This is a genomic window from Streptomyces malachitofuscus (assembly GCF_055571035.1).
In genome coordinates, this window is record NZ_JBVIGA010000011.1 from 158,201 (window position 1) to 215,871 (window position 57,671).

Genomic DNA, 57,671 nt, shown 5'->3' on the forward strand with positions numbered 1-57,671 from the left:
ACCGACGACCGGGGGCTGTCGGTCACCGAGTTCACCGCCGAGGCCGTCGCCGGCGCGACCGGCGCCAACAAGATCGAGCGCCGTGAGCCGCGCGACGTCGTCCTCTACGGCTTCGGCCGCATCGGCCGTCTGCTGGCCCGTCTGCTGATCGAGAAGTCGGGCTCCGGCAACGGGCTGCGCCTGCGCGCGATCGTGGTCCGCCGAGGCGGCGAACAGGACATCGTCAAGCGGGCCTCGCTGCTGCGCCGCGACTCCGTGCACGGCCAGTTCCAGGGCACGATCACCGTGAACGAGGCCGACGACACGATCGTCGCCAACGGCAACACCATCAAGGTGATCTACGCGAACGACCCCACCGAGGTCGACTACACGGCGTACGGCATCAAGAACGCCATCCTCATCGACAACACCGGCAAGTGGCGCGACCGTGAGGGCCTCTCGCAGCACCTGCGTCCCGGTGTCGACAAGGTGGTGCTGACCGCGCCGGGCAAGGGCGACGTGCCCAACATCGTGCACGGCGTCAATCACGACACCCTGAAGCCGGACGAGCAGATCCTCTCCTGCGCGTCCTGCACCACCAACGCCATCGTTCCGCCGCTGAAGGCGATGGCGGACGAGTACGGCGTGCTGCGCGGGCACGTGGAGACGGTCCACTCGTTCACCAACGACCAGAACCTGCTGGACAACTACCACAAGTCGGAGCGCCGCGGCCGCTCGGCGCCGATGAACATGGTGATCACCGAGACGGGTGCCGCCTCGGCCGTCGCCAAGGCACTGCCCGACCTCGACGCGACGATCACGGGCAGCTCGATCCGGGTTCCCGTGCCGGACGTCTCGATCGCGATCCTCAACCTCCAGCTGGCCCGTGCGACCGACCGCCAGGAGGTCCTCGACCACCTCCGCAAGGTGTCGCTGACCTCGCCGCTGAAGCGTCAGATCGACTTCATCAGCGCCCCCGACGCCGTCTCCAGCGACTTCATCGGCTCGCGGCACGCCTCGATCGTCGACGCCGGCGCGCTCAAGGTCGAGGGCGACAACGCGATCCTCTACCTCTGGTACGACAACGAGTTCGGCTACTCCTGCCAGGTCGTCCGGGTCGTCCAGTACGTCTCGGGCGTGGAGTACCCGACGTACCCGGCCCCGGCGGTCTGAGCCGGGAGGCCACCGGACACGGAGGCGCAGCGACGGGCGGGGCCGACGAGATGTCCGGCCCCGCCCCGTTCTGCCCGGCTGACCGGCGGTAAGGGGCAGATCGATAACGATCGCCCCGTACGGCTTGCCGGGGCACGCGCAGTTCCTAGTCTTCGGGCATGCCCCTCTTCAGCAGTCGCACCAGCAGACGTCCCCGCATCAATCCCGCCCTCGACGACGCCGAACTCGCGCGCGTGCTGGGCAAGTTGAGCAAGCGGAGCGGGAGTGGCAAATCGGCCGACGTGGTGCTCGTGGCCGCACTGCTGGAGGAGACCGGGGACGACTGGGACCGGCGCAGCCACCGGGTGTCCGTGCTGGCCGGAGCGACGGCGGACACGGGCATCGCCGCGGCCTGGGTGGGCAGGGAGCCGAACAGCGCCGACGCCCTGGTGTTCCACGCCTGGACCGGCCTGGCGCGCGGGCTGCGGGACGGGCGCCTGGAGGACGCCGGGGAGCTGGTGTCCCGGTGCCACCGGGCCGCCGACCTCGCACCGGAGGACCCGCTGCCGTGGGTGGCGCTGCTCGGTGTGTCGCGCATCGAGCGGTACGGCCAGAACGACGTCAACGCCATCTGGCGGGAGGCCACCGGACGCGACCGCTGGCACCGTGAGGCGTACTTCCAGATGCTCGCGTACCTGTCGCCCGAGGAAGGCGGGTCCAGCGCGTCCGTACTCGACTTCGTCGACGTGGTGCGCACCCGGATCCCGGCGAACGCGCCCTGCGCGGCGGTGGAGCTGACCGCGGCCGTCCGCCAGTACCAGGGGCTGCTGACGCAGGGCGGGGTACGGGCCATGACCGCCGGTCAGCTGTGGGAGGGCGGACAGATCGCGGCCGCGCTGGAGCAGGCGGCCGCGCTGTGGGCGAAGCCGGGCTTCTTCCAGCATGTGGCGGCGCCGGCCGATCTGAACGTCCTGGCGTACGCGCTGTGCGCGGCCGGGCGGGCCGCCGACGCCCATCCGGTGTTCCAGGCGCTGCAGGGCACGGTCACGCCCTGGCCCTGGGACGTCGACGGCCCCGCGCTCCAGCGGTTCGAACAGCACCAGGCGAAGTCGGAACGGGGCCGTCAGGGGGGTATCGGCGGCGCGTGACACGACGCCCGTCGCCCGTCGCAGGTGCGGACGGCCGTACCTTTCTCAGCACCCCGGAGGCTCGGGAGGCACCCCGTGGGAGCGGCCCGGGCAGAGCGCCCACAGCCCCGCGGGCAGGGCATGTGAGCGGGCGTGACGGACGGGTCGTCGCCCGTGCGGCCCGGCGGCCCGCACGGGCTCCGCTGTCGCGGAGCCGTGGGGCCGGAATCGTCAGTCGCGGGACAGGATGGCTCCGAGCGCCTGGCGCAGGGTCTTCGACGGGTCGGCCGACGGGCCCTCGTGCCGCCAGGCCACGAAGCCGTCGGGCCGGACCAGGATCGCGCCGGACGGCGTGATGCCGTGGGCTTCGGTCCAGTCGGGCCCCGGGCCGGGGGCCGGCGTCAGGTCCGCCTGGGGGCCGGTGCCGACGCGATAGGAGTCCAGGGGGACGGACAGAGCCGCCGCCGCCTCCCTCGCGGCCGTGTGCCAGTCACTGGTGTCGGAGCTGAGCAGGACCAGGGCGCGCTCGTAGAGGTCGAGCGTGGAGATCTTCGTGCCGGTCCGCTCCAGCCACACGTGCGGGGCCCGGCTGCCGGGTTCACCGTTCAGCACGACCCCGTCGGGGACGACCGGCGTCGCCTCATCGGTACCCAGGACCGCACCGCGCGGGTAGCGGTAGCAGAGCGCCACGTTGAGGATGCCGCCCGCCTTCATCCCGGGACCACCGGGGCCACCTGGGCCGCCACCGGCTCCGGGGCCACCTGGGCCGCCGGGGCCTCCCGGGCGGCCGGGACCACCGGCTCCGGGCCCTCCGGGACCACCCGGGCCGGGCCCGCCGGGACCACTGAGGCTGCCGGGGCCACCGGGACCGGGGGCCCCGAGAGCCGGGGCACCGGCAGCGGGGGTGTACCCGGGGTGGCTGTGCTCGCTCGAACGGGACGACGCGCGGGCGCTGGTGGCCTCCGCGACCGGCCGCCGTTCGGCGTCGTAGGACTCCAGCAGCCCGGGTCCCGCCCAGCCCCCGAGCACTGCGGCCAGCTTCCAGGCCAGGTTGTGGGCGTCCTGGATACCGGTGTTGGAGCCGAAGGCCCCGGTGGGCGACATCTCGTGGGCCGCGTCACCGGCCAGGAACACCCGTCCGTCGGTGTACCGTTCGGCGACCCGCTCGGCGGCGTGCCAGGCGGCCCGGCCCGTGATGGTCACGTCGAGGCCGGGGACCCCGACGGCCCGCCGGATGTGCTCGACGCACCGCTCGTCGGTGAACTCCTCCAGCGTCTCGCCGTTCTCGGGGTGCCAGGGCGCGTGGAACACCCAGCGCTCCCGGTTGTCGACCGGCAGCAGGGCGCCGTCGGCGTCCGGATTGGTCAGGTAGCAGACGATGAACTTCCGGTCCCCGACGATGCCGGCCAGGTCGCGGGAGGTGAAGGTGAGGCTCACGTTGTGGAACAGGTCGCCCGGGCCGTTGTGCCCGATGCCCAACGACTCGCGGACAGGGCTGCGGGGACCGTCGGCGGCGACGAGGTAGTCCGCCCGGATCGTGGTGTGCTCGCCGGTCTCCCGGCTCTTGACCCGTGCCGTCACGCCCGTGGCGTCCTGCTCGAAGGACATCATCTCGGTCCCGAAGCGCAGGTCACCGCCCAGCTCGCGGGCTCCCGCGAGGAGTACCGGCTCCAGGTCGTTCTGGCTGCACAGGCACCACCCGCTGGGGCTGAAACGGGCGAGCCCGCCGCCGGGGTCGATCTCCTGGAGCAGCCACTCGCCGGCGTCGCCCACCAGGCTCGGCGTCTGCAGGATGCCGTGGTTCTCGGCCAGCACCGACGCGGCCTCACCGATGCGCCGCTCGAGCCCCGCCGTGCGGTACAACTCCATGGTGCGGACGTTGTTGCCCCGCCCGCGCGGGTGGATCGACGTACCCGTGTGGCGTTCGACGAGTGTGTGCGGCACACCGAGACGCCCCAGGAAGAGGGACATCGACAGGCCCACCAGGGAGCCGCCGACGATGAGGACCGGCGTGCGGTGAACCGCACTTCCGGCCGAATCCGATTCATTCATTGCACGCCTCCATCGCCCTCTGCGGGCTGGGGAATGGGACGCCCCTTTCATGCCCGGTACGGACCCGTTGGCGTCGAGACGGCACCCGGATGGCATGCGGTTCACCCACCTGCCCCGTGTCGCTCGCGCACCTCCGACGGTCGCGCCCACCATGAACTCATCGCGACCCGGGCCTTCGGACACCGCGGTCGTTCCTGATCTTCCGAGGAAGAGGAGAGGTGCGCCGGATGACCATGTCCCCACGCGTATCGCAGTCGGCGTTCGACGGCTCGAGGCTGCGGGTGATCCTGCTGCTCGACCTGTACGAGGGGGCCCAGGAACAGTTCCTCGACGCCTACGAGCACATGCGCAGCAAGGTCGCCTCCGTCCCCGGCCACATCAGTGACCAGCTGTGCCAGTCGATCGAGAACCCCTCGCAGTGGCTGATCACCAGCGAATGGGAGAGCGCCCTGCCGTTCCTCGCCTGGGTGAACAGCGAGGAGCACATCGAGATCGTCCGTCCGATGCACAGCTGTGTCCGGGACACCCGGTCGATGCGCTACAGCATTCTCCGGGAGACCCGCCCGGAACGGCCGTCCACGCCCGAGGCCGCCGGAACGGGCCTCCAGACGGAGGCCCGCGTCGGTGCCGGACTGACCCGCCACGCCCTCACCTTCACCGTCAAGCCGGGCAGCGAATCCAAGGTCGTGGACATCCTGGCCAACTACGAGGCCCCCGAGCCGCGCATCAACGGCACGACGCGGCTGCACCGCACCTCCCTCTTCATGCACGGCAACCGCGTCGTGCGGGCCGTGGAGGTGGAGGGAGACCTCCTGGCCACCCTCTGCCACGTGGCCAGCCAGCCCCAGGTGCAGGCGGTGGAGGAGGCCATCAACCCCTACCTCGAGCAGGACCGGGATCTGAGCGATTCCGACTCCGCGCGGGTGTTCTTCACCCGGGCGGCTCTCCCCGCCATGCAGCACGTCGAGGCCGGCCGGACGCAACCCGACCATCTGCGACGGCACATGCTGTACTACCCCGCCAGGGCCGGACACGGCCTGGAGCTGGCCCGGTTCCTCGCCCAGCAGGACGTGGACGCTGCGAAGGCCCCGGACGGCCTGGTGTACGCGAGCACCGTCTTCCAGCGGGACGACGTGGTGACCCGCATGATCGACGTCACCCGCGAACTCGATCTCGACCCGCTCGCCGCCCTCGGCATCAAGGGCCCCGGCAAGGCAGCCGAGCTGGAACGGCTCCTGGACGGCGCCGCGGTCGGCGTCGAGGGCTCCCTGGACTCCGAGCGCACGCAGCACCGGCTTCTGGCACACGCCGACATGATGCCCGTCACCGACCGCCGCTCCGCGGATTCCTGACGGCACACCCGGAGGTATCAACCATGTCCAAGCAGCACCCACGCATCGTGGACCTGAGCGAGACGGAACCCAACCGACGGCGCGGAGGTGACCTCAGGACCCTGCTCACGCCGGCCACCGTGGGCTCCACCAGCGGGTTCATGGGGCTGGCCGTCATCAAGCCCGGCGAACGGATCGGCGAGCACTACCACCCGTACTCCGAGGAGTTCGTGTACGTCGTCAGCGGCGCGCTCGAAGTGGACTTGGACGGCGAGCCGTTCGCGCTCCGCGCCGAGCAGGCACTGATGATCCCGGTCGACATGCGGCACCGTTTCCGCAACGTCGGCGACCAGGAGGCCCGTATGGTGTTCCACCTGGGGCCGCTCGCACCGCATCCCAGCCTCGGCCACGTCGACACCGAGGAGACCGAGAGCGCCGTCGCCGGGCCGCAGTTGAAGGTCGGCGGTCCCGAGCACGGCCGGCCGGCCGAGCCGAGCGAGGCCATAAAATGACCCGGCGAGTGGCCGTCACCGGTATAGGTGTGGTCGCTCCCGGCGGCATCGGAGCGACGGCGTTCTGGGATCTTCTCGCAGCCGGCCGCACCGCGACCCGCGGCATCACCCTGTTCGACCCGGCGGGCCTGCGTTCACGCATAGCCGCCGAGTGCGACTTCGACCCCTACGAGCACGGCCTGGACGCGGAGCTGTGCCAACACGCGGACCGCTACATCCAGTTCGCCGTGGTGGCGGCCGGTGAGGCTGTGCGCGACTCCGGTCTCGACACCGCGGCCGTGGATCCCTGGCGCACCGCGGTCTCCCTGGGCAGCGCCGTCGGCGGCACCACCCGGCTGGAAAGCGACTACGTGCGGGTCAGCGAGCGCGGCCGGCGCTGGGACGTGGACCACCGGAAGGCGGAGCCGAAGCTGCATCTGGCCTTTTCGCCCAGCACCCTCGCCTCGGTCGTCGCCGAGCAGTTCGACGCCCGGGGCCCGGTGCAGACCGTCTCCACCGGCTGCACCTCCGGTCTCGACGCGGTCGGCTACGCCTTCCACACCATCGCGGAGGGCCGGGCCGACGTCTGCATCGCGGGGGCGTCGGACTCGCCGATCTCACCGATCACGATGGCCTGCTTCGACGCCATCAAGGCTACGTCGCCGAACAACGACGACCCCGAGCACGCCTCCCGTCCGTTCGACGCCCACCGCGACGGATTCGTGATGGGCGAGGGCGCGGCGGTGCTCGTCCTCGAGGAGTACGAGCACGCGCGGGCCCGCGGAGCGGAGATCCTCTGCGAGATCAGCGGCTACGCCACCTACGGCAACGCCTACCACATGACCGGTCTGACCAGCGAGGGTCTGGAGATGGCCCGGGCGATCGACACCACGCTGGAGCAGGCCCGGATCGACCCCACGCTGATCGACTACGTCAATGCGCACGGGTCCGGCACCCGGCAGAACGACCGGCACGAGACGGCCGCCGTGAAGCGGTCGCTGGGCGCGCACGCCCATGAGACGCCGATGAGCTCCATCAAGTCGATGGTGGGGCACTCACTGGGTGCGATCGGCGCGATCGAGGTGGTCGCGTGCGTTCTCGCGCTCAAGCACCAGGTCGTGCCGCCGACGGCGAACTACGAGACCCCCGACCCGGAGTGCGACCTGGACTACGTGCCGCGCACCGCGCGGCCGCGGAAGCTGACCAACGTGCTCTCCGTCGGCAGCGGGTTCGGCGGCTTCCAGTCCGCGGTGCTGCTGACGGGAACGGGCGGGAGGACACGATGAGCAATCGGCGCCCCCGGCGCGCTGCCGTCACCGGTATCGGTGTGGTCGCGCCCAACGGACTGCGGACCGACGCCTACTGGAAGTCCGTCCGCGAAGGCCTCACCGTCCTGGACCTGATCGGCCGCGAGGGCTGCGATCATCTGCCGCTGCGGGTGGCGGGCGAGGTCCGTTCCTTCGACCCCGCGGCCCTGATCGAGGACCGGTTCCTGGTGCAGACCGACCGGTTCAGCCACTTCGCGATGGCCGCGGCCGCCCTCGCCCTCGACGACGCCGGGCTCGGCGGTGAGCCCGAAGAGCCCTTCTCGGTCGGGGTGGTCACCGCCGCCGGATCCGGTGGCGGTGAGTTCGGCCAGCGCGAGCTGCAGAAACTGTGGGGGCAGGGCTCCAAGTTCGTCGGCCCCTACCAGTCCATCGCCTGGTTCTACGCCGCGAGCACCGGCCAGATCTCCATCCGCGGCGGCCTCAAGGGGCCCTGCGGGGTGGTGGCGAGCGACGAGGCGGGCGGTCTGGACTCCCTCGCCCAGGCGGGCCGGGCCGTGCGGCGCGGTACCGATGTCATGGTCGTGGGCGCCGCGGAGGCGCCCCTCGCCCCGTACTCGATGGTGTGCCAGCTCGGCTACCCCGAACTGAGCACCCTCGACGACCCGGACCGCGCCTACCGCCCGTTCACCGAGAAGGCCTGCGGCTTCGTGCCCGCCGAGGGCGGCGCCCTGCTCGTCGTCGAGGACGAGGACCGGGCCCGCGAGCGCGGGGTGCCGGTACGGGCGACCGTGGCCGGCCATGCCGCCACGTTCATCGGGGCCTCCCGCTGGGCGGAGTCCCGGGAGGGCCTGGTCCGCGCGATCCGCGGCGCCCTCGACGAGGCGGAGTGCGCTCCGGAGGAGATCGACGTGGTGTTCGCCGACGCCATGGGCGTCGTGGAGGCGGACCGCGCCGAGGCGCTGGCGATCGCCGACGTCTTCGGCGCGCGCGGCACCCGGGTGCCGGTCACGGCGCCCAAGACCGGCATCGGCCGTGCCTACTGTGCGGCACCCGTGCTGGACACGGTCGCCGCGGTGCTCGCCATGGAGCACGGCCTGATCCCTCCGACGCCCAACGTGTTCGACATCTGCCACGACCTCGACCTGGTGATGTCGCACGCTCGCCCCGCCGAGCTGCGCACCGCCCTCGTCCTCAGCAGGGGACTGATGGGCTCCAACGCGGCGCTGGTCGTGCGCCGCGGTGACGATTCCGCCCGGTAGGCCCGGGCGGGGAAGGAGCAGTCACCCATGATCACCACCGAAGTGACCTTCGACGAGCTGTCCGCCCTGATGAAGCAGGCGGCCGGCATCACCGTCGACCCGCGGGAGCTCAAGGAGGCCGCGGAGTCCCCGTTCGACTCCTTCGGCCTGGACTCGCTCGGTCTGCTCGGCATCGTCGGCGAGCTGGAGAACCGGTACGGCCAGTCGCTGCCCCCCGACTCGGAGCGCTGCAGGACGCCCCGGGAGTTCCTGAACCTCGTCAACAGCACCCTCACGGCTGGAGCCTGAACATGGCCGGACACACCGAGAACAGCATCACCATCGACGCTCCCCTCGACCTCGTGTGGGAGATGACCAACGACCTGGAGAACTGGCCGCGGCTCTTCAGCGAGTACGCGTCCGTGGAGATCCTCTCCCGCGAGGGCGACACGACGACGTTCCGGCTGACCATGCACCCCGACGAGAACGGGAAGGTGTGGAGCTGGGTGTCGGAGCGCACCCCGGACCGCGAGAAGCGGATCGTCCGTGCCCGCCGGGTGGAGACGGGCCCGTTCGCCCACATGGACATCCTGTGGGAGTACGCGGAGCTGCCGGGCGGTGTCCAGATGCGCTGGACGCAGGACTTCGCGATGAAGCCCGACGCCCCGGTCGACGACGCGTGGATGACGGACAACATCAACCGCAACTCCCGTACGCAGATGGCCCTCATCCGGGACCGGATCGAGCAGGTCGCCCGCGACAGCGAGAGCGCGTCCGTCGCGTCCTCGCGCTGAGCGCCGGTCCACGAAGGACACCGGCAGGACAGGGAAGGACACCCATGCACCACGCCCTCATCGTCGCCCGGATGAAGCCCGGCTCGGCGCCGGACATCGCCGATGTGTTCGCCGCCTCCGACCGGGGTGAACTCCCCCATCTGGTCGGTGTCAGCCGGCGCAGTCTGTTCCAGTTCGGGGACGACGTGTACCTGCACCTCATCGAGGCCGAGCGGGACCCGGCGCCCGCCATCGCGAAGGTGGCCTCGCACCCCGAGTTCCGCCGCATCAGCGAGCAGCTGGAGGCGTACGTCAGTCCGTACGACCCGGCGACGTGGCGCAGCCCGAAGGACGCCATGGCGCAGTGCTTCTACCGCTGGGAGCGCGGCGCCGGCTCCTGAGCCCGCACACCCCGAGGCCGCCGGTCCCGCGTCAGTCGCGGAGCCGGCGGCCTCGGGTGTGCGGCGCCTTCCGGGTCAGCCGGTCACGGTGCACTCGAAGGCGTGGAGGTACGCGTTCACCGGGCGGATCTCGTCGATGACCAGGCCCGCGTCGGTCAGGCGGTCGACCATGCTCTGCCGGGTGTGCTTGGCTCCGCCGACGTTGAGGAGGAGCAGCAGGTCCATGGCGGTGGTGAACCGCATCGACGGGGTGTCGTCGACGAGGTTCTCGATGACCACGACGCGGGCTCCGGGCCGCGCCGCCGCGCGGACGTTCGCCAGGGCCCGGCGGGTGCTGTCGTCGTCCCACTCCAGGACGTTCTTGATGATGTACACGTCCGCCTCGACGGGGACCGCCTCCCGGCAGTCACCGGCCACGACGTCGACCCGGCCGGCGAGTGCGCCGCCCGGGCGCAGCCGGGGGTCGGCGTTCTCCACGACGCCCGGCAGATCGAGCAGGGTGCCGTGGAGGTGTGCGTGCTTCTCCAGCAGGCTGGCCAGGACGTGCCCCTGGCCGCCCCCGATGTCCACGACCGAGGAGGCGTCGTCCAGGTCGAGGAGCAGGGCCACGTCACGGGCGGACTGCTCGCTGGACGTCGTCATCGCCCGGTTGAAGACATGGGCGGACTCCGGGGCGGAGTCGTTGAGGTAGGTGAAGAACTCCCGGTCGTACACGTCCTCGAAGACGTTGCGGCCGGAGCGCACCGCCTCGTCGAGCAGCGGCCAGACGTTCCAGGTCCACGGCTCGGTGCACCACAGGGCGATGTAGCGCAGGCTGTGCGGGTCGTCCTCGCGCAGCAGCCGGGACATCTCGGTGTGCTCGAAGGTGCCGTCGGGGTTCTCGGTGAAGACGCCCTGGCAGGACAGTGCGCGCAGCAGCCGGCGCAGGGTGTGCGGCTGGGTCTTCACCGCGGCCGCCAGGTCGTCGACGGTCACGGGGCCCTCGTCGAGGGCGTCGGGAACGCCCAGACGCACGGCCGCGCGTACGGCGGCGGCGCAGGCCGCCCCGAATACGAGCTCCCTCAGCCGCATGGGCGGCGGGGGAGCCGGATCAACGGTGGTCATCCGTTGCCTCGCTTCTGCTGTTGTGCAGTGGGTGGGGGATGCGGGCGCGGGTCGGCGCGGTTCAGCACATACCGGCGGGCTCGGAGAGCGTGCAGGTGTTGCGGCTGAAGGTGTTGGTCTTGGCGGTGTCCCGGTCGGCCAGGTCGGCCGGGCTGTTGCCGGTCACGAGGTTGTCGCGGATCTCGTTGCGCTCGCTGGGCGTGCCGACGAGGCTCTTGAAGAGCACGATGCCGCCGGACAGCGGGGAGGTGCCCTTGTTGTTCTCCACCCGGTTGAAGGCGACCACCGTCTTCTCGACGCCGGTGAGGACGATGCCGGAGCCCTGGAGGAACGGCAGGCGCGGTGTCTTGGCGCAGTACTTGTTGTTGGCGTGGACGCGGTTGTACTTCACGTCGAGGTGGCCGGCGCGGGGCGTGGACTCGTCGCCCACGACGAACACGGCGGCGCAGTTGCCGGTGGCCTCGTTGTGGGTGACGCTGAGGTTCCGCAGGCGCCGTACGGTGACGCCGACCCGGTTGCCTTCCGTCGTGTTGTGCCGGACGACGGTCTTCCGGGCGTCCCGGGCGCCTTCCTCGGTGTCGACGGTGTTGGCGACGAAGATGCCCGCGTCGCCGTTGTTCCGTGCCACGTTGTGGCTGATGACGCTGTGTACGGAGCGCTCCTCGGCGATGCCCCACTGGCCGTTCTTCTCGGCGGTGACGTAACGGACCTTCAGTCCCTCGGTCCCGGTGGCCCACAGCCCGTTCTTGGCGTATCCACGGACCGTCAGGGACCGCACGCCGACGTCCTCGACGGGCTTTGTGTCGGTGCCGGTGACACAGATGCCGTTGCCGGCCTTGGCGCAGGCGCCCTTGGCCGTCTTGGCGGGCAGCAGGACGGTGCGGTTCGCGCCGTGGCCGCGCAGGGTGATGTCCGATTCGGTAATGGAGACGCTCTGCCGGAAGGTGCCGGGGGCGAGGAGGACGGTGTCCCCCGGCTCGGCGGCGTCGACGGCCTTCTGGATCGACTGGCCGGGCTGCACGCGGTGCACGGTGGGGTGGTGCCCGACCGACGGGGCGGCCCCCAGTCCGGCGGCCAGGACGGCAGCGGTGCATGCGAGATACGCGAGGTGTCGTCTGTTCATGAGCCGAAGCTATGAGCGGGGGTTCCGCCCCGCCACCGGTGATCACCCAGCTGGGCGCGGTGACCGTATCCCGGTGTCGTGGGAGGGCGGGCGCCGCCCGTGCGGGCGGCACCGGGGACGGCCGTCGCCGCCTCGCGGGCGGCGACGGCGGTGTCCTCATCCGGTCGCGTCCGCCCCGGTGGGCAGGGGCGGTTCCCTGCCGATGCGCCGTAGCTCCTCGTCGGTGAGCAGGCGGGAGCGGAGCAGGAACCGTACGCCCTCGGGGGCCTCCAGGGAGAAGCCGCTGCCCCGGCCGGCGACCACGTCCACGGTGAGGTGGGTGTGCGACCAGTACGCGTACTGGTCGGCGCTCATCCAGAACGGGGCGTCGCCCGCCACGTGCCCGAGCAGGACGTCCGAGGCGCCGACCCGGAACTCTCCTCGCGGGTAGCACATGGGCGCGCTGCCGTCGCAGCACCCGCCGGACTGGTGGAACATCACCGGGCCGTGCGTGTGGACGATGCGCCGCACCAGTTCCTCGGCGGCCGGGGTGAGTGCGACGCGCCGGGTGCGGGCCTCCATCAGAAGAACCCGAGCTTCTGCCCGGAGTAACTGACGAGCAGGTTCTTCGTCTGCTGGTAGTGGTCGAGCATCATCTTGTGGTTCTCGCGGCCGATGCCGGACTTCTTGTAGCCGCCGAAGGCCGCGTGCGCCGGGTACGCGTGGTAGCAGTTGGTCCACACCCGGCCGGCCTTGATTCCGCGGCCCAGGCGGTAGGCGGTGTTGCCGTCCCGGGTCCACACGCCGGCGCCGAGGCCGTACAGCGTGTCGTTGGCGATCTTGAGGGCCTCGTCGACCGAGTCGTAGGTGGTGACGGAGACGACCGGGCCGAAGATCTCCTCCTGGAAGATCCGCATGTCGTTGGTGCCGCGGAAGATCGTCGGCTCGACGTAGTAGCCGCCCTCCAGGCCCGGCACGGCCCTCGGGGTGCCGCCGGTGAGGACCTCGGCTCCCTCCTGCCGGCCGATGTCGATGTAGGAGAGGATCTTCTCGTACTGGTCGTTGCTGGCCTGTGCGCCGATCATGGTCTCCGGGTCCAGCGGGTCACCGCTGACGACGGCCTTGGTCCGCTCCACGCAGCGGGCCATGAACTCGTCGTACATGGACGTGTGGATGAGCGCGCGGGAGGGACAGGTGCACACCTCGCCCTGGTTCAGCGCGAACATCACGAAGCCCTCGACGGCCTTGTCCAGGAAGTCGTCGTCGGCGGCGGTGACGTCGGGCAGGAAGATGTTGGGGCTCTTGCCGCCCAGTTCCAGCGTGACGGGGACGATGTTCTCGCTGGCGTACTGCATGATCAGGCGCCCGGTGGTGGTCTCGCCGGTGAAGGCGACCTTGGCGACCCGGGCGCTGGAGGCGAGCGGCTTGCCCGCTTCGGCACCGAAGCCGTTGACGACGTTGAGGACGCCCGGCGGGAGCAGGTCGGCGATCAGCTCGATCACGTACAGCAGACTGACCGGGGTCTGTTCGGCCGGCTTGAGCACCACGCAGTTGCCGGCCGCCAGCGCGGGCGCCAGCTTCCAGGCGGCCATCAGGATGGGGAAGTTCCAGGGGATGATCTGGCCGACCACGCCCAGCGGCTCGTGGAAGTGGTAGGCGACGGTGTCGGCGTCGATCTCGGCGATGCTGCCCTCCTGGGCGCGGACCACTCCGGCGAAGTAGCGGAAGTGGTCGATCGCCAGCGGGATGTCGGCGGCCAGCGTCTCGCGTACGGGCTTGCCGTTCTCCCAGGTCTCCGCGACGGCGATCTTCTCGAGGTTCTCCTCCATGCGGTCGGCGATCCGGTTGAGGATGTTCGACCGCTCCGCGACGGACGTGGCGCCCCACTTGGCCGCGGCGGTGTGCGCGGCGTCCAGGGCGAGCTCGACGTCGGCGGCGGAGGAGCGGGCGACCTCGCAGAACGTCGCACCGGTCACCGGTGTCGGGTTCTCGAAGTACCGTCCCTCGACGGGGGCGACCCAGTCCCCGCCGATGAAGTTGTCGTACCGCGATGCGAAGTCGACGATGCTGCCGTCCGTTCCCGGCTGCGCGTACACCATGGCGGCTCTCCTCGAGGGGTGGCGAGTGCGGTGGTCCGACGGTCCGGTCCGCCGTGACGGACGGCACTGTGCGTCCCCGAGGTTGGCGCGAGGTTGGTGTCGCGCCGCGGTCGCGGGTCAGTACCGCAGGGCGGTGGTGAGGCGGCCCATGGCGAGGGCGCGGCGGGTGTCGTGCGGGTGGAGCAGGCGCAGCGCGTGCTCGTGCACCTCCACGTCGTAGGGGGCCCGTTCGCCGTACCGGAGGGCGTGGTCCGGGCTGGTGCCGGCCAGCACGGCCTCGCGCACGGCCACTTCCAGGTGCGTGCGCCACTCCTCGATGCCGGGAGCCTCGGAGCGGGGCAGCAGCGGGCCGCGGTACAGGCGCAGCGCGGTCTCCACGTCCCCCTGTTCCAGCGCGTGCAGCACCTCGCGGGCGTCACAGGACACGGGAGTGGTCAGCGCGTAGCGGCGGGTGGCGACGCCGCCGTGGAGGGCGCGGCGCAGATGGGAGATCTCCGCCTTGAACGTCGACGCGGTGACCGTCCGGTCGCCGTACAGGGCGGCGCGGAGCCGGCCGGGCGTGAAGCCGTCCGGCTCCAGTGCGAGCAGCGTGAGGATCTCCAGTTGCCGCGGCCGCAGGGGCAGGGCTGCTCCGTCGCGGGCGGCTTCCCCGGCGCCGAGGCAGGTCAGTCGCACGGGGGCCGTGTCGGTGCGGGGCGGTTCGGTGCGCAGCCGGGACTCGATGGTGGCGACCAGGGAGCGCACGGTGGCCATGGCCAGCGGGTTGGAGCGGTCCCAGGTGGTGGACATGTCCAGCACGCCCAGGACCCGCCCGTCCGGGCCGTGCACGGGAGCGCAGTAACAGACCCAGCCGTGCAGGGCGGTGACCAGGTGTTCGGCGGAGAAGACGGAACTGGGGCGACCGGTGCGCAGGGCGAGGGACAGGGCGTTGGTGCCCATGGCGCCCTCGTCCCACCGGCCGCCGGGCGCGAAGTTGACGCGCTCGGCCCGTCGCCGCATGGTGCGTCCGCCGCACGTCCACAGGATGGTGCCGGTCTCGTCGGTGACCGCGGTGACGAATCCCGCGTCCTCCGCTATGGCGCGCAGTTCGTCCGTGAGACCGGCGACCGGCCGGCGCAGCGGCGAGCCGAGCCACCGGCGGTGCACCGCTCCCCCGTCGGTGACGGGGGCGCTGTCCAGCGCCGGGTCCACGCTGTTCAGTGAGCGCAGCCAGGACTCGGTGACGTCCCGCCTCAGTGCCTCGGCACCGAGGGGCCGGGTGCCGGCGGCCTTCATCTGCGGGACACAGCGGGACCACGCGCTCTCCAGCATGGCCCGGTGCTGCCGCAGGTCACTGCGCTGTGACATGTGCTCTTCCCTGCCGTCCGACGGGAACAACCGTCCATCGCCCGCGAGGACCGCGCCGGGGCGGGGTCCTCGGCCCGATGTCTGTGTTATCCGTCAGTCCGGCGTCAAAAGCAAGGTGCGTGTGCCTTGTCGTGCGGCCGCTCAGCCGGAGTTCTCGCGCAGCAGGTTCAGCTCCCGGTTCATCTCGGTCAGGAACCGCGCGACGACCATCAGTTCGGCGGGGGTGAAGCGGCCGCGCGCGGCGTCGGTGCTCCGGGCCAGGGGCCGGAAGTAGTCCCTGGCGACGGTCCTGGCCCCTTCCGCGTACTCCAGGTGCACGACTCGGCGGTCGCCGGCCGCCCGCACGCGCCGGATGTGGCCCGCTCTCTCCAGCCGGTCGACGCAGGCGGTCACCGCGCCGGACGTGAGGTTGAGCTGCTTGCGCAGGCGTCCGGGTGTCATGGGCTCGCCGTCGGCGTCGGGGTCGGCGTCCGCGTCGAGGATGGCGATCAGCGCCTGGACGTCGGTGAGGTGCAGCCCCTGGGACTGCGCGAAATCGTGGGCGATGCGGTTGAACTCGTTGTTCATCCGGCGCAACTGGACGGCGAAGGACTGCAACCCCGCCGGGTCGTGCCCCTGAATCGGTGTCGAGGGGGTACCGGTACCGCTCATGACTTCAGTATAGGATCACTCAATGATTGAGATACTCGATCATTGACTTAATTCGACTGCTCGTGGGGATGCTCATGAAGAACACGCCGCGCTGGGCCCGATGGCTCGTGCCCCTGGTCCTGCTGGTCGTCTGGCTGGGAGTGGGCGGGACGCTCGGGCCGTACGCGGGCAAGCTGGGCGAGGTGGCCACCAACGACCAGGCCACCTTCCTGCCGCGGAGCGCCGAGTCGACCCAGGTCCTCCGGGCGCGCGAGGCGTTCGACCAGTCCGGGACCCTGCCCGCGATCGTGGTCTGGACGACGGACGGAGCCCGGGTCGCGGACGCCCAGCAGAAGGAGGCGACGGCCGCCGTCGGCACGCTCGCCGGGGCCACGGGTGTGGTCGGCCGGCCCTCGCCGGCGGTGGTCTCCGAGGACGGCAGGGCCCTGCAGGCGGTGGTTCAGCTGGAGTCCGACCTGGGCGACGAACTGCCCGCGGTGCTGGACGAGGTGCGCGGGGCGGCGGACGGCGTGTCCGGGACCACGGCACGGATCGCCGGACCGGCGGCGACCCAGGCCGACCTGTCGGACGCGTTCTCGGGCATCGACGGACTGCTGCTGGGCGTGGCGCTCAGCGCCGTGCTGCTGATCCTGCTGCTGGTCTACCGCAGCGTCCTGCTGCCGTTCGTGATCATCCTGGGCTCCGTCTTCGCCCTGGGACTCGCCTGCGCCGTGGTCTACGCGCTGGCGGACCGGGACGTCGTCCAGGTGGACGGCCAGGTGCAGGGCATCCTCTCCATCCTCGTGATCGGCGCCGCCACCGACTACGCCCTGCTGCTGGCGGCGCGTTTCCGCGAGGAGCTCGCCGTGCGCGGTGACCGGGCCGCGGCCGCGGTGGCGGCCGTGCGCCGGTCCTTCGGCGCCATCGTGGCGAGCGCGGCCACCGTGGCGCTCGCCCTGCTGGCCCTGCTCGCCAGCGACCTCACCAACAACCGGGCCCTCGGACCGGTCGGCGCCATCGGCATCGTGTGCGCCGTGCTCTCCACGCTCACCTTCCTGCCGGCCGTGCTGGCCCTGCTGGGCCGGGCGGCGTACTGGCCCTCCCGGCCGAAGGCGACGGACGCGTCCGTGGAGGGCCACGGCGTGTGGCGCCGGGTCGCCGCGACGGTGGACCGCAGGCCGCGCCGGGTGTGGGCGCTGACCGCGCTGGTCCTCGCCGTCTTCGCGGCGTTCTCCCCCTCCCTGTCCGCCAAGGGCGTACCGCTCGACGAGATCTTCGTGAACGACGCGCCCTCGGTGGCCGCCCAGAAGGCGCTCGGCGAGCACTTCCCCGGCGGGTCCGGCAACCCGGCGGTCATCATCGCCGACGCCGGGCGCGCCGACGAGGTGACGGCCGCGGCGCGGGACACCGAGGGCGTGGCCTCGGCCGGCGCCGTGTCCGCCTCGGGACGGCCGGGGGGCGGCGAACCGCAGGTCGTCGACGGGCGCGTCCGCATCGACGCCACCCTGGAGGACGCGGCGGACAGCGACGCCGCCAAACGGACGATCGAGCGGCTGCGCGACACCGTGCACGCGGTGCCCGGGGCCGACGCGCTGGTCGGCGGATACACCGCGCAGCAGTACGACACCCAGGAGACCGCCGCGCAGGACCGTACCCTGATCGTTCCGGTGGTGCTCGGCATCATCCTGCTGATCCTCGTGCTGCTGCTGCGCTCCCTGCTCGTACCTGTTCTGCTGGTCGCGACCGTGGCGCTCAACTTCCTGGCGACCCTCGGTGTCTCGACGCTCGTCTTCGAGCACCTGCTCGGATTCACCGGTACGGACGCCTCCGTACCGCTGTACGGATTCGTGTTCCTGGTCGCTCTCGGCGTCGACTACAACATCTTCCTGATGTCCCGGGTGCGGGAGGAGGCGCTCGTGCACGGCACCCGGCAGGGCGTGCTGCGCGGGCTGACCACGACCGGCGGGGTGATCACCTCGGCGGGTGTGGTGCTCGCCGCGACGTTCGCCGCCCTGATGGTCATCCCGCTGGCGTTCCTGGTGCAGATCGCGTTCATCGTGGCCTTCGGGGTGCTGCTCGACACCCTCGTGGTGCGGTCACTGCTCGTCCCCGCCCTGGTGCTCGACATCGGCCCGCCGGCGTGGTGGCCGAGCGCCCTGTCCCGGCGCACCTCCGAACCGGCGACCGGGGCCGGGCCCGTGGGGTGAGGGCGGTCCGCTCAGCCACCCTCGTCGAACGTGCGCCGGTGTTCCCGGTTCCGCCGTGAGCAGGCGGGCACTCGTGCCCGGTCGGACCCCGGCGGCACGGGACACCGCGCACGTTCGGCGACGCCCGGTCAGGGGCCGGGCGCCGTCCCGCCGCAGGGAGATCGTCATGCCGCAGCCACCGCCCCGGGACACGCCGAGATCCTCTTCATCGGCAACGCCACCCTGCTGATCCGTTACGGGGACCTGACTCTGCTGACGGACCCGAACTTCCTCCACCGGGGCCAGTTCGCCCACCTCGGCCACGGGCTCGTGTCGCGCCGGCTGTCCGAGCCGGCCCTCGATGTCGCCGACCTGCCCCACGGGGACCTGGACGCGGTGGTGCTGTCGCAACTGCACGGCGACCACTTCGACCGAGTGGCCCGGCGCGGCCTGGACCCGCGGTCTGCCCTTCGTCACGACGCCGCACGCCTCCCGGTGCCTCCAGGGCCTGTTCGGGATTCGGGTTCCACCGCGCGGTCGGTCTGCGCACGTGGCAGAACCACACGCCCCTGCGCGGCGACTCCCTGGTGCGGGTCACCTCGCCGCCCGGACGTCACGCACCGGGCCCGTCCGCGCCGCGTGCCGCCGGTCCACCACGACGGCTACCCGGTGTTCAGGTCACCGCTCTCCGACTTCCTCACCGAGGCAGGACGCCGGGGGTACGGCGCACACCTCCTGCGGTGTTCTCGGGGCGAGCGGGTGACGGTCGGCGCCTTTGGCGTGGCCCCCGGGCGGCCGTGATCCTTCTTCGGTGCCTGGATGCCGTTGCGGCACGCCGGGCGTAGTGTCCGCATATGCGCGGGATACGGTGTGACTGGTGGGGTGCAGTCCCGCCGGGGTCGGTCGCCATGCCGCAGCGGGATCGGACGGAAAGCTGATGGAAACCGCGATGGCCGCCGTGGTGCGGGAAAGCGGCGCATACGGCGGGCTGCTGTATGTCCTGCCGCCGGACGACGAAGCGCTGTCGCTGATCTTGGTGGCCGGCGTGCCGAACGAGCTCGCGATTCCATGGCGGCGCGTCGCACTGACCGACCCGATGCCGGTGGCGGACGCCGTGCGCGAACGGCGCCTGGTGTGGATCGGCGGTCAGGAGGAGATGGCCCGCCGCTATCCGCGGCCGGCCCTCGTGCTGCCGTACGACTTCGCGCTGTCCGCTGCCCCGGTCGGTTCGGGGGACACGGTGCGCGGCGGGCTGGTGCTGCTGTGGTCCGGGGACCGGCCGCCCGACCTGACCCCCGTCGAGCGCGAGGCGATCGAGTCGGGCTGCCGCCTCTTGGGGACGATCTTCCAGCAGGCCGCGGAGCGGGGCGACCCGGTACGGGTCGCGGAGCGTCCGCGGACCCTGCCCCTGGCGACCGGGCATACCCGCCCCCCGGACGAGGCGGCCGCCGCCGCGGCCTTCATCGACCGGCTGCCCGGTGGTTCCTGTGGCCTGGACAATCACGGCCGCATCACCTTCATCACCCCTGCCTGCGCCGGCCTCCTCGGCCGTGACCGCGAAGATCTGATGGGCGCGCTGCCCTGGGAGGCCCTGCCCTGGATGGACGTCCCCCAGGTCGAGGACCGCTACCGGGCCGCGCTGGTCAGCCGACAGCCGCAGAAGTTCACCGTCCTGCGCCCGCCACGGACGTGGCTGGCCTTCGAGCTGCATCCGGACCCCTCCGGCATCAGCGTCCGCATCACCGCCACCGACCCGTCCGAGAGCGCTCCCGCCCCGCCCTCCGTGCCGGCCGCCGGCCCCAGCCGCGCCACCCTGCTCTACCACCTGATGCAGCTGGCGGCCACGCTGACGGAGGCCGTCGGTGTCCAGGACGTGGTGGACCAGACCGCCGACCAGCTCCTGCCCGCACTCGGTGCCCAGGGCATGGTGCTGATGACCGCCGACGACGGCCGGCTGAGGATCATCGGTCACCGCGGCTACAGCGCCGAACTCGCACGACGCTTCGAGTCCGTCCGTCTGAGCTCGGACATGCCCGTGGTCAGAGTTCTCACCACCGGCATCCCGGGCTTCTATCCGACGTTCGCGGACCTGCAACGTGACTATCCGTCCACCGCGCACGAGGACGAGATGGCCGCCTGGGCCATCCTGCCGCTGATCGCCTCCGGCCGGCCCAAGGGCTCACTGCTCATCTCCTACCGCAAGCGCCATCCCTTCCCGCCCGGTGAACGCGCCGTCCTGACCTCGATCGCGGGTCTGATCGGACAGGCACTGGACCGCGCCCGCCTCTACGACAGCAAGCACGAACTCGCCCACCGCCTGCAGTCCGCCCTGCTGCCGCACCAGCTTCCCGACGTCCCCGGCCTGAGGGTCGCCGCACGCTACCTCCCGGCGGCCCGGGGCCTGGGTATCGGCGGCGACTTCTACGACCTCATCCGCCTCGACGAGCGCACCGCGGGCGCTGCGATCGGCGACGTGCAGGGGCACAACGTGGACGCCGCCGCGCTCATGGGACAGGTCCGCACCGCCGTCCATGCCCACGCCACCGTGGGCTCGTCCCCCGACCGGGTCCTGGCCGGCACCAACCGCCTGCTCAACGACCTCGAGCCGGACCTGTTCACCAGCTGCGTCTACGTCCACCTCGACCTCGCCGGCCGCAGCGCCCGCCTGGCCAGCGCCGGCCATCCGCCGCCCCTGCTGCGCCATGCCGACGGACGCACCGAACCCGTCCTGGTACCCCCCGGCCTCCTGCTCGGGATCGAGCCGGACTCCCGCTACGCGACAAGGGAATTCCCGCTGCCGCCCGGCTGTGTGCTCGTCCTCTACACCGACGGGCTCGTCGAAGCCCCTGGTGTGGATCTCGACGACGCCATCGCGGCCCTCGCCGGGCTCCTCGAACACGAGGACCCGGCCGACCTGGACGCCATGGCCGACGCGCTCATGCGCCATGCACCCACTCCCGGCGACGACATCGCGCTGCTGCTGATCAGCCCCTGCTGAGGGTGGACGACGCCCCCGCCACCGCGCCGCGGCCCCCGTCGCCCGGCCCGGAAGCGCAACCGGCGGCCACCGGGCATCACCCGCCGGACGGACAGCGTTCCCGCACGCGGCCCAGGCCGTGTTTCAGGACGCGGCCGGAGGGTGACTCCGACACTGACGTGGGTACCACGGCTCCTCGGTGAGAGGTGGCCGCCCACGTCCGACGGTCGTCTCCCCACCTGGCCCGACACCCCCTGAGGCCCATGTCCACCCCACCAGCCGCCGCCGTGCACCGGACGCGCGACGCCGCCGCGCCGGAGCCGTCCTCGGACGAACTCGACGCGCTGTTGCGCGAGCTGTCCGCGCAACCTCCGGGGCCGCGCAGGGCCGCCCTCCGGGACCAGGTCATCCGTCGGCTGCTGCCGATGGCGCGGCGTGTCACCCGCCGCTTCCAGCGCCACGGGGAGGAGTTCGACGATCTCCTGCAGGTCGCGTGTCTCGGGCTGATCAAGGCCGTCGACGGCTACGACCCCGCCCTGGGCCACGCCTTCCTGTCCTACGCGCTGCCCAAGGTCACCGGTGAACTCCGGCGCCACCTGCGCGACCGCACGACCACGGTGCGGCTGCCCCGACCCTTCCAGGAGGCGAGCGGCCGGATCCTGCAGGCCGTCGGGGAACTCGAACAACGGTTCGGCGGCTCCCCTCCCACGACCGATCAGATCGCCGCGCACACCGGGCTCGGGCGGGACCGCGTGCTGTCCACACTGCGTGCGGTGCACGCATGCCGTCCACGGTCCCTCGACGAACCCGCCGGGCACGGCCGGCAGTCCCCGCTCGCCTGTCTGATCGGTGCCGAGGACCCCGCCCTGGAACGGGTGGTCGACACGGTGGCGCTCGCCGCCCTGGTGAAGCAGCTGCCGGAGCGCGACCGCCGGGTGCTCCATCTGCGCTTCTACCGGGAGCGCACCCAGCAGCAGATCGCGGACGCCATCGGCGTCTCCCAGATGCAGGTGTCGCGCATCCTGCGGCGCTGCCTCGACCGGCTCCGCGGGGCGCTCCTGGCGGGCGAGCCGGGCACGGGTTCTGGGGACGGGGTGCCGGGTCCGGTCACCGGCCGTACGGTCCGGCCGGCGCGCCCCGCGTGCGTGCGCCGGATCGCGGCGGAGCCGCACGGTCCCGAGCGGTCCCCCGGCCGGGCACCCTGCGCGGCGAACTCCGCCCGGCCGCCGGGCCCGGCCCCTGGGACCGCGCCGGCCCCTGTCCCGCGGGCCCCGGACGCCCCAAGGCTGCGGACCCCGGCCGCCGGTGCCGGGTGCCGGGTCCGGCATGGCGGCGGGCGCCCGGTGCGGCGGTGGTCCGTGGGGAGGCGGGGGTCCGGGCCGTCCGGCTCGCGTCGGCGGTGGTCGTGCGCCGGGGGCGCACCGCGGCTCCCGAGGGCGTGGACACCCGCTCACCATCGGACCCAGCTCCTCTGCCGGCCCGCCCGTCCCCCGCCTGCCACCGAGCGCACCGAGAAGAAGCACCTTCCCCGCCCGGGTCTGTCCCGCCTGCCGCCGCGTGCGTGACACCGACGCGGGTACGCGAGCCGACGAAGGAGCGCACCGTGAGGCGTCACCTGCGCGCGCTCCGGCGCGGATGGGAGTGGCTGGGCGTCGACGTCCTGCTGCGGCGCGGCCGTGACCTCGAACTGATGCACAGGGCCATGGGGTTCGCCACGCTCGCCCTGGTCACGCTGGCGCCGCTGCTCATCGTGATCGCCGCCGCCGATCCGCTCGGACGGGGCGGTTTCGCGGCCTGGCTGGCCGACGGCATGGGGCTGTCCGGACGGTCCGCGCGTGTGCTCGCGGAGATCATCAGCCCGCCGCGCGAGGTGATCGGCACGACCAGTCTGTGGGGCGTGGTGGCACTCGCCGCGTTCGGTATCCCGTTCGGCGGGAGTGTGCAGAACGGATACGAGCGGACCTGGAACCTGCCTCCCGGGCCGTGGCACCGGATCTGGCGTCAGGCGACCTGGCTGTGCGTCCTGACCGCGTACCTCTACCAGGAGGTGCTGACCCGCGACGCCATGTACGGGCCGGAGCGGATCACCCTCTCGCTGGTGACCGGCGTGCTGTTCTTCTGGTGGGGCCAGCGCTTCCTGCTGGGCGGCCAGGTCCGCTGGCGGCATCTGCTGCCGGGGGCGCTCGCCACCATGACGGGCCTGATCGGTCTGCGGGGCTTCTCCTACTTCGTCTTCACCCCGCTGATCGTCGACAACGCGATCAGCTACGGCACCGTCGGGGTCGTCCTCATCGTCGAGTCGTGGCTCATCGGCGTGGGGTTCGTCATCTTCGGCGGCGCCCTGTTCGGGCGCTGGCTCCTCGACCACCACGGGCACCGGTTCACCGACGACCTGCCCCCGACGGCCGGGACGCGAGCGGCCCGCGACAAGGGCTGACGGGCGCCGCGCCCGGCCCTTCCCCGGCCGTGGCGGCCGATCACACCGGGGACATGCCGGCCAGCGCGGTCACCCGTGCCAGCGCGTCTCCGCAGAAGAGCTCCCGCCCGCGGGCGACCCGCTGGTCGCGGTGGGCGCCGTCCGCCGACAGCCGCCGCAGCGCGCGCAGCAGGGCGGTGGCGTCCGTGGCGATCTCGGAGACGCCGAGCGCCGCCATCCGGCGTACGCCCTGCGCGCCGTGGCCCGGCAGCGGACGGTAGCCCACCACCGGCAGCCCGCAGGCCAGGGCCTGTACGGCGGTCTGGCCTGCGGCGTTGTCGACCAGGACCCGGGCCGCCCGCAGCAGGCCGGGCATGTCCGTGACCCAGTCCGGTACGAGCGCGCCGGGCAGCCCGGCCAGGCGGGCCCTCAGGCGTTCGTTCCGGCCGCACAGCACGACCGGGAGGTAACCGGCGGAGGTGAGCAGCCGGGCCGTCCCGTCCAGCTCGTCGGCCGCGCCCCAGGCACCGGCGGACAGGACGACGGGCGGGCGTCCGGGGGCGTGCCGATCGAAGCGCCGGCGCCATGCGGCGGCGCCGGGAGCCGGTGCGAAGAAGTCGGGTGCCACGACGGGACCGGTCGTCTCGACGGGCACGGGAAGGCTGCGCGCCACGTCCCGCGCGGCGTCGTCGGTGAGGCAGAGGTACAGGTCGTTGCCGGCGTGGAGCCACTGCCGGTGCACGGCGAAGTCGATCACCAGGACGGCGCTCGGGGCCCGCAGCCGCGCCCGTGCCCTGAGGTGGCCGGTCAGCTGGGCGGCCAGGTGGAAGACGGGGACCACCACGTCGGCGCCCGTGCGCTCCGCGAGGTCCGTCAGCCGGCCGCCCGCCAGCCGGGCGAGGGGGAGACCGCTGGGACGGTGCCGCGGGCCGGGGCGCAGCAGCGCGCGGTAGAGGCCGGCGTACACCCACGGGAAGTGCCGTACCGACGACTGGTAGAAGAAGCGCAGCCCGGTGCCCAGGCCGTGCGGAAGCAGCCGCAGGAGGTCCACGACCTGGGCGTCGTGGCCTTGTTCCCGGGCACGGCGGGCGAGTTCGCCGGCCACCGTGTCGTGACCGGCCCCCATGCTCGCGCTGACGATCAGCAGTCGCAGTCTGCCGTCCGCCGGGGCGTATCGGCGGGGAGCCGAGGACGGTGAGTGCACGGGATGCCGTGTCTCCCTCCGCTGCGCCGGTGAAACACGCCGTACGACGTTTCGGCGGCCGGACCCGGGATACTCCGGGATGTCATTCCCCGCCGAACGCCGGGAGCGGCCGCGGCCGACCGCGTTCCGGGCGTCCACCCTCGCAGCCGAGGTGCAGCCCATGTCTCACGCTTCCGGTGCCGGCACGGCCGGTGTGTCGTTCCCCCGGACGTCCGCCGCGCCGGCCTTCCCGGCCGGCGACGCCGGGCGCCCGCGCACCGCGCTGGTGACCGGTGCTTCCTCGGGCATCGGCGCCGCCGTGGCCCGGCGGCTCTCCGCGGAAGGATGGCGTCTGGTCCTCAACGGGCGGGACGCCGAACGTCTGAGCCGAGTCGCCGAGCGGGCGCCGGCGTCGGTCTTCCCTGCGGACCTGACGAAGCCCGGCGCCGAACAACGGCTGACCCGGTTCGCCCTCGACCGCACCGGCCGCGTGGACCTCCTGGTGGCCGGCGCGGGCATCGGCTGGGCCGGGACCTTCCGCACCATGCCGCCGTCCGCCCTCGAGGAGGTCGTCGAGGTCGATCTCCTCGCCACGTTGCGGCTGGTCCGGCAGGTGCTGCCGCACATGGTGGAGGCCGGTTCCGGGCGTCTGGTGCTGATCGGGTCCCTCGCGGGGACGGTGGGCGTGCGCGAGGAGGCCGTGTACTCGGCGGCCAAGGCCGCGCTGGGCGCCTTCGCCGACTCCCTGCGGTACGAGCTGCGCGGCAGCGGCGTCGCCGTCAGTCTCGTGGTGCCGGGAGTGGTGGACACCCCGTTCTTCGAGCGGCGCGGCACCCCCTACCGGCGGGCATGGCCCGGGCCGGTGCCTGCCGAGCGGGTCGCCGACGCCGTGTGGAGCGCGGTCGCGCGGGGCCGGGACGAGATCTACGTTCCCGGCTGGCTGCGGGTGCCCGCCCGGCTGCGCGGCGCGGCGCCCGGCCTGTACCGGCGGCTCGCCGCCGTGTTCGGCTGAACGGCGTCACGGCGTGCTGGTCGTCGTCCTGGCCCTGCTGGCCGCGCTGGCGAACGCCGCGGCCACGGTGCTGCAACGGCGGGCCGCGGCGGACGAACCGGAGGCCGGCGCGGGCGTGCGCCAGGCCGTCCGCTGGCTCCGACAGGTGCTGCGCAATCCCTACTGGGTCGCGGGTGCCGGGATGCTGGCGCTGACGTCCGTGCTGCAGGCCGCGGCTCTCGGCGTGGGCAGTCTCGCGCTGGTCCAGCCGCTCATGGCCACCGAGCTGCTGTTCACCCTCGTCGTCGGCAGTGTCGTCTTCCACCGGCGTCCGGACCGCAGGACCTGGCTGGCGTTCGTCTCCCTGGCCGCCGGGCTGGCGGTGTTCCTCACCTCCGTCGCTCCGGCCCCGGGGCGGTCCACCGCCTCCGCGGGGGCGTGGCTCGCGACCGCGGGGGTGGTACTGGGTGCCGTGGTGGTCCTGGTGGCGACGGCCCGCGCGGTGCGGGGCGCACCGCGCGCGGCGCTCCTCGGACTGGCATCGGCCGTGTCGTTCTCCCTGACGGCGGCGCTGCTCAAGGAAGTGACCGGCCACATTCCGGACGGGGCGGGCGCCGTCCTGGGGACGTGGCCCCTGTACGCCACGGGCGTCGCCGGAGTGACCGCCTTCCTGTTGCTCCAGGGGGCGTTCCGGGCCGGGACACTGGCAGCGTCCGCACCCGCGCTGACCCTCGGTGACGCGCTGACGAGCGTGGCCCTGGGGTGGGCTCTGTTCGGGGAAGGGATCACGCTCGGTGTGCGGGTGGTGCCCGCCGTGATCGGCGTGCTGCTCATCGGGGCGGGCACCGCGGGGCTGGCCCGCGCCCCGTCGGTCGCCGGAAACTGGGACGCGGCGTCGCAGCGCCCGGGCGGCTCACCCCGGCCGGTGCCCTAGGGGGTGCCCGACACATGAGCGCGGGAGAAGGAGCAGCGTCCGGTGGGTGCCATCGCAAGGCGCCGGAGCGCCCTCGTGGCGGAGCCACGTGGGCGTTTCGGCAACGCGGCGAGCGTGCGTGCCAGATGCCGCGACGCCGCGGGCATGTGTCGGACACCCCCTGGCCGTACCGCACCGGCGCGGCCGCCCCCCGCGGAAAGGAGGCAGAACCGATGCCCACGTCCTCCGGCCCTTCGCCCGTCCGGCGGGCGGCCGCGGTGCTGGCTTCGCCGGCCGCCGTCGTGGCCGCGGCCCACATCGCACCGGCCGCCACCTGGCTGCCCGTCGTGCGCCGCCGTGTGCCGCGCCTCGCCGGTGTGGGACACCCCTCCCACGTCGCCCTGACCTTCGACGACGGACCCGACCCGGAGTCCACCCCGCGCTTCCTCGACTCGCTGGAGGAACTCGGCGTCCGGGCGACCTTCTTCGTCCTGGGCGACGGCGCCGTACGGCACCCCTCACTGGTGCGCGAGACCTTTCGCAGAGGGCACGAACTGGCCGTGCACGGCTGGAGCCACGACCGCCCGTGGCTGCCGGCCCCGGCGGACGACGTGCGCGCCCTGCTGCGGGCGGCGGGCGTCGTGGGCGACCTGACGGGCCGGCGCCCCCTCTGGTACCGGCCGCCCTACGGCATCCTCACGTCCGGGCGCTGGGCGGCCGCCCGTGCGGCAGGCATGCGCCCCGTGCTGTGGACCGCCTGGGGCAGGGACTGGACGGCCGGGGCCACCGCGGCGTCGGTGCGCTCGGCCGTCGCGGCCGGTCTGCGCGGCGGCGGCACGCTTCTCCTGCACGACACGGACAGGATGTCGGCACCGGGCTGCTGGCGGGCCACGCTGGGCGCCCTGCCCGGCATCGTGCACGGCTGCCGGAGGGCGGGCCTGGCGGTCGGCCCGCTCGCCGAGCACGGCGTGCACCATCGCTGAGCACGGTGCCCGCTCTCCCGCCCGCTTGACCCTGACACCGTGACAAGGTCTTCACTGCGGACGAGGAGGTGGTCCCCGATGACCGTGCCGAGAGAGCACACGGACCCTTTGCGACGGCTGTTCCACGGACTGGAGCACGGTGACGCGTCGACGCGGCTGCGGGCCGCGCTGGCGGCCGGCACGACCCCGGACCCCCGGTCGGTCGACAAGCTCGTCGAACGCAGCGCGGTCGAGCCCGAGTTCCATGTGCGGGACATGCTGACGTGGGCGCTCACCCGGCACTCGCCGTCCCGCACGGTGCCGAAGCTCGTCCAGGAAGTCCGTTCGGACTGTGCCCAGGCGCGCAGCCAGGCGTTGCACACGCTGTCCAAGATCGGGGACCGCCGGGCGTGGCCGGTGATCACCCGGGCGGTCCTGACCGACCCGGACGACGAGGTGGCGCGGAGCGCCTGGCGAGCTGCGGTGGTCCTCGTACCGGCGGGTGAGGAACCCGCGCTGGCCGGAGTGCTGGCGACACAGCTCGGGCGCGGCGGGATGCCGACGCAGTTGAGTCTCGGCCGGGCGCTGGTCGCGCTCGGGGAGGTGATCGTGCCCGTCCTGAACGCCGCCACGGAGGATCCCGATCCTCGCGTGCGCCGGCACGCGATCGCCACGGAGCGGCTGCTGCGCGACCCGGATGCCGGATTCGAGTACGCGATCGAGGAGGCGAAGCGCATGGTGGCCCTCGGCAGGTCCGGCGAGAAGGGGTGACGGAGTGTGTTGATGGGTGAGGGTGGCAGAGCGTGCTGATCGGTGAGGTGGCGCGACGGTCCGGGGTCAGCGCCCGCATGCTGCGGCACTACGAGCGGCTCGGTCTGGTACGGCCGACGGGCCGGACCACGGGCGGCTACCGCGAGTACTCCGGCGAGGACATCCGGCGGATCTTCCACATCGAGAGCCTGCGGTCGTTGGGGCTGTCGCTGCGCGAGGTCGGGCGCGCGCTGGAGGATCCGGGCTTCACGCCCGCGAAGCTCGTCGACGACCTCGTCCTGCGGACCCGGGAACGGATCGCGAGCGAGACGGAGCTCCTGACCCGGCTGACACGGATCGGCGCCGCGCAACCCGCCGACTGGGAGGAAGTCCTCCAGACCGTCGCCCTCCTCCACGCCCTGGGGTCGGACAGCGCGGGGAAACGCCAGAGCGCCGCGCTGTCCTCGGCCGCCGAGGTCCCGATGCCGGTGGAGGCCCTGGTGGAGGCGGCGCTGAACGAGGCGGACCCGAACGTCGCCGGAGCCCTTCGCTGGGCTCTGGCGCGCTCGGGCGGCGGACTGGAACTGCTGGCGGAGGGCCTCGGTTCACCACGGGCCGAGGTGCGGGAACGTGCGGTCCGGGCCGTCGCCGAGATGACGGACCAAGCGGCGACCGCGCTGCTGCGGGACGCCCTCGCCCACTCCGACCCCGTGGTACGCGGACATGCGGCGGTGGCGGCGGGGACACGCGGGGTGGCCGAGGCGGTTGTGACACTCGTGGACATGGTCGTCGAGGCGACGAACGACGTCGACGCGGCCGACGCGCTGAGCGCGCTGGCCCGTGATCCCGGGACGGCGGAACGGATCGCCGCAGGGCTCGTCGACCGCCTGGCCGACGGCACGACCGGGGTGCCGGCACGCCGGCGGCTGACCCAGGCGCTCGCGGACATCCCGGGACGCACGGCGTCCCGTGCCCTGGCGGAGCTGGCGCACGACACGGACCGCGCCGTCGCGCTCACCGCGACGTACGTCCTGCGGCTGCGCGACGCACGACGGACAGACCTTCCCGACTGATCCGGAACGCCCGGTGTGACCTTCGATATACCTTTTGACGCCGGACGGCATGTAGCTTGGCCGACTGCTCTCGCACACAGGCGCCATATCGGGTGCACGCTACATCGATCGTTCAGGAGACCCATGCGCCCCCGGATACCTTCCATCCCCCGAATAACCTCCCTCCCGCCCGTCGCCCTCGCGGGCGGCGCACTCACCGTCGGCATCGGCGGCCTGTATCTCGCCGGGCTGCTGGTCGCCGGCGGCGAGATCGAGGCGGGTACGACGGTGCGCGGCGTGGACCTCGGCGGTCTGACCCGCGAGGAAGCCGCCCACAAGCTGGAACGGCATCTGGCGAAGGCGGGCTCGCAGGAGCTCGCGGTGAAGGTCGGCGACCGCCGCGGCACGGTCGATCCGCGGCAGGCGGGCTACACCTTCGACATACCGGCGACCCTCGACCGCGCGGCGTCCGCCGGCGCCGATCCCGTCAGCGCGATCGGCGGGCTGTTCCGCTCGGGCGGTGACATCGAGCCGGTCGTACGCGTCGACGAGGACAAGGCCCGTGCCACCCTCGGGAAGCTGGCGAAGACGGCCGACCAGAAGGTCCGCGACGGCGCCGTCTCCTTCGACGACGGCCGGGTCGAGCAGGTGGACCCGCACAGCGGGTACGCGCTGGACGTGGACGCCGCCGTCGGCACGCTGCGCGACCCCTTCCAGCACGGCTCGGCCGGCTCGGTGACGGTGCTGCCCGCACGCGAGACCAAGCCGAAGGTCACGGCGGACGAGGTACGGCGGGCGGTGCGGGACTTCGCGCGGCCCGCGATGTCGGCACCGGTCACCCTCACCGCGGGCGGCGAGCGGTTCACGATCACCCCGGACGTGCTGGGTGAGCACCTGACGATGCGGCCGGACGGCGACGGCAGGCTCGCACCGGAGCTCGACAGCAAGGGTTTGCGGGCCGCACCGGCGGTGGCCGACACCCTGAACGACCTGCCCGCCACACCACGGAACGCCCGGCTGGGGCTCGACGGCGACAAGGCCGTGGTGACCGCCGACGCCAGGGCCGGCATGGAAGTCGACGACAAGGCGCTGGGCAAGGCCGTCATGCCGTTGCTCACCAAGGACGGCACCGCCCGCAACGGAGAGGTGGACACACGACGGATCCAGCCGGAGGTCACCCGCGAGAACGCGGCGCGCCTCGGGCTGACGGAGAAGCTGTCCTCCTTCACCGTCAACTACGAACCGGCCGCCTACCGCACGACGAACGTCGGCCGCGCCGTGGACCTCATCAACGGCTCCGTCGTCCAGCCGAACGAGACCTGGAGCTTCAACCGGACCGTGGGCGAGCGCACCGAGACCAACGGCTTCGTCGACGGCATCATGATCTACGACGACCAGTACGCCAAGGCGCCCGGCGGAGGGGTCTCCGCCGTGGCCACCACGGTCTTCAACGCGATGTTCTTCGCGGGCGTCGAGCCCGTCGAGCACGGCGCCCACTCCTTCTACATCGAGCGCTACCCCGAGGGCCGTGAGGCGACGGTCGCCTGGGGCAGCCTCGACCTGAGGTTCACCAACGACACCGGCAAGGCCATCTACATCCAGGCCGAGTCCACCGACACCTCGGTGACCGTCAACTTCCTCGGCACCAAGAAGTACGACGAGATCACGTCGGTCAAGGGGCCGCGCACCAACGTGCAGGAGCCGGAGACGAAGGTGAGCACGGACGAGCAGTGCGTGCCGCAGACCCCTCTTGAGGGCTTCGACGTCACGGTGGAGCGGGTCTTCCGCGACGGGGGCCGGGAGGTGAAGCGGGAACCGTTCCGCACGCACTACGCGCCGCGCAACGAGATCGTCTGCGAAGAGCCGGGCGAGGGCCCGCTCCAGAGCCAGGGCCAGGGCCTGCTCCAGGGCGAGGACCTGCTCTGAGGGTGACGGGGACGAAGCATGGGCGCTGCGCATGGCTTGCCCTCGAACTGTGGTGCCCCACCACAGCAGCCGTGAGATGCACGGGGCTGAGCGCTGTGATGTTCTGTAAGAGTCCGAGGGTCCAGCTCGGGGTGGGCCGACCGCACCCACGGAGCCACCGGACATGACACGGAGCACCTGCCTGGGAATCGCCCTCACCGTGGCACTGGTAGCGCCTTCCGGCCTTCCCTGAGGCCAGTTGGCCATTGAGCGCGACAGCTGGCGCGGTCGCGTCCGTACGAGCCACGAGTGCGTCTGGACGCGGAAACCGGAAGCCGTCCAACTTCTTTGCCCACCCCGATCCCCCGACCGCCGCCTTCCAGACCCGGACAGGCCTGTCAGCCCTGGAGCTTGGCGCTCCGGACGACACGCCACCCGCGCACTCGACACCCGCGTCCGCCATGGACGACGGGCGGCAGACGCGCTCACGCGGTGATCGGCGCGGCCGGACTGGGACCCGGCGTACTGCCCGCACTGTTTGGCGGTCTCGGCGTTTCGGCCATTTCCTGCTCGCACCACTCCGGGCCAGACCAGGGATCGCGCATGTGACCGAGAGTTGCAGTTGGCGAATCATGGTCTGAGACGTGCAGGTCAGATGGGCTTGGAGAACTCTTGTTGGCGAATCATGAGCAGAGGTGCTTACTTTGAGTGAGCGCCGGGGACTTGCTGTCGATGACCCGCCCGGCGCCTGATGAGGGCTGCCGCCGGAGATGAGAGTTGGCGAGCTCCTGACCTGCCCACTTTGGCCATCGCGGGCACTGTGGACCACGCAGCCTTGTTGGCAATAGCAGCGCAGGTTGTCGCTGGCCTGACGGATGTGTCGCTGCAACTTGGCAAAGAAGCAGCAGGTTAGTTGGTAAGCTTTGGTCACCGAATGTGATCGGCTCTCCTTGCTGATGACAGCTCGCGCGAGAACGACGATGGGGCTGCCCGGAGCTTCCAGGCAGCCCCTGCGAGTGCGCACAGGCCGGGATGGCAGCCGCAGATCCGGACCAAGGCCCGGCAGAAGGCTGCCACGACCGGCGGCATCGTTATCGACACCCAGGCCCGCATGGGCGACGGATGAGGACCGCGTTCGGCACCTGACCGCAGTGCTGCCGCGCCGCTACGCCTCTCGTCTCTTCGAGGTTCAGGAGGCAGGCGCCAGCGACCCGCAACTCCAGCGGATCGTGGCTGAGGACTCAAGGTGGTCTACTTCCGGGACGGCGGCCGTCGCGCCGGAGGCCTGGAGGAGGTCGGCACTGTGCGGGTACGGCTGCTACAGCTCGAACTCTAGCTAGGTGCGCGATGTCCGTGAACGCGCGAGCCCCGGTGTGTGACTGAGCAAGCACTCACTTGGCGAGCTGAGCGGTCAGTGTTCAGTCATTTCCCATCAGCCATGCGAGGTGCTCGCCGAAGCCTTCCTGGTCAGCGACCTGGGGACTGCGCCTGTACGAGCAGACGACGCACTGCCCGAAGCCGACTCGTCCCCACATGTCCAAGCCCTGGACGCAGAAGGCCTCGTACCCACACACCGGGCACTCCTCGAAGTCGTGGCCGTCAGGGTTGTGGCCTAGTAGGGCTTGGTCATCTTCACTCATAGGTGGCGTGTCTGCTTGCTTGTGGGTGTCGTTGGGCTGGTGTGACACCTGAGGAGTTGGCCGGGGTCCGGGAGGACCTGGAGGCGTTCGCGGCGGAGTTGTTCGACGGGTTCTTCCGCGCGGATCAGCGGCGGTGGGGGCAGGCGTATGTGCGCGGGCTGCTGCTGGACGGGCGACGCAAGTCGGTGGAACCGATGGCGGCCCGCCTTGGCGAGGACGGCAACCGCCAGGCCCTGGCCCACTTCATCACCTCCAGCCCGTGGGATCCGGCCCACGTGCGGGCCCGGCTGGCCTGGAGGATGCACGAGGCGATCGGCCCGGAGGCGTTGATTGTCGACGACACCGGGTTCCTGAAGGACGGGGATGCCTCGGCGTGCGTGGCCCGGCAGTACACCGGCACCGCGGGCAAGGTCACCAACTGCCAGGTGGGCGTCTCGGTGCACCTGGCCTGCGACCGTGCCTCGGCCGCGGTCGACTGGCGGCTGTTTGTGCCGGCCTCCTGGGACCCGGCCTCGCCCGGGGCCGATGCGGTCAAGGTCGCCCGCCGCACTCGCTGCGGGATTCCCGACCATGTGGGGCATGTGGAGAAGTGGCAGCTCGCTTTGGACATGATCGACGAGACCCTCTCGTGGGGCGTTGATGTTCCCCTGGTGGTCGCGGACGCCGGCTACGGCGATGCGGCAGCGTTCCGCCTCGGCCTGGAGGAACGGGACCTGCCCTACGTGGTCGGGATCTGCGGCCGTCACACCGCGCATCCGGCCGACGCCCACCCCGTCCAGCCGGCTTATGCGGGCACCGGCCGGCCGCCGAAGATGCAGTATCCCGAGCCCGCGCAGACCGTGAAGGGCCTGGTCATCGCGGCCGGGAAGGCGTCGGCCCGGCCGGTGTCCTGGCGGGAGGACTCCCGGCCGGGCAGGGGCCGCAGTGGCGTCAAGCGCATGTACTCGCGGTTCGTCGCCCTGCGCATCCGCCCGGCCGGACGCGGCATCCGCAGGGCCGTCGACGATCCGGAGCTGCCCGAGCGGTGGCTGCTGGCTGAGTGGCCGGCCGACGAGAGCGAGCCGGTGCAGTTCTGGCTGTCGAACCAGCCCTCCGGCATGCCCCTGGCCACGCTGGTGCGGCTGGCCAAACTCCGCTGGCGCATCGAGCACGACTACCGCGAGATGAAACAGGCCCTGGGACTGGCCCACTTCGAAGGCCGCACCTGGACCGGCTGGCATCACCACGTCACCCTCGTCTCCGCCGCCCACGCCTTCTGCACCCTGCAACGACTGGCCCGCCACCCAAAAGAACCGGTGCAGGTCTGAGCCACTACCAAGTAGTCCGCGAGCTCCAGACACTCCTCGCCACCTGGACCGGCGCCTGCCCCACCTGCCACCGCGACATACCCACACCTAGGACTGCACCGCACGGAGGTCTTCGTGTCCCACCGTAATGCCCGGCTGACCGTTCATGGCAGGCGGCTGCTGGTCGAACGTGTCGGCAGTGGCCGCCCCGTCGCGCACGTCGCAGCGGAAATGGGCATCTCGCGCGTCACAGCCCACAAATGGATGCGCCGCTGGCGGGCGGAGGGCGAGCAGGGGCTGCACGACCGCTCCAGCCGCCCCCGCACGACACCCCATCGCACGGCGACAGCGGTGGAGGCCCGGGTGTGCCGGCTGCGCCAGGACCGCAAGCTCGGCCCCGCACGCCTCGGCCCGATCCTGGGCCTGCCCGCCTCGACCGTGCACCGCATCCTGGTCCGGCACGGCCTGAACCGGCTCGCGTTCATGGACCGGCCCACCGGCCAGCTCATCCGCCGCTACGAACGCGACCGCCCCGGCGAACTGATTCACATCAACGTCAAGAAACTCGGACGCATCCCGGACGGCAGCGGCCACAAGACGCTGGGCCGCCAGGCCGGCCGGGCTACCCGCGGCGGAATGGGCTTCGGCTACGTCCACTCAGCCGTCGACGACCACTCCCGCCTCGCCTACAGCGAGATCCACCGCGATGAGAAAGTCGCCACCTGCGCCGGCTTCCTCACCCGCGCGGCCGCCTTCTTCCACGCCCACGGCATCACCCGCATCGAACGCGTGCTGACCGACAACGCCTGGGCCTACCGCAAGGGCCTGGCCTGGAAGCAAGCACTCGCCGAGATCGGCGCCACCGGCAAGCTGACCCGCATCTACCGCCCCCAGACCAACGGCAAGGTCGAACGCTTCAACCGCACCCTGCTCGACGAATGGGCCTACCTGCGGCCCTTCACCAGCAACCACGAGCGCACCGAAGCCCTGACCGACTTCCTCCACACCTACAACTACCATCGCTGCCACACCGCACTCGGAGGCCACCCACCCATCAGCCGAGTCAACAACCCTGCGGGTCAATACACCTAGGGCCGTACTCGTTGGGATTCTCGGCCGACTCCGCACGGCGCTTGGCCTCTTCATCACCGATGAGTTCCAGTAGAGCGCGTGCCTGATCGGCCGACCGCGCGTCCTCGTCCTGGGCCCGTTCGTCGTCGCGGTCAGACTGGGGCGCGAGGAGCGCTCACAGGGCGGGTGGTGGTCGAGGGCAAGCAGGGCGTGGACGTGACGGTGCTGCAGGCGCCCCGTTCCGCTTCCATGGCGGGCCAGACCGCTGACGTTGACCGTGCACGGCATCGCCGCCCCCTCCCGCCTGACCCGCCTCACCGAGGCCTGGCGGCAGCACGAACCGGACGCGCCGCTCATCGCCCGGTGGTGACCCGGCACCGGGGTGAGGTGTCCCGGATGGACAGGGGTGATCCACGGGGCGACGATGAGAGAGCCGCGGGCGAGCGACGCTCCCGTGGCGGAGGAGGTGTCTTCCTTGGCCTTCGGCATCGTGTTCAGGCGCACCTTCGAGCACAAGCCCTGGGTCGACTCCGTCGACCGGGTCTCGGCGGCGGGTGACAACGGGTTCAACATCCGGTTCAGGCGCCTCGAACAGGACCTCGACACCATCGGACAGCGTTTCGACGCGGTGAGTACGGCCCTGGACTCGCTGGCCGCCGCCGAGACGCCCGTACGCGCCGTCGCCCTCGCACCGCTGCTCATCCCGGTCGGGGAGTCCGGGTGGGACCTTGCCACCACACCGGGCGCGGCACTGCTGCGAGGGGACGGCACAGCCAAGGGCGCCATGCCCGTTCCGCTGCCCGAGGCAGGGCGCATCGTGGGCTTCCAGGCCTTCGGGACCATCGTCCAGACCCCGGCCAGCGTCCGGATCGACCTGACCCGGCGGGCCCTGGACGGCAGCGGCGAGAAACTGGTCGCCCGGATCCAGGCCTCCAGCAGCGAGGAGTTCCGGGAGAAGGTCCCGGGCGCCGACGCCGCGGATATCGACCCGCGGGCCGGTTACTACATCGTCGCCTCCGTCAACGGCACGGGCCTCAACACCTCCGTGATGCTTACCGGGTTCCGGGTGAGGTACGAGGAACGCTGACCCGCCCGGGACCGGCCGGGCCGGTCAGGCCATGTGCAGACGGCTGGCCGAGCCGACGGTCAGCGTGTTGCCATGTCCGTCCTTCGCCGTGTCGCCGTCGAGCAGCACACCGCTGCTGCTCACGAGCAGACCGTCCTCGTCCGGCGTCAGCTCGACGGACGCCTTGCCGGTCACGGCGGCCTGGCCCGCCTTCCCTTTGAACGTGAACGTGCACGACGCCTTGTGGAGGACGAAGGAGCCGCCCACGCTCAGGGTGTCGGAGGCGGTCTCCTCCACTGTTCCCGCCGTCCACGCCCCGCTGTCGGCACCCTGGAGGAGCACTGTCCCCGCGGTCGCCGTCACGTCGCCCTCGACCGCCACGGGTCTCCCGGCCATCAGCCGCCTCCCTCCGCCGCACGGCCGGGCGTCCGCCCGGTGTCGTCGCTGATGACGCGTCGCCGCCGGTACCGGTGGTAGGTGCGGGAGGCGTCCTGCACCGGGAACGGCTCACCGCCCTCACCGGCGCCGAAGTCCACGTGACGACGCCGCAGTTCGGTGGTGTTGATCTCGATGCCCAGGGGGCACAGCGTCTCCAGGATGTTCATCACGTAGCTGTACTGGTCCCGGTCGAGCCGGGCTTCACCGGGCATCTCGACGCCCACCTCGTAGGGATCGGCCAGACCCCGCCGGGCATGCCCGAGGCACACCAGGAGCGCCAGTCCCTCCCGCCGCCCCACTGCCTCGATGCGTCCGCCGGAGGAGTTCAGCAGGGAGACCGGCAGGCCCTCGGCGGAGGCATCGGCGGATGGACGCGGCACCTCGGTGGTGAACCACTGGAACTCGGCGGGCGGCGCCTCCCCCTGCTTGGGCGGCCTCCCGGGCAGCAGGCTCACCGCGGCGAGCAGGAGCACCCGCTGCCCGGCCTGGTCGATCACGCCGTGCACGGTGTAGAAGCCGCTGTCCAGCAGCGTTTGGACCCGGGCCGCCACGGCGCGGCGCAGGGCGTCACCGGCGCCCAGGCCGACGAGTCGGTCGAGCGTGAACGGATAGGCGACGACTTGGTCCATGACGACGATTTCGAGCACCTGCCGGGCGAAGGCCGGCCCGGTGCCGGCGAGCAGGTCCCCGTCGACGAGCGGCGTCAGAGCCGACGGCGGGGGCGTGGCGGGGCCGTCGGCCACGGCCCGCAGAACGGTCTCCAGGCCCGCGCCCGTCAGGGGTGCGGGCGGCTCACCGAAACCCGCCTGGGAGAAGCGTTCCCGGACCCGGCGCGCGGCCTCGCCCGCCAGCACGTGCAGTCCGCCCGACACGGCGTCCTTGCTGTGCCGGGCCTCGAACACCGCCTGCTCGGTCACAGCCAGCCGGGCCGGGCCCTCGACGGTGAGTCCCAGCATCGGCAGGCTCGACACGAAGAACGTGTCGCCGGTCAGCGTGTGCACGGTGCGCAGTCCGCACGGCTCCGCCAGCCAGCGGCCCGCCGGATCCTCGGCGAACGGACGGGGCACCAGCGTCCGGGCGAGTGCCGACATCTCCGACGTCCCTCGGGCCAGCCCCTCCACGGCCGTCGCCATCGCCGTGAGCCGCTGCTCCCCGAACTGCCCGAGTGTCGCGCCCAGGCCCAGCTCGTGCAGCGGATCGGGTTCCTCCACGTGGGTGCGGAGCAGGGTGACCGGGCCGGTGTCCGACAGCGCCCGGACCAGGCGGACCAGCCGGGCCAGGGACACCGCCAGCGAAGGCGCCAGATGGCGTACCGGGGGCGGGCCCGCGGAGCGGGTCACCTCGGCCGTGAACACCTGCCGTGCCTCCTCCAGCTGGCGGCGCTGCTCCGGAGGCAGCAGCTCCGGCACCGGCCGGTCGAGGTCCAGCAGGTACACACTGCGCAGCAGGTCGTGGAGTCCCGCCCGCGTGGCCGCTCCCCCCGGACCGACGTCGACGAGACGGGTGGCCAGGGCAAGCGGGTTCTGCTCCTCCACCAGCCGGAAGCGCCCGCCGATGCCGACCCTCGCCGGCAGCCCGGCGCCCGCGGCCTCGTCCGGTCCCGGACCGTTGAGCACGCCGACGAGCCGGCCGGGGGTCGCCGGCCGCCACGAGGTGAAGATCATCAGCCGGCTGCGGTACCGGGCGTCGTCCTCGCCGGGCAGCCGGTACACGCCCAGGTCGCGGCCGAGCGAGTCGAGCGCACCCGAGAAGGCGAGCTCGGCGTGCCGGCAGGCCGCGATCTCCCTGGCCTGGCGGACCACGCGCTGCTTCTCCATCGTGACCAGATACGTCAGCCGGGCCAGGATCCCTTCCAGCAGCACGCCCTCCACCAGCTCGGCGGCCGGGTCCAGCTCGAGCTCCGGTCCGCGCACCGACTCCTCCGGCACGTCCTGGTGACAGTGCGGCGCCGCGACCGGGTGGACCGCCGCAGTGACCTCGGCGCCCGCCGCCGGCACCAGCACCGGCAGCAGTGTGCCCAGGCCGGAGAATGGGGCGAACACGACCGGGGAGACCTCGGCGGCGCCCGTCGGGCCACACCGTACGAGGACCGCCCGGTCGGCGAGCGGCCGGAGCAGCCGCAGCAGCAGCAACGGCTCACGGACGTCCTCCGGAACCGTGATGCGCCCGTCCTTCAGCGGCAGGGCGCGGACCCGGGCCCCCGCCGCGTAGACGGGCGGCAGGGCGGCGAGAGCGCCGTCGAGCCCCGAGTCGGTCAGCGGACGGACGTCCGCTGGCGGCACGGTCACCGGGTCCCCCGCCCGCCGTACGGGCCCGGCGACGGCCGCGCACGGCCGAACGGCGCCCGTGAGGAACCGGATGGCCTGCGCGGGAGGCCGGGCGACCTCCGCGAACGGTCGGATGACGTCTGCATGCCCACCTCACACGATGTGGATGTCCGCGGGGGAACCGACGAGCAGCGCGATCTCCGTGGGACCGACCAGGACGTCCTCGAGCGGATCGAGCGATTGGACACCGCCTGGCTCGGCGCCGTCCTCGCCGGGCCCGCGCGAGGAGAGCTGCGGTGGATGGCGGCGCAGGCGCAGCTCCCGGGCGTCCACGACCCCGGGCTCCTCCATGACCGCCCACAGCACCTCGCTGTACCGCACCGGCTCGCCGATGCCCAGGGCCAGCAGTTGCCGCCGTACCCGGTCCAGGATGCGCTGCTTGAGCGCGACCGCCTCGGGCGTGCCCTGCACGGTGTCGGGCGGGCCCGCCGGGATGGGCAGCCCCTCCACGGAGATCCGGCAGGTGAACCCCACACTGACCTGCTGTGCCCGGTCGATGGTGGGCGCGATGCCGATCGGCCGCACCTGGTCGACCGAGGCCTCCACCTGCGCGCGCAACTGCTCCCAGATGGCGCCCTCCTCCGGGGCGACCAGCACGGTGAAGAAGTACGGGTTGCCGAGGCTGCGCTCCTGGGAGAAGAGCCGTTCGAGGAAAGTGAAGCTCCCGAAGATGGACTGGTTGATGTCCAGCCCCCCGTACAGGTCCCTCACCAGCACCTGCCGCACCCCCGGGACCAGGGCGACGGCCAGGCGCACCGCGTCCGGGGACCACACGTTGCGCGGGTAGGAGAGCAGCAGGTCGCGGTAGCGGGAGTCGCTCCAGTACGTCGAACCACCGCCGGCCGGGTCGGTGTGCTCGACGGTCAGGACGTCCGCCACGCCGAGGCGTTCAGCCAGTCGCCGTACCGGCTCGGTGCGCGGGTCCTCCGGGTTGAGCCGGGTGATCCGGTCCGGCAGATTCCCGTGCGGGTCGATGTCGCAGTCCGGGCCCGGCGCCAGGGCGGTCACCGGGACCGTGGCCCGGGCGACGGCGTTGGTGAGGGACACCGCCTGGTCGATGAAGAAGTCGCGGTCCTCGGCCGTCAGCAGCCGGGTGCCGCGGGGCAGGGAGATCTCCGTGACATCGGGCGGTAGTTCTGCCGCGAGCGCGATCCTGATCCGGCCCGTGGCACGGTGGTGCGGCCGGGGCAGACCGAGCTCCTCGCCGAGCCTGCTCAGCGCGTCGCCGACCGCCGTGCTCACCCGGGTGTCCTCGTAGGCGAGGCCCAGATGCACCCACGCCCGGGACTCCTCCAGCGCGACGATCTCCAGGATCTTGCGCAGCGCGCTGCCTTCGGTCAGGTCGACGTCGGAGCCGAACAGCACCCGTGCCGCCGCCAGTTTCTCGTCCAGCAGCCGCGCCAGGGGCTTGGGTACGAACCCTTCCGGGGTGACACCGAACGGCTTGCCGGAGCCGCTGACGCGCGCCAGGTCCTCCAGGTCGGTCGTGCGGGTGCCGTCAGTCATCGGCCGTGACCTCCCCGATCACGGTCTCCAGGACGCCGCCCAGCACGGTGCGCACCACGACGTTCACCTGCCAGCGGCGGGTCCCGGGCAGGGTCTCCTCCAGGGTGAGGTCGAGCACCTCGGCCACCCGCGAGTCGGCCGAGAGCGTACGCAGCACGGACAGCCGCAGCATCTCCAGGGCCAGCGGGGGCGTCAGCCCCTGCGTGAGCACCCGCAGGCCGTCGAAGCCGAAGCGGACATGGAACGGGTCGGTCCCGGGAGCGGTGAGTAGCGCGACGGCGAGAGCCTGGCGCAGGTTCTCCTCGCCCTCGACCATGGCCAGCCGCCGGCCGTCGCCGAAGACCAGGTCGTGACCGATGCCGTCGGCACCGGCCGGCCGGAGGGCGAGGCCGTGACCCAGCCGGCGGCGCTCGGCGGCGGCGCCAGCCGGAACGACGGGGGCGGGCGGCGGACCGGGGGGCATCAGCGCACCTCCACGACGGTTTGCGGACGGAGAGTGATCTTGTTGGCGGCCAGCGTCAGGTCGGCGTTCGTGCGGATCTCGATGTTGCCCTTGGCGTCGATGCCGATCCGGGCATTGGCCACGGCGTGTTCGATGACGACCTCGTCGTCGGCGGCGTCGTCGGGCCGCTGTCCCACGTGCTTCATCAGGGCCTTGCCGACCGTGATCCGCAGCCCGCCGACCTGGATCACCCGGTTGCCGAGCCCGTTGATGAGGTCGTGGCTCGCGGGGCCGCTGGGACGCGGGGCCGCCGCCGGATCCGGCGCCGACTCTCCCGCGGTCCCGGTCCCGGCGAGGTTCGTCGGCAGGCTGAGCCACCAGTCGCCCAGGTGCGACCTCGGTGCCGTGTCGTCCTCCCAGAGCGCGCCGGCCACGACGGCGTTCTGGTGCTCCTCCCGGTAGTGCAGACTGACCACGCGCATCCCGGGGTAGTGCGGCACGACGAGCCCGGTGCCTCCGTACGCGAAGGCGGTGAGGTAGGGCTTGTCGACCAGCTGATCGGGGGTGTCCGCGGGAGGTGCCTTTGCGGGGACGTTCGGTGACGGGGCGTCGGCCAGCCCCTCGTCGACCGCGAGCGACTGGGCGGGCACGTCGTGGCCGTCGCGGAACGTGGCACTCACGTCCTGTCTGCGCACCAGGCCGACCTCGTGGGTGCGGCGGGCGGTGGCGGCCCGGGTGTGCTGATCGGCGAGGGCCGCGGCGAGCCTCGACGCCTCGTCCGAGCTTCCCGGGCGCGTCCCCACGGCCGGGCGGTCGGGTGCCGGCCGGCGTTCCACGGTGAGCCGGGTGACGAAGCCCGTGGCCGCACCGAGTTTGTGCACGACGCCGACGACCGCATAGTCCAGGGGGCTCCCGGCGTGGGCCGCGCCGCCGAGGACACCCGCGGCCATGTCGCCGAGGGGGCCGATCGGTGAACTCGCCAGCGTGCTGGTCAGATCCGCGGGCGAGGGGTTGGGCAGGTCGGCGCGCACCATGTCGCCGACGGCGATGTCCGGGCGGCCGAGCAGCGTGAGGTCGTAGCGCCGCACCTCGGGGGCGGCGAACGGCGAGCCCTTCGGCACCGCCTCCGGATCCCGGTCGATCACGGGGCGGCTCTCCACCAGCCCGGTTACGGGCGTGAGTTCCCAGCTGTGGCCGCCCTTGACCGGTTTGGTCCAGGCGCCCACGTGCAGCCGCCCGGAGCGCAGGAACATCGGCACCTCGAACCGCGCGTCGCCGCCGTGGGCCAGACGAGCCAGCTCCTTCAGGGCCCGCACCATGGAACCCGTGGAGCCGATGTCGAGCACACCGTCGAGGGGCACGTCCTGTCCCTCGCCGAGCACGGGGACACGGATGGCGGTGTCCCGCTCGCACAGTTGAGTGGCGTAGGCCAGCACCGTGTGCGGCGGGGGCCCGGCCGGCAGTTTCGGAGGATTGCAGCGCATCCGGTGGTAGTGCGCGTCGACGCCCGAGAACCGGGACCGGTACGTGAACTCGCCGTGCGTGCGTTCCGCCGCGAGGATCCGGCCGTGCAGCACGGCGTGCAGACCGTCCTCGTCGCCCGCTCCGCCCGGCAGTACGGCACCCAGCGCGCCGAGGGCCGCCCCGACGAAGCCCCTGCCCAGGTCCCACCAGCCGAGGCGGATCTCCACGTGCACGTACTCGCCCGCCACGATCGCGTCGTAGTCACGGTCGGGCATGCCGTCCACGGTGACTTCGAACGTCGCCCCGCGCAGCGTGCTGTCGCCCTCGACCGTGAGCTCCGCCCGATGGCCGGCGTGCGTCAGCCGCAACTCCCCGGCGCCCTCGTCCGGGAACCCCTTGCCGTCGTCCATGCGGAAGACCAGCGCCCAGCCGGCCTGGAAGCCGACGCCGGTGGCGGAGAGGTCAGTCGAGAAGGTCATGGGGATCTCCCTCGGGGACGGCGGGCCTGCGGGGCCGTACGGCGGGGCCGGCCGCCGGGTCCCGGAAGCCGGCCAGGATGCGGCTGCCCACATCGCCCGGCTGGACCAGCGAACCGGCCGCCAGGTGCAGGTCGACGAACAGCACCTCCAGCAGCAGCCCGCTGCCCTCCGAGGTCCCCATGGCCATCGGCCGGCCCACGACGACCGGCGCGGAACCGACGACCCGGTCCGCGTCGACGACGACCAGGTAGGGCCGTACCGCCGCGCCGTCGAGGACGGCAGGGGGCTGTGCGGTGAGCGCCGCCCGCGGATCTCCGAGGGACGCCGGACGCCGGGCCCCCTCCTGCGCGCCCGTCACGACCGGTGTGGTGGGCGGCGTGGTCAGTGTGGTCACGAGGTCGGCGGTCAGGGCCACGAGCTTGACGGCGAGGGACCGGCCGCCCGCCCGCACCTGGACCTGCTGGGGCAGGCCCAAGTCGGCGCTGAACGGCAGCGGGCTGTACCCGGGGGGCAGAACACGCGTCACAGGAACTCCGTCGCTGTCGAGGCCGCCAGGGCGCCCGCGTCGACGAGGAGGTCGACGGGCCCGGGCGGCGCGACGTGCTGCAGACTGATGGTGACTTCCGTGGTGTCCAGGCGCTGCGCGGACGCGGTGAACGAAAGCTCGGTCACATGCATGTTCATCCGCACCGACATCCGGGTCGCCAGCACCAGTCCGGCGACCTTCCCGCCGGTGAAGCGGCCGAACGCGCCGCCGCGTTTGGCGAAGTTCGCCATCAGCTCCAGCCCCTGCTTCCAGGCGTGCCGCTGCGGGCCGATGAGCAGGGCCGACAGGGAGGCCGTCTCATTGGCGTTGCCGACCGCGGCCCGGAAGGACGGGGTGCCGATCGGGGGCAGGGTGTAGCGCTCGCTCACCGTCAGCCGCTGCACGGCGAACAGCGGGACGGCCAGCAGACCGTCGGTGATGATGGCCGCTGGCAGGCTCTGGAACTCGTCGAGACGCGAGGCCGAGCTCATCGGTCGCTCCTCACGGTGAACGACATCGTCACATCGGGCTGCGGGTTGCCCACCTGGGACGTGAAGATCCGCTCGAACTCGTCCCTGAGCTCCTTGGTCGCGGCGACCCACTCCACGCCGCGCAGCCCGTTCTCGTGGGCGAAGCGCAACTGGCGCTCCATTTCCGCGGCGAGCGTGATGCCGGTCTTCTCCTCGTGCACGGCGATGAGTTCCCGGATCGTCATCGGCGGCGGTTCGCGCAGCCCGGTCACGACGTCGGGGGTGACGTCCTCCGCCCAGGGACGGTCGCGGCGCGGGAAGCCACCCTGGACCTCGTCGGACTTCCGCCCGGGCCGCTTGGCGCCCTTGCCCGCCTTGGCCGCGGGTGCGGGTGCGGGCGTGGGCTTCGCCTTGGGCTTGGCTGCGGGCTTGGCTGCGGGCTTGGGCTTGGGTTCGGGGGCCTCCGGCACGCCGTGGGGGGCCGCCGGTGGCTTGTCGGGCAGCGGCGGCGGGGTCTTCACCCGGCCGTGGAAGTGGCCGGACTCCGCGACGATCACCTGGCTGTGCTTGGTGTCGCGGACCCAGCCGTCGACGATGCCGTCGATCCCGACGGTCTCGAGCCCCCGCACCCGCTGCTGGAGCTTCGCGGTCCACTCGAACGAGGTTCCCGTCCCCCTCTCCTGGTAGTGGCCGTGCGCCGTGCCCCGGGCGACGGTCCTCCCCGGCCACATGCGTTTCTCGGCGACCAGGACCGCGATGACCATCCGGTTGCGCGTCGCCGGGTCGTCGGCGCCGGCGAGCAGCGCCTGGACGGCCGCGGTGACGGCCCGGTCGCCGTGCTCGGCGCGGAAGGCGTCCACGAACTTCTTCGCGGCGGTGGTGACCTGCCGCGACTGGCGCCCCATCTGCTTGGCCGTGTACGGCTCGACGGGGGCGTGTCGGCCCGGCCCGGCCGGAGTCTGCGGCACCGGTTTGGGAGGGCGCGTCTCGAGCACGGTGAAGAGCCGTGCGGCGGCCTCGGCGGCGGGTTTCCCGGCACTCGGAGCCAGTCGCGGTGGACCGGAGGGACGCACGGGCGGGGCGCCCGGTGCCGGGAGGGGAGCGTAGGAGCGCGGGAGGCCCATGGAGGTCTCCAGCTGGGTGCGCAGGGCGGTCCGGAGGTCGTTCTCGCTGTCGGTGAGCATCCACTGCACCGTCTGCCGGAAGGTCTTCAGGTCCTCCAGCTGGGCCTGGAGGGCGCGCAGATCCGCGTCCTTCGCGGCCCGCCCGCGCACCGGTCCCGGGCCGCCGTGCAGCACCTCCCGGTCGGCCAGGAGCCGGTCCAGTACCTCCTGCACCTTCTTCCCCGCGGCGTTGAGGCGGCTCTCGTGTACGCCGACGGCGCGCAGCAGCACGCTTGTGACCAGCCGTTCGGCGATTTCCTCGGCGGTCATCGCACCGTGGACGGTGCTCAGTCTCCGGGTGATCCGCCGCATCTCGTCGCTCTGCCGTCCCCAGCGGTGCATCTGCTCCACCAGCGTGGCTTGGTTGATCTTCAGCCCGGCCATCACTTGTCTCCCGCGTCGGGCTTGTCCAGCGTTCCGTGCAGGAGCCCCTGCTCCCGCGTCCAGTCCATGACCACCGGCCCGACGACCCGTGACACCAGCTCGTCCATGACGCGCGCGACGACGGCCCCGGCCACGGCCTCGCTCAGGGCGTGCTTGAGGAACTGCTCGGTGGTATTGGCCACGATCGTGCGCCGGGCCTGCGCGCTCAGCGCCCGTACCGCGCCCCCGGCCCCGGCCCGTCGGCCCGCCCGGAGCGCCTGAGCGGCCCCCCGGCTGATCGCCAGGGCCCCTCCGGCGATGTGGGCCACGTCGAAGACGGAGAACGCGAGCCCGACGAAGGCCATCAGCTCGGCGGTCTCCACGTCCTGCCACTGCTGGAGCGCCTCGGGCTCCAGCAGGGCACGGTACAACTCCTTCTTCTCGACGGCGCCCGCGACGTCCTCCACGGCGAAGCCGACGCTGACCGCGGTGGTGAGGATCCCGGCGATGGTCGCGCCGAGCGGAGCGCACAGCAGGCCCAGTACGATGACCCCGCCGACGAGGAACACCTGCTTCACCGCCTCGAAGCCGGCCTTGCGGCCGAGCGCGAGGTTCACCCCCTCGGTGTACTCACGCAGCTTCCCGGCGTACGGCGCCAGTTCGGCGTCCGCCAGGGCGTGAATGCCAGACAGCGGGAACCACAGGCCGCGGCTGTCCCTGACACCCGACGCCGCGACGAACCGGGACGCCTCGAGCGCGAAGAAGGCGCCGCTGTCCGCCTCCTCGGCCTTGCGGGTCATCTCTTTGTTGGCGGCGGCCATCTCCGCGAGCAGCCGCTCGAGGTGGCGCCGAGGATACGCGGGGTCGCTCTGGGCGCGCGTGAAGACCTGCTCGAGGTCCTCGACCTGGAAGAACAGGGGATCCAGCTGGTTGACCAGCGCCCGCCGGCGGTGGATGTCCGTCTCCAGGGTCTCCGGTGTCCAGACGCGGTCGCCCTCGACCGCCGTGTAGGCAGTGCCCCGGCGTTCGATGCGGACCCGGTCGAGTTCCTGGAGAGTGCGCGCGGCGACCTTGCCGATCGGGGCGGGCGCCTCGTACTCGTACTCGTGATAGCCCGGCCGGTACTTCGTCTCGCGTTTCGACAGCACCTCGCGGACCGTGCCGGTCACCCCGAGCCGCTCGGCGTGCCGGATCGCGGTGCGCAGCACGAGCAGCCTCACCACTCCGCCGCCGATGATGTCCAGTACGGAGGTGAAGTGCTCCACCGTCTCGCGGGCGTGCGGCCCGCTGCGCTGGGCGATCGCGGCGGCCGAGGAGCGCAGTTGCTGGAGCAGCAGGACGCGGCAGGTCTCGGCGTAGAGGTGCATGCAGCTGTCGGTCAGCGCGGACCGGACGTCCTTGAGGAAGCCCAGGACCCAGGACGCCGCCTGCGGTCCCGGTGTGCCGGGATGCGGCCTGAGCACGGCGGCGTTCCGCGGGAGCTGGTAGGCCGCGGCGACCTCGTCGGCCAGATCGCGCACCAGGGCGGCGGCTTCGGTGAGGGCATGAAGGGACTTCAGCTCGGTCGCCTCGCCGGCACGGAGGTCGACGAAGCCGTTGTTGCCCCCGCCGTCGGGACGCACCGTCACCCGGGTGGTGACCGGGCTGTGCACGGAGGACACTCCCACCCCGCGCGCCCGACTGGCGATCACCTTGGCACAGTTGAGGGTGAACATGCCGACGAAGGCGCACTCGTCCATGCCGAGCAGTCTCGAGAGCCGTCGCACGGCCCGGCCGAGGGCGTCTCCGCGGTCGGGGAGCGCGGTGAGCGCGGGTTCGCCCCCGTAGGGCGCGCAGACCAGCTGTTCACCGGTGATGCCCGAGGACGGCCAGGGCCGCTCCGCCTCCGCGGGCGCCCGGGCGCCCGCGGAGGCGCGGGTGGCCTCGTCATCGCCGGCGCCGGGCCGGTGGCGCGGGTCCTCGCCGCGTTCCTTCGGTGGGGCGGGGACACCGGCAGTGGCTTCGCCCTTGGGCTGGGGCTTGGCCGGGGTTCGGGCCTGGGGCTTGTCTTCGGCGGAGGGCGTGGCCCTGGGCTTGACCTTGGCTTCGGACGTGGGCTTGCGTTCACCTTTGGGCTTGGGCTTGGCCGTGGGCCCGGGTTCGGCCCCGGACGCGGCGGATGCCCCGCCCGCCCCGCCCTCCGGACCCGTCGGCGCCAGAGCCGTGACGAAGCGGATCCGCGAGGGAGTCCCGGCCTCCTTCATGAGGGCGAACATCCGCTGGAGTCCGCCGCGCACCTCGAACAGGGCCGTGGGTTCGGTCGCCCCGCTGAGCGTCTGCTCCGCGTAGCGACGCAGCACGCCGGGCCGCCGGACGGGGTGGTCGGCCGGTACGCGCTGGGCGTCCAGGAGTTCCGCGGCGAACTTCTCGATCTCGTCGACGGTGCCGGGACGCCCGGTACGGACGAGGTCGTAGTAGGGCGCCGGGCCGGCGGACATCGGTGCCCGGCCGAACACGGTGCCGCCGCCAGGGGCCGGCCGCCACTGAACCAGGGGCAGCTCCTGGCAGTACCGGTTGTAACTGCCTTTCGGCAATGATCCGTCGCGGTTGATGGTGGTGACATCGGTGACCCATACCAGGCCGTGGACCCGCCTGCCCTTGCAGATGACCCGTCCCGCGTAGCCCGGGTGGCCGTGCGCGTCCGGATCCCACACGGCCCCGTGCCGGTTCAGGTGTTCGGTCCAGGCGACCGCCGCGGCCTCGGCGAGGGTCAGTACCCTTCCCGCCACCGGGCGCAGCGATGTGGGGCGGGAGTCGTCGCCCCGCTGGTGGAAGAAGCGGACGGGTACCGTGGCGCCGCCGCGGTCGTAGGAGGGGATCCGGTAGGTGGCGCCGCCCTCGTCCTCGCCGACCCGCGACGCGTCGAAGGGCTCGGCCGGCGCGGCCTCGCTGAGCGTGACCGGCGCGGGGGCGTGGCGCAGCAGGCCCGAGGACGTGATCCCGTACGCCATCCCCGTGGCGATGACGTGCGCGGCGTGCTCCCGCAGTTCCTGCGGCGTCCGCCGGCCGGTGAAGACCGGTTCCGGGCGGTCGAGGACGATACGGCGGCCTGTCCCGCGCGCATCGAGGAACTCGCGCCGCGCGGTCTGTAGCGCGGTGCGGCATGCCGTGCCCACCGCCCGTTCCAGCAGGGCGAGTTCGTCCGCGGTGACCGGCTCCACGAGCGTCACCCGGACGGGCACGTGCACATGCAGGGCCACCGCGTCAGCCCTGCACCGCGTGGGCGTCCATGGCATGCCGTACACGGCGCAGCGCGTCGTCAACCGCCGTGCGCACCGCCAGGGAGTCGACCGCCCCGACGACCTCGACGGTCACCGGAAGGTGCACGTGGATGTCGTGCCGCGCGTCCTGTTCGGCGAGGGCCAGTTCGGCCTCGCTGCCCTCCAGGGGGACGACCATCTCGTCGCGGCGCACCAGCGCGATGCCGGTCTGCCGCACGTGCCCACCCCGCGGCCGGGGACCGTCGCCGCCCGGCGAGCGCCCCGCGGAGTCGTTCATCGCATCCTCCTTCGCGCAGAGATCGAGTCGGTGAGCCGGATGTCGGGCGAGCGTCAGGCGATGACGGGCGGCAGCCTGTACTCCTTGCCGTCGTCGACGACGGCCTCGCGCGCCACTCCGGAGAACGTCGCCGCCGGCGCGCCGTTGATCACCGCGTTGGACGGGTTGGCCGAGGTGATGAGGCATTTGTTGAACAGCAGCCCCTTGAAGTCCCATTCACCGGTGCTCCCCTTGGCCTCGTACAGGCCGATCGAGAACTCCTTACCCGTCATGGCGAGTTGGGTGAGCGATGCGGACGCACCGCCGATCGCCTTGACCGACAGCGTGAACGTGAAGCTGGCCGGGTTGGCGACATAGCCGACGTGGGTGGCCTCCAGGGAGTGCACGACCTCTGCGTTCAGGTTGAACGTGGGGGTGAAGGAGTCCACCGGTGTCAGGGGCGCCGCGGTGTTTCCGTCCAGCACGACCGCGAGCCGCGACTTGGTCCAGGTACTGGGTGAGGGTGTGGTCACAGCGTCCTCCGGAGGGCTCAGACCTTGAGCGCGAGGTTGATGTTGAGGAAGTGCACGGCGCCCGCGTAGGTGACGGAGAGCAGCACCTCGACCCTGCGGTCCTGGCGCGCCTCGCTGAGGGTGCTGCGCTGTCCGGGTGCGCGGGCGGCCTCCTCGGCCTCCAGGATCGGCAGCAGCGGGATGTCGATGGAGTAGGCGGTGATGACACCGGAGGTCATGAGTGGGCTGAGGATGCCGTCGATGCGGGAGCGCAGGCCCTGCATGCCCAGCCGGTCGATGCGGGTCTCACCGATGGTACCGATCAGCCCCGCCTTGAGCAGGAACTCGATGTGGTCCAGGACCCGGACGATGTCGACGTACAGCTTGGAGGTGTCGTTCGTGAAGCAGCGCCCGGAACCGAGGAACAGCCCCTCGCCGGGGACGAGTTCGGGATCAATCACCGGGATGATCAGGGCCTCGGCGAGCTGCTTGATCTCCGTGCCGCTGAACTGCCCGGACAGCGGGATCCCGAACCCGCGGACCTGCTTCATCAGCACGCTCGCGTGTGGCGGGTACCCGGCGATGGTGCCGGTGACCGCGGCGGCCACGTCGGGCAGCGGTCCCTCCTCCTCGTCCGGGGCCACTCGCGCGGCGACCAGGATCATCCGGCTGTTCCCGCTTCTGACCCCCGCGTACGCCGCCTTGGCCGCCGCCGCGAAGGTCGGGTTCTCGTCGGTCACCTGCAGGCCGGGCGCGACCATCGCCACACCCATCCGGGCGCTGCCGGCCGCGCTGACACTCTCCACGTGGTCCTTGAGGAGCCTCAGCTGTTCCGGCCTGGTCTCCTCGGCCAGACACACCAGTTGCACGGGCAGGGATGCCGCGGCGTTGAGCGCGGCCCCGTAGTCCGGCACCTCCGCGGGCGCCTCACCCTCCGCGGGCTGGACCGGGCCCGTCGGCACGGCATAGACGCGGGACGGCGCCGGATCCTGCCGCAGCGCGGCGCACAGGGAGCGGTACAGCGGCCCCGACCTGGTGACCGCGCCCGTGTTCGGATTGACGTCGGCGAAATGCTCGCGCGCCTCCGCCTCGCTGCCGATCTGGACCGGGGCGTTGGCCGTGGCCTGACCGACGCCGCCCGCCGAGCCGACGACGGCGATGTTGCCCGTGCTGCGCCGGGCGAGCGGCTGCATGCCACGCGTGTCGATGGTGACGCTGATGAACGGGAACTCGGCTGCTGTCACGGTCATGTCGATCACTCCAGGCGGTCAGGGCACCGCCACCGGCACGATGCCGGTGTGCCGGAGCCGGGCGGCGAGTTCGTCGAGGCGGGCGGAGCGCAGGCCGGTCTCGTCGGCCGGGCCGGGGCCCGGGACGGTCCCGGGGAGGTCCGGCTCGTCCAGGGCCGCCTGCGGGAAGAACATCAGGGCGGGCAGCGGCGTCCGTACGGCGACGCCCGCCGGCGGCTGAGGGAGGTCGGCGAGGGGAGCGGTGCGCGCCATGCCGATCTGGATCTCGGTGAGCCGCGCGGCCAGATCGGCGAACGGCTCGTCGACGGCGAAGGCGAGACACTGGAGCGGGAGGGCGACCGCGGAGGACGGTGTGGGCTCCTCCATCAGCCTCAGATCCAGCCGCAGCGGGGTGCGCGGCGGGCTGAGCTCGGCCCGCAACTGCTCGAAGGTGAGCGGTCCGCGGCCGCGCAGCAGCTTCCCCAGCGGCGCCTCGGCGGTGGTCTCGAAGCGCTCTTCGAGCAGATCGACGAGCGCGCTCAGCCGCCGTGTCTCCAGGGCCTCGCCCGGCGTCGGCAGCGAACCGTCCTCGGCCAGGATCCGCGCGTCCACGGCCTCCCGATCCGCAACGCCGGCCAGGTCCTCGACCGCGGCCTCGGTGATCGACGTCCGCACACCGGACCGACTCGCCAGCAGGGTCAGGTCGAGCCGGGCGTCGGCCCCCACCACCGGCCCGCCGAGGGGCAGTTGAGCGGTGAACCGCCACTGTTGCGCCGACTGGGCACCGTACAGCTGGGCCTCGAAGGGCTGGACGACCTGAGAGGTCGGCATCAGCCCGACCTGCCGGGCCGTGACCGCGGTCACCGGCCCGACCTCCGCCTCCTCCGCGATGAACGCGGTGTGCAGGATCCGCTCGCCGACCTGGGCCGTCAGAAGGGCGTCGCGTTCACCGGCGTCCAGCAGACGCAGCAGGACGCGGTCCCGGAAACGCATAGGCCCTCCCTTCGGGGCAGCACGGCATGCTGCGCGACCGCAGCGAGGGGGAGGTACCAGCGCGGCGCGTGGTTGACGCCCGGGCACCAGTAGGTTCACACGCGCTGGGTATTGCGAGCGGCCGGTCGGTCCAGCCCTGGGTGTCCGGCGGCGGACGGGCGCCGCGCGGGCCCGATGGTGGGCCCATGGCCAACGCGAGCACCGCCCCGATCCCCCTGGAGCTGCGCCCGACCGGCGTCGCCCTCACACCGGACGGCCGACGCCTGTACGCCACCAGCCCGGACGGCACCGGCGCGGTCTTCGTGCTCGACACCAGTTCCCACACGGCGCTCAAGAAGATCGCCTGTCCCCGGGCCCGGGCCGTCGCCCTGACCCCGCGCGGCGAACGGGCGTACGTCCTCAGCGACGCGGAGAACCAGCTCGTCGTGATCGACACCGGCACCGACGCCATCGCCCGGAAGATCGCCCTGGACGCTGTTCCGCTGCGCCTGGCCGTGACACCGGACGGCGCCCGGATCTACGTCACCCTCGACCAGACCGGCACCGTCGCGGTGGTCGACACCGCGAGCGGCCAGGTGATCCGCACCGTCACGCTCGGCGGCGACCTGTTCCCCGTGGTGGTCTCCCCGGACGGCCGGCGGGTGTACGTGGCCGACCTGACCGGTGCGACGCTGCGGGTGATCGACGCGACGACCGACACGCCGGTGTCGATGCCGCCGATCGAGGTCGGGCAGTTCCCCCGGGCCCTCGCGGTCACCCCCGACGGCGGTCGGCTGTTCGTGGTGCAGGGCCAGGACGCCACCGTGTCAGTGGTCGCCCCCGCCGCCGGCACCGTGCAGGCCACGATCACCGTGGGCGACTTCCGAAGGACTGTCTGCTCTCGCACGACGGCAGACGCCTGTATGTGTCCAACGCGGAGGACGACACCGTTTCGGTGATCGACACCGCGACGCTGACGGTGATCCGCACGGTCCCGGTCGGAGCGCCGCCCGCGGAACTGGCGCTGACACCGGACGGGCACCGCCTCTACGCCGCGGCCTTCCGCGCCCCGTTCGTGGTGCCGTTCGACACGCGCAGCGTCTCCCGGCCCGTGGGGGAGCAACCCGAGGCAGTGGCCGTCACCCCCGACGGGCGGCGCCGGCTCGTCGCGTGCGCCGGGGACGACGCGCTGGCGGTGACGGAGCTGGGCGAGACCCGGCTCACCGTGGGCGAGTTCCCCACCTCGATCGACGTCTCCCCGGACGGCGAGCTGCTGTTCGTCGCCAACGCGGGGTGGAACGACGTGTCGCTCGTCGACACCCGCACCGGAGAGGTGACCACCACGGTCGCGGTGCAGTCCGCCGAAACGGTGGCGGCGTCGAAGGACGGCACCCGTCTGTACGTCGCCGGACCGGGAGCCCTGTCCGCGGTCGACGTCGCCACCGGCCGGGTCGCGGGAACCCTGCCCGTGCAGGGCCCGGCCGGGATAGCGGTCGCCCCCGACGACCGACGCCTCTACGTCACCGACCGGGCAACGGCCTCCCTCCTGGTCGTCGACACCACGACGCTCACCGTGACCGGCGGGCCGGTACCGGTGGGGGAGCAGCCCGGCAGTGTCGCCGTCACTCCGGACGGCCGACAGGTCTTCGTGTGCGACACAGGCAGGGCGGTCGTGGCCGTCGACACCGTGGCCCTCGCGCCGACGACCGTCGCGGTGCCGGGCGGCCCCGAGTTCCTGTGCGTGAGCCCCGACGGGCGGCGGCTCTTCGTCAGCAGCGCGGACAACAGCACGGTCGCCGTCGTCGACGCGCTCTCCCACACGCCGACCGGGGACTCGATCCCCGTCCACCGGCTGCCCCAGGGCTGCGCGGTGGACCCGGTCGACGGACGCCGCCTCTACGTCGCCTCCGGCTCGGCGCAGGCCGTCGACACGGTCACCCACGCGTCACTGGACTTCCTGCCCACCGGCATGCGCCCGTCCGTCCTGGTCCCGAGCCCCGACGGACGACGCCTGTACGTGGCCGGATTCGACGCGGAGTTCGTCGCCGGGGTCGACACGAACACCACCCGGGTGCGCGTCGGCGCACGCCCCGTGGACGTGGTGCCGGCCCCGGACGGGCGGCGCGCCTATACGGCCGGCGTCGAGGACGGCACCGTCTCGGTGATCGACACGGCCACGACCCCGCCCGCCGCCGTGGCGACGATCCGGGTGGGCGGCCGGCCCCGGGCCGTGGCCGTCGGCCCGGACGGCAGCCGCCTGTACGCGGCGGACTCTGCCTCCGACACCGTGGTCGTCGTCGACACCGCGACGAACACCGTCTTGGGCGCGCCGATCCCGGTGGGCGCGATGCCGACCGGGCTGGCCATGGCGCCGGACGGCGGCCGTCTGTACGTGGCGAACTCGGGTGCGGGCACCCTCACGGTGATCGACACCGGCCTCGGCTGGCAGGTCGGCACCCCCGTCCCGGTCGGTGTCGCCCCCGCCGGACTCACGGTCACCGCGGACGGCGGACGCATGTACGTCGCCGACGCGGGCCAGGAACTGGTCGTCGTCGTGGACACCTCCGGCCCGACGGTGACCGGTGCGATCACCCTGCCCGCGGCCCCGCGGGGGCTGTCCCTGAGCCCGGACGGCCGAACCCTGCTGGCTACCCTGCCCTCCCTCGGTGCCCTCGCCGTCATCGTCACCCAGACGTCGGAACTGCGCGGCACCCCCGTCCCGGTGGGCAGGGCACCGCAGGGCGTCACGTTCGCCTGGGACGGCCGCACGGCCCATGTCACCAACGCCGCGTCGGGCACGGTGACCGTGGTCGACCTCTGAGCCGTCGGTGACGGCGCGGCCTCCTCCTCCCGATTGCAGGTGCGGGGCCCCGGTTCCATGCTGAGGGCGTGGTCAACCCGAGTACCGCACCGATCCCTCTGGGCATGACGCCGCGGTCCGTCGCCATGGCTCCGGACGGCCGCAGCGTCTATGTGTCCAGCGCACAGGGCGGGAAGGTGCTCGTAGTGGACACGCGTACCCACCGCGTGACCGCTTCCGTCGACTGCCAGACACCCAGCCATATGGTCGTCACCCCCGATGGCAGCCGTGTCTATGTGGTCAGCACCTCGGGCAATCTCGTGTCCATCATCGACACCGGCACGAAAACGGTGACCGGCACCATCGCGGTCGGCGAACACCCCAGCGGCATCGACATCGCGCCGGACGGTGAACGGGTCTACGTGGGTGCCTCCGTCGGAGGCACCATCTCGGTGATCGGCACGGACTCGGACACGGAGATCCGGCGGATCGCGACCGACTGCCACCCACTGGCCGTGGCGGTCTCGCCCGACGGCAGCCGCCTGTACGTGTCCGACGGCGTCGTGTCCGCCCTCATGGTGATCTCCGCGGACACGGGATCACCGGTCGGCACGCCCATCCCCGTCGACAGCGACCCCATCAACCTGCTCGTGACCCCCGACGGCCGCCGGGTCGTCGCGACCGGCTTCCAGAGCAGGACGATCACCGTCATCGACGCCGGAACACGCACGGTCGACGCCGTCCTCCCGGTCGGCCCCTTCCCGTCCGACCTGGCCGTCTCGCCCGACGGACGGCGCCTCTACGTCTCCTTGATGGGAGCGGACGCGATCGGAGTGCTGGACACCGGCACGCTGAAGACCCGCCGCAGGCTGTCCCTGGCGGCCCCGCCCTTCCGCCTGGTCCTCACGCCCGACGGACTGCGCGGCTACGCCACGGCGCGGGACATGGACTTCCTGCTGCCGTTCGACACCCGTGTGGTCCCGGCACCCGTTCCGGCGCGCCCGGAGGCGGTGGCGGCCCATCCGGACGGTCGGCGCGTGTACGTCACCGCCTCCGGTGACGACAAGGTGGCCGTCCTGGGCCCCCGCGAGCGGCAGATCACCGCCGGCCCCGCCCCCAGCGCCGTCCGGCTCACTCCCGACGGCCGCCACGCCTACGTCACCAACAGCGGCGCCGGCACGGTGACGGTCGTCGACACCCGGACCGAGGACGTCCTCGCGACGATCCCGGTGGACGACGACACCCTCGCCCTCGCCCTGCCCGGGGACGGTCGGCACGTGTACATCCTCGGCTCCGGCCGGGTGTCCGTGATCAACACCGGCACCCTGCAGGTCACCGGCACCGCGCCCGTCCCGGCCGACCCCCAGGACGTCGTGGTGTCGCGCGACGGCAGCCGCGTCTACGTCAGTGCGCACGGCCCGCGCTCCGTCGCCGTGTTCACCACCGGCCCGCTCGCGACGACCGGCGAGCCGGTCGGCCTCGATAGCTTCCCCGGCGCCCTGGCGGTGTCCCCGGACGGCCGCGAGCTGTACATCGCCGACAGCAACGGCCTGACGGTGTCCGTCTTCGACACGCTCGCCCGCGAAGTGACGGCCGCCATCGGCATCGGACACATCCCGGCCGGACTCGCCCTGTCACCGGACGGCGGGCACCTCTACGCCGCCTGCCCGTTCGAGCATGTCGTCGTCATCGACACGGGCGCGCGGGCAGCGGCGGGGGACCCCATCCCGGTCCACGGAGCGCCGCACGCCGTCACGGTGGGCCCGGAGGGGAAGCGCCTCTACGTCGTCGCCAGCGAGACCTCCACCCTGTGCGTGATCGACACGGAGACCGGAACCGTGACCGATCGCGTGCCCGTCGGTCCCGCCCCGTCGTCGGTGGCGCTCACCCTCGACGGCGGGCGAGCCTACGTCACCAACCGGGAGGCGGACACCGTCTCGGTCGTCGACACACTGACCACGGCCATCGCGGTGGGCAGCCGGCCCCTCGGCGTCGCCGTGTCCCCGGACGGCACACGGGTGTACGTCGCGGAGTCCGGCACGGGCACGGTGGCGGTGATCGACACCGGCAGCGACCGGGTGACGGGCCCGCCCGTCTCCGTCGGCGGGCAGCCTGCCGCGCTCGTCCCGGCCCCGGACGGGGCGCGGCTCTACGTCACCGACGTCGCCGCGGGCCGCGTGGTCGTCGTCGACACCGCCTCCTCCTCGGTCGCCGGTTCACCGGTGACCGTCGGCGGCACCCCCTTCGGCATCGCCGTCGCCCCCGACGGGGGACGCGTCTACGTGGCCGATTCCAGCTCCGCCACGCTGTCCGTCATCGACACGGCCGCCCTCGCGGTGAGCGGGGCCAGGATCGCCGCGGGGGTCTCTCCCCTCGGCCTCGCCGTCGCACCGGACGGCGGGCGCCTCTACGTGGCCGACGCCGGCGCCGACGAGGTACTCGTCGTCGACACCGGGCTTCTCACGGTGACGGGCCGCATCGCCCTGCCGGGCGCCCCGCACGGCGTCGCCGTCGGCCAGGACGGGAGGACTCTCCTCGTCACCCTCCCGGCCTCCGGGAGCATGGCGGTCGTGGACACGGCCACCGGCGAGCTCGTGGAGGCGCCAATTCCGACGGGGAAGGCGCCCCACGGCGTGACCTTCGCCGAGGACGAGCGGCAGGCGTATGTGACCGACACCGGGTCGAACACCCTGTCCGTGGTGGACCTCTGAGTCACAGATCGACCACCGCCACCGTGCCGGACGCCGCGTCAGCGACGAAGGCACGCAGGCCGTCGGCCGACACGGTCACCCCGTGCGGCACGCTTCCGACCGGGACCGGATCGCCGATCAGGTCAAGGCCGGCGGTGTCGGCCTGCGCCAGCGCCCCCGCCCCGGGGAGCGTGACGAGGAGGCGGCGCCCGTCCCGGGTGAGCGCCAGTTGCCGGGGAGTGGCGGGCAGGGCGATCCGCGTGCTCACCGACACCGTGGCCG

The 57,671-nt window shown here is 72.5% G+C and carries 47 protein-coding genes and 2 pseudogenes (2 of these 49 running past the window's edge); 27 read left to right on the top strand and 22 right to left on the bottom strand.

Annotated features, from left to right (window positions below; translation table 11 throughout):
- Both ACZ44S_RS18140 and ACZ44S_RS18145 read left to right on the top strand, forming a co-directional pair.
- On the top strand, positions 1-1,152 hold the 3' portion of the coding sequence (locus ACZ44S_RS18140; protein WP_466930049.1) for a glyceraldehyde-3-phosphate dehydrogenase. Its footprint begins 294 nt before the window's first position; only the last 1,152 of its 1,446 coding nucleotides appear in the window; its start codon lies off the left edge, out of view; its stop codon occupies positions 1,150-1,152.
- 158 nt (positions 1,153-1,310) lie between these two features.
- Positions 1,311-2,279 (top strand): hypothetical protein, encoded by a 969-nt coding sequence (locus tag ACZ44S_RS18145; protein ID WP_466930050.1) that lies wholly within the window; start codon positions 1,311-1,313, stop codon positions 2,277-2,279.
- Positions 2,280-2,489: 210 nt separating this feature from the next.
- Here the strand turns inward: ACZ44S_RS18145 and ACZ44S_RS18150 are convergent, their stop codons facing one another.
- A complete protein-coding gene (locus ACZ44S_RS18150) occupies positions 2,490-4,310 on the bottom strand; it encodes an FAD-dependent oxidoreductase (RefSeq protein ID WP_466930052.1) in 1,821 nt (606 codons plus the stop codon).
- A gap of 227 nt (positions 4,311-4,537) precedes the next feature.
- Here ACZ44S_RS18150 and ACZ44S_RS18155 point away from each other — a divergent pair, with 227 nt between their 5' ends.
- The 7 genes from ACZ44S_RS18155 to ACZ44S_RS18185 are packed head-to-tail and all read left to right on the top strand — an operon-like array spanning position 4,538 to position 9,812.
- A complete protein-coding gene (locus ACZ44S_RS18155) occupies positions 4,538-5,662 on the top strand; it encodes a SchA/CurD-like domain-containing protein (RefSeq protein WP_466930055.1) in 1,125 nt (374 codons plus the stop codon).
- A 23-nt stretch (positions 5,663-5,685) separates the two neighbouring features.
- Complete coding sequence (locus tag ACZ44S_RS18160; RefSeq protein ID WP_125509064.1) at positions 5,686-6,153, top strand: cupin domain-containing protein; 468 nt, start codon at positions 5,686-5,688, stop codon at positions 6,151-6,153.
- The gene (locus tag ACZ44S_RS18165) at positions 6,150-7,418 is read left to right on the top strand and encodes a beta-ketoacyl-[acyl-carrier-protein] synthase family protein (RefSeq protein WP_466930058.1); all 1,269 of its coding nucleotides are present in this window, start codon (positions 6,150-6,152) and stop codon (positions 7,416-7,418) included. Before ACZ44S_RS18160 ends, ACZ44S_RS18165 begins: the two co-directional genes overlap by 4 nt.
- A complete protein-coding gene (locus ACZ44S_RS18170; RefSeq protein ID WP_466930060.1) occupies positions 7,415-8,659 on the top strand; it encodes a ketosynthase chain-length factor in 1,245 nt (414 codons plus the stop codon). The genes ACZ44S_RS18165 and ACZ44S_RS18170 overlap by 4 nt, the downstream gene beginning before the upstream one ends.
- A 27-nt stretch (positions 8,660-8,686) precedes the next feature.
- A complete protein-coding gene (locus ACZ44S_RS18175) occupies positions 8,687-8,947 on the top strand; it encodes an acyl carrier protein (protein ID WP_189558828.1) in 261 nt (86 codons plus the stop codon).
- A 2-nt stretch (positions 8,948-8,949) separates the two neighbouring features.
- Positions 8,950-9,432 carry an SRPBCC family protein gene (locus ACZ44S_RS18180; protein ID WP_125509056.1) on the top strand — a complete coding sequence of 161 codons (483 nt, stop codon included), beginning with the start codon at positions 8,950-8,952 and terminating at the stop codon, positions 9,430-9,432.
- Positions 9,433-9,476: 44 nt separating this feature from the next.
- Positions 9,477-9,812 (top strand): TcmI family type II polyketide cyclase, encoded by a 336-nt coding sequence (locus ACZ44S_RS18185; RefSeq protein ID WP_466930062.1) that lies wholly within the window; start codon positions 9,477-9,479, stop codon positions 9,810-9,812.
- Between the two features lie 75 nt (positions 9,813-9,887).
- Here the strand turns inward: ACZ44S_RS18185 and ACZ44S_RS18190 are convergent, their stop codons facing one another.
- The 6 genes from ACZ44S_RS18190 to ACZ44S_RS18215 form a co-directional block, all read right to left on the bottom strand.
- Positions 9,888-10,916, bottom strand: coding sequence for a methyltransferase (locus tag ACZ44S_RS18190; RefSeq protein ID WP_466930065.1), 1,029 nt, complete (start codon positions 10,914-10,916; stop codon positions 9,888-9,890).
- A 61-nt stretch (positions 10,917-10,977) separates the two neighbouring features.
- A complete protein-coding gene (locus tag ACZ44S_RS18195; RefSeq protein WP_466930067.1) occupies positions 10,978-12,039 on the bottom strand; it encodes a right-handed parallel beta-helix repeat-containing protein in 1,062 nt (353 codons plus the stop codon).
- Between the two features lie 156 nt (positions 12,040-12,195).
- Positions 12,196-12,600 carry a DUF779 domain-containing protein gene (locus tag ACZ44S_RS18200; protein ID WP_466930070.1) on the bottom strand — a complete coding sequence of 135 codons (405 nt, stop codon included), beginning with the start codon at positions 12,598-12,600 and terminating at the stop codon, positions 12,196-12,198.
- The gene (adh, locus tag ACZ44S_RS18205) at positions 12,600-14,117 is read right to left on the bottom strand and encodes an aldehyde dehydrogenase (RefSeq protein ID WP_466930071.1); all 1,518 of its coding nucleotides are present in this window, start codon (positions 14,115-14,117) and stop codon (positions 12,600-12,602) included. The genes ACZ44S_RS18200 and adh overlap by 1 nt, the downstream gene beginning before the upstream one ends.
- A gap of 117 nt (positions 14,118-14,234) precedes the next feature.
- Positions 14,235-15,464 (bottom strand): AfsR/SARP family transcriptional regulator, encoded by a 1,230-nt coding sequence (locus ACZ44S_RS18210; protein WP_466930074.1) that lies wholly within the window; start codon positions 15,462-15,464, stop codon positions 14,235-14,237.
- A gap of 141 nt (positions 15,465-15,605) precedes the next feature.
- On the bottom strand, positions 15,606-16,115 hold the full coding sequence (locus ACZ44S_RS18215) for a MarR family winged helix-turn-helix transcriptional regulator (protein WP_466930077.1): 510 nt from the start codon (positions 16,113-16,115) through the stop codon (positions 15,606-15,608).
- A 74-nt stretch (positions 16,116-16,189) separates the two neighbouring features.
- Here ACZ44S_RS18215 and ACZ44S_RS18220 point away from each other — a divergent pair, with 74 nt between their 5' ends.
- From ACZ44S_RS18220 to ACZ44S_RS18240, 5 genes and pseudogenes are all read left to right on the top strand, one after another.
- Positions 16,190-18,301, top strand: a complete 2,112-nt coding sequence (locus ACZ44S_RS18220) for an MMPL family transporter (protein ID WP_466930080.1) — start codon at positions 16,190-16,192, stop codon at positions 18,299-18,301.
- A 198-nt stretch (positions 18,302-18,499) separates the two neighbouring features.
- Positions 18,500-19,081: pseudogene (locus ACZ44S_RS18225) on the top strand (MBL fold metallo-hydrolase).
- A 136-nt stretch (positions 19,082-19,217) separates the two neighbouring features.
- Positions 19,218-21,278, top strand: a complete 2,061-nt coding sequence (locus tag ACZ44S_RS18230) for a SpoIIE family protein phosphatase (RefSeq protein ID WP_466930082.1) — start codon at positions 19,218-19,220, stop codon at positions 21,276-21,278.
- 242 nt (positions 21,279-21,520) lie between these two features.
- A complete protein-coding gene (locus ACZ44S_RS18235) occupies positions 21,521-22,822 on the top strand; it encodes a sigma-70 family RNA polymerase sigma factor (protein ID WP_466930084.1) in 1,302 nt (433 codons plus the stop codon).
- A 38-nt stretch (positions 22,823-22,860) separates the two neighbouring features.
- A complete protein-coding gene (locus tag ACZ44S_RS18240; protein WP_466930086.1) occupies positions 22,861-23,694 on the top strand; it encodes a ribonuclease BN in 834 nt (277 codons plus the stop codon).
- 40 nt (positions 23,695-23,734) lie between these two features.
- Here the strand turns inward: ACZ44S_RS18240 and ACZ44S_RS18245 are convergent, their stop codons facing one another.
- Positions 23,735-24,799, bottom strand: coding sequence for an MGDG synthase family glycosyltransferase (locus ACZ44S_RS18245; protein WP_466930248.1), 1,065 nt, complete (start codon positions 24,797-24,799; stop codon positions 23,735-23,737).
- 238 nt (positions 24,800-25,037) lie between these two features.
- Between ACZ44S_RS18245 and ACZ44S_RS18250 the strand changes: the two genes are divergently transcribed.
- From ACZ44S_RS18250 to ACZ44S_RS18295, 10 genes and pseudogenes are all read left to right on the top strand, one after another.
- Positions 25,038-25,868 carry an SDR family NAD(P)-dependent oxidoreductase gene (locus tag ACZ44S_RS18250; RefSeq protein WP_466930088.1) on the top strand — a complete coding sequence of 277 codons (831 nt, stop codon included), beginning with the start codon at positions 25,038-25,040 and terminating at the stop codon, positions 25,866-25,868.
- A 13-nt stretch (positions 25,869-25,881) separates the two neighbouring features.
- Entirely contained in the window at positions 25,882-26,781 is a 900-nt protein-coding gene (locus ACZ44S_RS18255; RefSeq protein ID WP_466930091.1) for a DMT family transporter, read from the top strand.
- Positions 26,782-26,993: 212 nt separating this feature from the next.
- Entirely contained in the window at positions 26,994-27,743 is a 750-nt protein-coding gene (locus tag ACZ44S_RS18260) for a polysaccharide deacetylase family protein (RefSeq protein WP_466930094.1), read from the top strand.
- Positions 27,744-27,821: 78 nt separating this feature from the next.
- Positions 27,822-28,493: a HEAT repeat domain-containing protein gene (locus ACZ44S_RS18265; RefSeq protein ID WP_466930097.1), complete on the top strand. Its 672-nt coding sequence runs from the start codon at positions 27,822-27,824 to the stop codon at positions 28,491-28,493.
- A 32-nt stretch (positions 28,494-28,525) separates the two neighbouring features.
- Complete coding sequence (locus ACZ44S_RS18270; protein WP_466930099.1) at positions 28,526-29,545, top strand: MerR family transcriptional regulator; 1,020 nt, start codon at positions 28,526-28,528, stop codon at positions 29,543-29,545.
- 123 nt (positions 29,546-29,668) lie between these two features.
- Positions 29,669-31,450, top strand: coding sequence for a VanW family protein (locus ACZ44S_RS18275; RefSeq protein WP_466930102.1), 1,782 nt, complete (start codon positions 29,669-29,671; stop codon positions 31,448-31,450).
- A 1,012-nt stretch (positions 31,451-32,462) separates the two neighbouring features.
- Positions 32,463-32,765: pseudogene (tpg, locus tag ACZ44S_RS18280) on the top strand (telomere-protecting terminal protein Tpg); the annotation flags it as partial.
- 345 nt (positions 32,766-33,110) lie between these two features.
- Entirely contained in the window at positions 33,111-34,376 is a 1,266-nt protein-coding gene (locus ACZ44S_RS18285; protein ID WP_466930105.1) for an IS701 family transposase, read from the top strand.
- A gap of 114 nt (positions 34,377-34,490) precedes the next feature.
- Positions 34,491-35,447: an IS481 family transposase gene (locus tag ACZ44S_RS18290; protein WP_466930107.1), complete on the top strand. Its 957-nt coding sequence runs from the start codon at positions 34,491-34,493 to the stop codon at positions 35,445-35,447.
- A gap of 454 nt (positions 35,448-35,901) precedes the next feature.
- Positions 35,902-36,513 carry a hypothetical protein gene (locus ACZ44S_RS18295; protein ID WP_466930109.1) on the top strand — a complete coding sequence of 204 codons (612 nt, stop codon included), beginning with the start codon at positions 35,902-35,904 and terminating at the stop codon, positions 36,511-36,513.
- 24 nt (positions 36,514-36,537) lie between these two features.
- Here ACZ44S_RS18295 and ACZ44S_RS18300 read toward each other — a convergent pair whose 3' ends face one another.
- From ACZ44S_RS18300 to ACZ44S_RS18360, 13 genes are all read right to left on the bottom strand, one after another.
- Positions 36,538-36,888 carry a hypothetical protein gene (locus ACZ44S_RS18300; RefSeq protein ID WP_466930112.1) on the bottom strand — a complete coding sequence of 117 codons (351 nt, stop codon included), beginning with the start codon at positions 36,886-36,888 and terminating at the stop codon, positions 36,538-36,540.
- A complete protein-coding gene (locus ACZ44S_RS18305; RefSeq protein WP_466930114.1) occupies positions 36,888-39,218 on the bottom strand; it encodes a hypothetical protein in 2,331 nt (776 codons plus the stop codon). Before ACZ44S_RS18305 ends, ACZ44S_RS18300 begins: the two co-directional genes overlap by 1 nt.
- Before the next feature lie 132 nt (positions 39,219-39,350).
- On the bottom strand, positions 39,351-40,763 hold the full coding sequence (locus tag ACZ44S_RS18310) for a hypothetical protein (RefSeq protein ID WP_466930116.1): 1,413 nt from the start codon (positions 40,761-40,763) through the stop codon (positions 39,351-39,353).
- Complete coding sequence (locus ACZ44S_RS18315) at positions 40,756-41,226, bottom strand: hypothetical protein (RefSeq protein ID WP_466930119.1); 471 nt, start codon at positions 41,224-41,226, stop codon at positions 40,756-40,758. The genes ACZ44S_RS18310 and ACZ44S_RS18315 overlap by 8 nt, the downstream gene beginning before the upstream one ends.
- The gene (locus tag ACZ44S_RS18320; RefSeq protein ID WP_466930122.1) at positions 41,226-43,148 is read right to left on the bottom strand and encodes a hypothetical protein; all 1,923 of its coding nucleotides are present in this window, start codon (positions 43,146-43,148) and stop codon (positions 41,226-41,228) included. The genes ACZ44S_RS18315 and ACZ44S_RS18320 overlap by 1 nt, the downstream gene beginning before the upstream one ends.
- Complete coding sequence (locus tag ACZ44S_RS18325; RefSeq protein WP_466930124.1) at positions 43,132-43,674, bottom strand: hypothetical protein; 543 nt, start codon at positions 43,672-43,674, stop codon at positions 43,132-43,134. The genes ACZ44S_RS18320 and ACZ44S_RS18325 overlap by 17 nt, the downstream gene beginning before the upstream one ends.
- Positions 43,671-44,165, bottom strand: a complete 495-nt coding sequence (locus ACZ44S_RS18330) for a hypothetical protein (RefSeq protein WP_466930127.1) — start codon at positions 44,163-44,165, stop codon at positions 43,671-43,673. The genes ACZ44S_RS18325 and ACZ44S_RS18330 overlap by 4 nt, the downstream gene beginning before the upstream one ends.
- The gene (locus ACZ44S_RS18335) at positions 44,162-45,691 is read right to left on the bottom strand and encodes a hypothetical protein (RefSeq protein WP_466930130.1); all 1,530 of its coding nucleotides are present in this window, start codon (positions 45,689-45,691) and stop codon (positions 44,162-44,164) included. The genes ACZ44S_RS18330 and ACZ44S_RS18335 overlap by 4 nt, the downstream gene beginning before the upstream one ends.
- Positions 45,691-48,909, bottom strand: coding sequence for a hypothetical protein (locus ACZ44S_RS18340; protein ID WP_466930132.1), 3,219 nt, complete (start codon positions 48,907-48,909; stop codon positions 45,691-45,693). The genes ACZ44S_RS18335 and ACZ44S_RS18340 overlap by 1 nt, the downstream gene beginning before the upstream one ends.
- Positions 48,910-48,913: 4 nt before the next feature.
- Positions 48,914-49,207: a hypothetical protein gene (locus ACZ44S_RS18345; protein ID WP_466930134.1), complete on the bottom strand. Its 294-nt coding sequence runs from the start codon at positions 49,205-49,207 to the stop codon at positions 48,914-48,916.
- A 53-nt stretch (positions 49,208-49,260) separates the two neighbouring features.
- Positions 49,261-49,719: a hypothetical protein gene (locus ACZ44S_RS18350; RefSeq protein ID WP_466930137.1), complete on the bottom strand. Its 459-nt coding sequence runs from the start codon at positions 49,717-49,719 to the stop codon at positions 49,261-49,263.
- 17 nt (positions 49,720-49,736) lie between these two features.
- Positions 49,737-50,948: a hypothetical protein gene (locus ACZ44S_RS18355; protein WP_466930140.1), complete on the bottom strand. Its 1,212-nt coding sequence runs from the start codon at positions 50,946-50,948 to the stop codon at positions 49,737-49,739.
- An 18-nt stretch (positions 50,949-50,966) separates the two neighbouring features.
- Positions 50,967-51,920, bottom strand: coding sequence for a hypothetical protein (locus ACZ44S_RS18360; RefSeq protein ID WP_466930143.1), 954 nt, complete (start codon positions 51,918-51,920; stop codon positions 50,967-50,969).
- Positions 51,921-52,105: 185 nt separating this feature from the next.
- On the opposite strand from ACZ44S_RS18360, the gene ACZ44S_RS18365 reads away from it, so the two are divergent.
- From ACZ44S_RS18365 to ACZ44S_RS18375, 3 genes are all read left to right on the top strand, one after another.
- Positions 52,106-52,858: a YncE family protein gene (locus ACZ44S_RS18365; RefSeq protein WP_466930145.1), complete on the top strand. Its 753-nt coding sequence runs from the start codon at positions 52,106-52,108 to the stop codon at positions 52,856-52,858.
- Positions 52,825-54,720 carry a beta-propeller fold lactonase family protein gene (locus ACZ44S_RS18370; RefSeq protein WP_466930147.1) on the top strand — a complete coding sequence of 632 codons (1,896 nt, stop codon included), beginning with the start codon at positions 52,825-52,827 and terminating at the stop codon, positions 54,718-54,720. Before ACZ44S_RS18365 ends, ACZ44S_RS18370 begins: the two co-directional genes overlap by 34 nt.
- Before the next feature lie 104 nt (positions 54,721-54,824).
- Positions 54,825-57,410 (top strand): beta-propeller fold lactonase family protein, encoded by a 2,586-nt coding sequence (locus ACZ44S_RS18375; protein ID WP_466930150.1) that lies wholly within the window; start codon positions 54,825-54,827, stop codon positions 57,408-57,410.
- A 1-nt stretch (position 57,411) separates the two neighbouring features.
- Here ACZ44S_RS18375 and ACZ44S_RS18380 read toward each other — a convergent pair whose 3' ends face one another.
- Positions 57,412-57,671, bottom strand: the 3' end of a protein-coding gene (locus ACZ44S_RS18380; protein WP_466930153.1) for a YVTN family beta-propeller repeat protein. The gene runs 2,383 nt beyond the window's last position; only the last 260 of its 2,643 coding nucleotides appear in the window; the start codon falls outside the window, past its right edge — the gene reads right to left on this strand; it ends in the stop codon at positions 57,412-57,414.

Excerpts from the sequence above, each read along its gene's own strand:
- ACZ44S_RS18145 (WP_466930050.1), top strand. The coding sequence starts at position 1,311 with ATGCCCCTCTTCAGCAGTCGCACCAGCAGACGTCCCCGCATCAATCCC.
- ACZ44S_RS18150 (WP_466930052.1), bottom strand. The coding sequence starts at position 4,310 with ATGAATGAATCGGATTCGGCCGGAAGTGCGGTTCACCGCACGCCGGTC.
- ACZ44S_RS18155 (WP_466930055.1), top strand. The coding sequence starts at position 4,538 with ATGACCATGTCCCCACGCGTATCGCAGTCGGCGTTCGACGGCTCGAGG.
- ACZ44S_RS18160 (WP_125509064.1), top strand. The coding sequence starts at position 5,686 with ATGTCCAAGCAGCACCCACGCATCGTGGACCTGAGCGAGACGGAACCC.
- ACZ44S_RS18165 (WP_466930058.1), top strand. The coding sequence starts at position 6,150 with ATGACCCGGCGAGTGGCCGTCACCGGTATAGGTGTGGTCGCTCCCGGC.
- ACZ44S_RS18170 (WP_466930060.1), top strand. The coding sequence starts at position 7,415 with ATGAGCAATCGGCGCCCCCGGCGCGCTGCCGTCACCGGTATCGGTGTG.
- ACZ44S_RS18175 (WP_189558828.1), top strand. The coding sequence starts at position 8,687 with ATGATCACCACCGAAGTGACCTTCGACGAGCTGTCCGCCCTGATGAAG.
- ACZ44S_RS18180 (WP_125509056.1), top strand. The coding sequence starts at position 8,950 with ATGGCCGGACACACCGAGAACAGCATCACCATCGACGCTCCCCTCGAC.
- ACZ44S_RS18185 (WP_466930062.1), top strand. The coding sequence starts at position 9,477 with ATGCACCACGCCCTCATCGTCGCCCGGATGAAGCCCGGCTCGGCGCCG.
- ACZ44S_RS18190 (WP_466930065.1), bottom strand. The coding sequence starts at position 10,916 with ATGACCACCGTTGATCCGGCTCCCCCGCCGCCCATGCGGCTGAGGGAG.
- ACZ44S_RS18195 (WP_466930067.1), bottom strand. The coding sequence starts at position 12,039 with ATGAACAGACGACACCTCGCGTATCTCGCATGCACCGCTGCCGTCCTG.
- ACZ44S_RS18200 (WP_466930070.1), bottom strand. The coding sequence starts at position 12,600 with ATGGAGGCCCGCACCCGGCGCGTCGCACTCACCCCGGCCGCCGAGGAA.
- adh (WP_466930071.1), bottom strand. The coding sequence starts at position 14,117 with ATGGTGTACGCGCAGCCGGGAACGGACGGCAGCATCGTCGACTTCGCA.
- ACZ44S_RS18210 (WP_466930074.1), bottom strand. The coding sequence starts at position 15,464 with ATGTCACAGCGCAGTGACCTGCGGCAGCACCGGGCCATGCTGGAGAGC.
- ACZ44S_RS18215 (WP_466930077.1), bottom strand. The coding sequence starts at position 16,115 with ATGAGCGGTACCGGTACCCCCTCGACACCGATTCAGGGGCACGACCCG.
- ACZ44S_RS18220 (WP_466930080.1), top strand. The coding sequence starts at position 16,190 with ATGAAGAACACGCCGCGCTGGGCCCGATGGCTCGTGCCCCTGGTCCTG.
- ACZ44S_RS18230 (WP_466930082.1), top strand. The coding sequence starts at position 19,218 with ATGGAAACCGCGATGGCCGCCGTGGTGCGGGAAAGCGGCGCATACGGC.
- ACZ44S_RS18235 (WP_466930084.1), top strand. The coding sequence starts at position 21,521 with ATGTCCACCCCACCAGCCGCCGCCGTGCACCGGACGCGCGACGCCGCC.
- ACZ44S_RS18245 (WP_466930248.1), bottom strand. The coding sequence starts at position 24,799 with ATGGGGGCCGGTCACGACACGGTGGCCGGCGAACTCGCCCGCCGTGCC.
- ACZ44S_RS18250 (WP_466930088.1), top strand. The coding sequence starts at position 25,038 with ATGTCTCACGCTTCCGGTGCCGGCACGGCCGGTGTGTCGTTCCCCCGG.
- ACZ44S_RS18260 (WP_466930094.1), top strand. The coding sequence starts at position 26,994 with ATGCCCACGTCCTCCGGCCCTTCGCCCGTCCGGCGGGCGGCCGCGGTG.
- ACZ44S_RS18265 (WP_466930097.1), top strand. The coding sequence starts at position 27,822 with ATGACCGTGCCGAGAGAGCACACGGACCCTTTGCGACGGCTGTTCCAC.
- ACZ44S_RS18275 (WP_466930102.1), top strand. The coding sequence starts at position 29,669 with ATGCGCCCCCGGATACCTTCCATCCCCCGAATAACCTCCCTCCCGCCC.
- ACZ44S_RS18300 (WP_466930112.1), bottom strand. The coding sequence starts at position 36,888 with ATGGCCGGGAGACCCGTGGCGGTCGAGGGCGACGTGACGGCGACCGCG.
- ACZ44S_RS18310 (WP_466930116.1), bottom strand. The coding sequence starts at position 40,763 with ATGACTGACGGCACCCGCACGACCGACCTGGAGGACCTGGCGCGCGTC.
- ACZ44S_RS18315 (WP_466930119.1), bottom strand. The coding sequence starts at position 41,226 with ATGCCCCCCGGTCCGCCGCCCGCCCCCGTCGTTCCGGCTGGCGCCGCC.
- ACZ44S_RS18320 (WP_466930122.1), bottom strand. The coding sequence starts at position 43,148 with ATGACCTTCTCGACTGACCTCTCCGCCACCGGCGTCGGCTTCCAGGCC.
- ACZ44S_RS18330 (WP_466930127.1), bottom strand. The coding sequence starts at position 44,165 with ATGAGCTCGGCCTCGCGTCTCGACGAGTTCCAGAGCCTGCCAGCGGCC.
- ACZ44S_RS18335 (WP_466930130.1), bottom strand. The coding sequence starts at position 45,691 with ATGGCCGGGCTGAAGATCAACCAAGCCACGCTGGTGGAGCAGATGCAC.
- ACZ44S_RS18345 (WP_466930134.1), bottom strand. The coding sequence starts at position 49,207 with ATGAACGACTCCGCGGGGCGCTCGCCGGGCGGCGACGGTCCCCGGCCG.
- ACZ44S_RS18355 (WP_466930140.1), bottom strand. The coding sequence starts at position 50,948 with ATGACCGTGACAGCAGCCGAGTTCCCGTTCATCAGCGTCACCATCGAC.
- ACZ44S_RS18360 (WP_466930143.1), bottom strand. The coding sequence starts at position 51,920 with ATGCGTTTCCGGGACCGCGTCCTGCTGCGTCTGCTGGACGCCGGTGAA.
- ACZ44S_RS18365 (WP_466930145.1), top strand. The coding sequence starts at position 52,106 with ATGGCCAACGCGAGCACCGCCCCGATCCCCCTGGAGCTGCGCCCGACC.
- ACZ44S_RS18375 (WP_466930150.1), top strand. The coding sequence starts at position 54,825 with ATGACGCCGCGGTCCGTCGCCATGGCTCCGGACGGCCGCAGCGTCTAT.